The sequence below is a fragment of the Dyadobacter sp. CY326 genome (genome assembly GCF_021390515.1).
Lineage (GTDB): Bacteria > Bacteroidota > Bacteroidia > Cytophagales > Spirosomataceae > Dyadobacter.
The window spans coordinates 115,343-173,013 of sequence record NZ_JAJUXI010000014.1 but is presented as its reverse complement, the minus strand read 5'-3'; the positions used below and the strand labels follow the sequence as shown (position 1 = coordinate 173,013).

The 57,671-nt window shown below is 45.3% G+C and carries 49 protein-coding genes (1 of these 49 cut by a window edge); 20 read left to right on the top strand and 29 right to left on the bottom strand.

Annotation, left to right across the window (positions count from 1 at the left end; all coding sequences use genetic code 11):
- The 4 genes from LZG73_RS24950 to LZG73_RS24935 form a co-directional block, all read left to right on the top strand.
- Positions 1–618: the end of an ATP-binding protein gene (locus LZG73_RS24950; protein ID WP_233855487.1), read on the top strand. 3,096 nt of this gene lie to the left of the window's left edge; only the last 618 of its 3,714 coding nucleotides appear in the window; its start codon lies off the left edge, out of view; it ends in the stop codon at positions 616–618.
- A gap of 21 nt (positions 619–639) precedes the next feature.
- Positions 640–1,485: a sensor histidine kinase gene (locus LZG73_RS24945; protein ID WP_233855485.1), complete on the top strand. Its 846-nt coding sequence runs from the start codon at positions 640–642 to the stop codon at positions 1,483–1,485.
- 67 nt (positions 1,486–1,552) lie between these two features.
- Positions 1,553–2,734 (top strand): PP2C family protein-serine/threonine phosphatase, encoded by a 1,182-nt coding sequence (locus tag LZG73_RS24940; protein WP_233855482.1) that lies wholly within the window; start codon positions 1,553–1,555, stop codon positions 2,732–2,734.
- A 106-nt stretch (positions 2,735–2,840) separates the two neighbouring features.
- Positions 2,841–3,575 (top strand): DUF3800 domain-containing protein, encoded by a 735-nt coding sequence (locus LZG73_RS24935; protein ID WP_233855479.1) that lies wholly within the window; start codon positions 2,841–2,843, stop codon positions 3,573–3,575.
- A 112-nt stretch (positions 3,576–3,687) separates the two neighbouring features.
- Here the strand turns inward: LZG73_RS24935 and LZG73_RS24930 are convergent, their stop codons facing one another.
- Entirely contained in the window at positions 3,688–5,502 is a 1,815-nt protein-coding gene (locus LZG73_RS24930) for a glycosyltransferase (RefSeq protein WP_233855477.1), read from the bottom strand.
- A 201-nt stretch (positions 5,503–5,703) separates the two neighbouring features.
- On the opposite strand from LZG73_RS24930, the gene LZG73_RS24925 reads away from it, so the two are divergent.
- Positions 5,704–6,909: a DUF5009 domain-containing protein gene (locus LZG73_RS24925; protein WP_233855475.1), complete on the top strand. Its 1,206-nt coding sequence runs from the start codon at positions 5,704–5,706 to the stop codon at positions 6,907–6,909.
- Positions 6,910–7,016: 107 nt separating this feature from the next.
- The gene (pgi, locus tag LZG73_RS24920) at positions 7,017–8,666 is read left to right on the top strand and encodes a glucose-6-phosphate isomerase (RefSeq protein WP_233855473.1); all 1,650 of its coding nucleotides are present in this window, start codon (positions 7,017–7,019) and stop codon (positions 8,664–8,666) included.
- Here pgi and LZG73_RS24915 read toward each other — a convergent pair.
- A complete protein-coding gene (locus LZG73_RS24915; RefSeq protein ID WP_233855471.1) occupies positions 8,645–9,031 on the bottom strand; it encodes a VanZ family protein in 387 nt (128 codons plus the stop codon). The two genes, pgi and LZG73_RS24915, sit on opposite strands and share 22 nt — an antisense overlap.
- 163 nt (positions 9,032–9,194) lie before the next feature.
- On the opposite strand from LZG73_RS24915, the gene LZG73_RS24910 reads away from it, so the two are divergent.
- On the top strand, positions 9,195–11,651 hold the full coding sequence (locus LZG73_RS24910) for an alpha/beta hydrolase-fold protein (protein WP_233855469.1): 2,457 nt from the start codon (positions 9,195–9,197) through the stop codon (positions 11,649–11,651).
- An 80-nt stretch (positions 11,652–11,731) separates the two neighbouring features.
- Here LZG73_RS24910 and LZG73_RS24905 read toward each other — a convergent pair whose 3' ends face one another.
- The 14 genes from LZG73_RS24905 to menB form a co-directional block, all read right to left on the bottom strand.
- The gene (locus tag LZG73_RS24905; protein ID WP_233855467.1) at positions 11,732–12,556 is read right to left on the bottom strand and encodes an SDR family oxidoreductase; all 825 of its coding nucleotides are present in this window, start codon (positions 12,554–12,556) and stop codon (positions 11,732–11,734) included.
- Positions 12,553–12,768: a hypothetical protein gene (locus tag LZG73_RS24900; RefSeq protein ID WP_233855465.1), complete on the bottom strand. Its 216-nt coding sequence runs from the start codon at positions 12,766–12,768 to the stop codon at positions 12,553–12,555. Before LZG73_RS24900 ends, LZG73_RS24905 begins: the two co-directional genes overlap by 4 nt.
- 192 nt (positions 12,769–12,960) lie before the next feature.
- The gene (gene dnaK / locus LZG73_RS24895; protein WP_233855463.1) at positions 12,961–14,871 is read right to left on the bottom strand and encodes a molecular chaperone DnaK; all 1,911 of its coding nucleotides are present in this window, start codon (positions 14,869–14,871) and stop codon (positions 12,961–12,963) included.
- A 169-nt stretch (positions 14,872–15,040) separates the two neighbouring features.
- Positions 15,041–17,587, bottom strand: a complete 2,547-nt coding sequence (locus tag LZG73_RS24890) for a phosphocholine-specific phospholipase C (protein WP_233855460.1) — start codon at positions 17,585–17,587, stop codon at positions 15,041–15,043.
- Between the two features lie 96 nt (positions 17,588–17,683).
- A complete protein-coding gene (locus tag LZG73_RS24885; protein WP_233855458.1) occupies positions 17,684–18,184 on the bottom strand; it encodes a hypothetical protein in 501 nt (166 codons plus the stop codon).
- A 102-nt stretch (positions 18,185–18,286) separates the two neighbouring features.
- Complete coding sequence (rplT, locus tag LZG73_RS24880; protein WP_026631508.1) at positions 18,287–18,631, bottom strand: 50S ribosomal protein L20; 345 nt, start codon at positions 18,629–18,631, stop codon at positions 18,287–18,289.
- Positions 18,632–18,733: 102 nt separating this feature from the next.
- Positions 18,734–18,928 carry a 50S ribosomal protein L35 gene (gene rpmI / locus LZG73_RS24875; protein WP_026631509.1) on the bottom strand — a complete coding sequence of 65 codons (195 nt, stop codon included), beginning with the start codon at positions 18,926–18,928 and terminating at the stop codon, positions 18,734–18,736.
- 142 nt (positions 18,929–19,070) lie between these two features.
- Positions 19,071–19,622 (bottom strand): translation initiation factor IF-3, encoded by a 552-nt coding sequence (gene infC / locus LZG73_RS24870; RefSeq protein ID WP_233855457.1) that lies wholly within the window; start codon positions 19,620–19,622, stop codon positions 19,071–19,073.
- Between the two features lie 113 nt (positions 19,623–19,735).
- The gene (thrS, locus tag LZG73_RS24865; RefSeq protein WP_233855456.1) at positions 19,736–21,679 is read right to left on the bottom strand and encodes a threonine--tRNA ligase; all 1,944 of its coding nucleotides are present in this window, start codon (positions 21,677–21,679) and stop codon (positions 19,736–19,738) included.
- A 59-nt stretch (positions 21,680–21,738) separates the two neighbouring features.
- Positions 21,739–22,935, bottom strand: a complete 1,197-nt coding sequence (locus LZG73_RS24860; protein ID WP_233855455.1) for a tetratricopeptide repeat protein — start codon at positions 22,933–22,935, stop codon at positions 21,739–21,741.
- Complete coding sequence (locus LZG73_RS24855; RefSeq protein WP_233855454.1) at positions 22,928–23,815, bottom strand: class I SAM-dependent methyltransferase; 888 nt, start codon at positions 23,813–23,815, stop codon at positions 22,928–22,930. The genes LZG73_RS24860 and LZG73_RS24855 overlap by 8 nt, the downstream gene beginning before the upstream one ends.
- A gap of 68 nt (positions 23,816–23,883) precedes the next feature.
- Positions 23,884–25,452, bottom strand: a complete 1,569-nt coding sequence (locus LZG73_RS24850) for a hypothetical protein (protein WP_233855453.1) — start codon at positions 25,450–25,452, stop codon at positions 23,884–23,886.
- Positions 25,442–25,852 (bottom strand): EVE domain-containing protein, encoded by a 411-nt coding sequence (locus LZG73_RS24845; RefSeq protein WP_233855452.1) that lies wholly within the window; start codon positions 25,850–25,852, stop codon positions 25,442–25,444. The genes LZG73_RS24850 and LZG73_RS24845 overlap by 11 nt, the downstream gene beginning before the upstream one ends.
- A gap of 53 nt (positions 25,853–25,905) precedes the next feature.
- The gene (menB, locus tag LZG73_RS24840; RefSeq protein ID WP_233855451.1) at positions 25,906–26,730 is read right to left on the bottom strand and encodes a 1,4-dihydroxy-2-naphthoyl-CoA synthase; all 825 of its coding nucleotides are present in this window, start codon (positions 26,728–26,730) and stop codon (positions 25,906–25,908) included.
- A 113-nt stretch (positions 26,731–26,843) separates the two neighbouring features.
- Here menB and LZG73_RS24835 point away from each other — a divergent pair, with 113 nt between their 5' ends.
- Both LZG73_RS24835 and LZG73_RS24830 read left to right on the top strand, forming a co-directional pair.
- Complete coding sequence (locus LZG73_RS24835) at positions 26,844–27,929, top strand: AMP-binding protein (RefSeq protein ID WP_233855449.1); 1,086 nt, start codon at positions 26,844–26,846, stop codon at positions 27,927–27,929.
- Positions 27,922–28,695: a hypothetical protein gene (locus tag LZG73_RS24830; RefSeq protein WP_233855447.1), complete on the top strand. Its 774-nt coding sequence runs from the start codon at positions 27,922–27,924 to the stop codon at positions 28,693–28,695. The genes LZG73_RS24835 and LZG73_RS24830 overlap by 8 nt, the downstream gene beginning before the upstream one ends.
- On the opposite strand, the gene LZG73_RS24825 is transcribed toward LZG73_RS24830, so the two are convergent.
- Genes LZG73_RS24825 through topA form a run of 4 tightly spaced genes read right to left on the bottom strand, consistent with a single transcriptional unit; the run spans position 28,696 to position 33,831 of the window.
- Entirely contained in the window at positions 28,696–29,754 is a 1,059-nt protein-coding gene (locus tag LZG73_RS24825; RefSeq protein ID WP_233855445.1) for a helix-turn-helix transcriptional regulator, read from the bottom strand. It abuts the gene before it with no gap.
- Positions 29,755–29,762: 8 nt separating this feature from the next.
- Positions 29,763–30,644, bottom strand: coding sequence for a bifunctional 5,10-methylenetetrahydrofolate dehydrogenase/5,10-methenyltetrahydrofolate cyclohydrolase (locus LZG73_RS24820; protein WP_233855444.1), 882 nt, complete (start codon positions 30,642–30,644; stop codon positions 29,763–29,765).
- Positions 30,644–31,330, bottom strand: a complete 687-nt coding sequence (locus LZG73_RS24815) for an NAD-dependent deacylase (protein WP_233855443.1) — start codon at positions 31,328–31,330, stop codon at positions 30,644–30,646. Before LZG73_RS24815 ends, LZG73_RS24820 begins: the two co-directional genes overlap by 1 nt.
- A gap of 41 nt (positions 31,331–31,371) precedes the next feature.
- The gene (gene topA, locus LZG73_RS24810; protein WP_233855442.1) at positions 31,372–33,831 is read right to left on the bottom strand and encodes a type I DNA topoisomerase; all 2,460 of its coding nucleotides are present in this window, start codon (positions 33,829–33,831) and stop codon (positions 31,372–31,374) included.
- Positions 33,832–34,133: 302 nt separating this feature from the next.
- Here topA and LZG73_RS24805 point away from each other — a divergent pair, with 302 nt between their 5' ends.
- On the top strand, positions 34,134–36,905 hold the full coding sequence (locus LZG73_RS24805; RefSeq protein WP_233855441.1) for a bifunctional aconitate hydratase 2/2-methylisocitrate dehydratase: 2,772 nt from the start codon (positions 34,134–34,136) through the stop codon (positions 36,903–36,905).
- 58 nt (positions 36,906–36,963) lie between these two features.
- Positions 36,964–39,234, top strand: a complete 2,271-nt coding sequence (locus tag LZG73_RS24800; RefSeq protein ID WP_233855440.1) for an aconitate hydratase — start codon at positions 36,964–36,966, stop codon at positions 39,232–39,234.
- Between the two features lie 97 nt (positions 39,235–39,331).
- On the opposite strand, the gene lspA is transcribed toward LZG73_RS24800, so the two are convergent.
- Both lspA and LZG73_RS24790 read right to left on the bottom strand, forming a co-directional pair.
- Entirely contained in the window at positions 39,332–39,844 is a 513-nt protein-coding gene (gene lspA, locus LZG73_RS24795) for a signal peptidase II (protein WP_233855438.1), read from the bottom strand.
- Positions 39,845–40,534, bottom strand: coding sequence for a DUF1080 domain-containing protein (locus LZG73_RS24790; protein WP_233855436.1), 690 nt, complete (start codon positions 40,532–40,534; stop codon positions 39,845–39,847). It abuts the gene before it with no gap.
- A 139-nt stretch (positions 40,535–40,673) separates the two neighbouring features.
- On the opposite strand from LZG73_RS24790, the gene LZG73_RS24785 reads away from it, so the two are divergent.
- Complete coding sequence (locus LZG73_RS24785) at positions 40,674–42,491, top strand: M61 family metallopeptidase (RefSeq protein ID WP_233855434.1); 1,818 nt, start codon at positions 40,674–40,676, stop codon at positions 42,489–42,491.
- A 6-nt stretch (positions 42,492–42,497) separates the two neighbouring features.
- Here the strand turns inward: LZG73_RS24785 and LZG73_RS24780 are convergent, their stop codons facing one another.
- Both LZG73_RS24780 and LZG73_RS24775 read right to left on the bottom strand, forming a co-directional pair.
- Complete coding sequence (locus tag LZG73_RS24780; protein WP_233855432.1) at positions 42,498–43,268, bottom strand: TIGR03915 family putative DNA repair protein; 771 nt, start codon at positions 43,266–43,268, stop codon at positions 42,498–42,500.
- Positions 43,268–44,524 (bottom strand): putative DNA modification/repair radical SAM protein, encoded by a 1,257-nt coding sequence (locus tag LZG73_RS24775; RefSeq protein WP_233855430.1) that lies wholly within the window; start codon positions 44,522–44,524, stop codon positions 43,268–43,270. Before LZG73_RS24775 ends, LZG73_RS24780 begins: the two co-directional genes overlap by 1 nt.
- Before the next feature lie 143 nt (positions 44,525–44,667).
- On the opposite strand from LZG73_RS24775, the gene LZG73_RS24770 reads away from it, so the two are divergent.
- A complete protein-coding gene (locus tag LZG73_RS24770; RefSeq protein ID WP_233855428.1) occupies positions 44,668–45,417 on the top strand; it encodes a TlpA disulfide reductase family protein in 750 nt (249 codons plus the stop codon).
- Here the strand turns inward: LZG73_RS24770 and LZG73_RS24765 are convergent, their stop codons facing one another.
- Both LZG73_RS24765 and LZG73_RS24760 read right to left on the bottom strand, forming a co-directional pair.
- Complete coding sequence (locus LZG73_RS24765; protein WP_233855427.1) at positions 45,418–45,864, bottom strand: DUF2059 domain-containing protein; 447 nt, start codon at positions 45,862–45,864, stop codon at positions 45,418–45,420. It lies immediately after the preceding gene.
- 39 nt (positions 45,865–45,903) lie between these two features.
- Complete coding sequence (locus LZG73_RS24760) at positions 45,904–46,704, bottom strand: GNAT family N-acetyltransferase (RefSeq protein WP_233855426.1); 801 nt, start codon at positions 46,702–46,704, stop codon at positions 45,904–45,906.
- Positions 46,705–46,856: 152 nt separating this feature from the next.
- Here LZG73_RS24760 and LZG73_RS24755 point away from each other — a divergent pair, with 152 nt between their 5' ends.
- From LZG73_RS24755 to LZG73_RS24735, 5 genes are all read left to right on the top strand, one after another.
- Entirely contained in the window at positions 46,857–47,693 is an 837-nt protein-coding gene (locus tag LZG73_RS24755) for a sulfurtransferase (protein WP_233855425.1), read from the top strand.
- A gap of 147 nt (positions 47,694–47,840) precedes the next feature.
- A complete protein-coding gene (locus tag LZG73_RS24750) occupies positions 47,841–47,978 on the top strand; it encodes a hypothetical protein (protein WP_233855424.1) in 138 nt (45 codons plus the stop codon).
- A gap of 307 nt (positions 47,979–48,285) precedes the next feature.
- Positions 48,286–48,840, top strand: a complete 555-nt coding sequence (locus tag LZG73_RS24745) for a YceI family protein (protein WP_233855423.1) — start codon at positions 48,286–48,288, stop codon at positions 48,838–48,840.
- A gap of 99 nt (positions 48,841–48,939) precedes the next feature.
- The gene (locus LZG73_RS24740; RefSeq protein ID WP_233855422.1) at positions 48,940–49,227 is read left to right on the top strand and encodes a hypothetical protein; all 288 of its coding nucleotides are present in this window, start codon (positions 48,940–48,942) and stop codon (positions 49,225–49,227) included.
- Between the two features lie 148 nt (positions 49,228–49,375).
- Entirely contained in the window at positions 49,376–53,452 is a 4,077-nt protein-coding gene (locus LZG73_RS24735) for an FG-GAP-like repeat-containing protein (protein WP_233855421.1), read from the top strand.
- An 85-nt stretch (positions 53,453–53,537) separates the two neighbouring features.
- On the opposite strand, the gene LZG73_RS24730 is transcribed toward LZG73_RS24735, so the two are convergent.
- Together LZG73_RS24730 and LZG73_RS24725 are read right to left on the bottom strand one after the other, a co-directional pair.
- Positions 53,538–53,771: a hypothetical protein gene (locus LZG73_RS24730; RefSeq protein WP_233855419.1), complete on the bottom strand. Its 234-nt coding sequence runs from the start codon at positions 53,769–53,771 to the stop codon at positions 53,538–53,540.
- 74 nt (positions 53,772–53,845) lie between these two features.
- Complete coding sequence (locus tag LZG73_RS24725) at positions 53,846–54,475, bottom strand: pyridoxamine 5'-phosphate oxidase family protein (protein ID WP_233855418.1); 630 nt, start codon at positions 54,473–54,475, stop codon at positions 53,846–53,848.
- Between the two features lie 79 nt (positions 54,476–54,554).
- Between LZG73_RS24725 and LZG73_RS24720 the strand changes: the two genes are divergently transcribed.
- Both LZG73_RS24720 and LZG73_RS24715 read left to right on the top strand, forming a co-directional pair.
- Complete coding sequence (locus tag LZG73_RS24720; protein ID WP_233855417.1) at positions 54,555–56,048, top strand: PLP-dependent aminotransferase family protein; 1,494 nt, start codon at positions 54,555–54,557, stop codon at positions 56,046–56,048.
- 22 nt (positions 56,049–56,070) lie between these two features.
- The gene (locus LZG73_RS24715) at positions 56,071–57,285 is read left to right on the top strand and encodes an MFS transporter (RefSeq protein WP_233855416.1); all 1,215 of its coding nucleotides are present in this window, start codon (positions 56,071–56,073) and stop codon (positions 57,283–57,285) included.
- On the opposite strand, the gene LZG73_RS24710 is transcribed toward LZG73_RS24715, so the two are convergent.
- A complete protein-coding gene (locus LZG73_RS24710; protein WP_233855415.1) occupies positions 57,282–57,641 on the bottom strand; it encodes a helix-turn-helix domain-containing protein in 360 nt (119 codons plus the stop codon). The two genes, LZG73_RS24715 and LZG73_RS24710, sit on opposite strands and share 4 nt — an antisense overlap.
- Positions 57,642–57,671: the final 30 nt, after the last annotated feature.

The window sequence follows — 57,671 nt, the reverse complement described above, 5'->3', positions numbered from 1 at the left end:
GACGAAAAGGACGACCTGGATAGCGGTTTTGAAATGCTGCAAAAAAACCTGGAAAAAATTTACGAACACGGCAACAGCACGACGCGGATTGTGAAGGATATGCAGAAGTTGCTGAAAGGAAAATCGGCCGATTTTATCGTCACGGAGCTCAACCCGTTCCTCGATGCAAAGGCCAAATCGGCAATTCAGGAAGTGTTGAATGAGTATAAAAATGCATCTGTGAAGCTGGAAATGGCATTATATCCAAATCCCGTCAAAGTGAGTCTGCTTCCGTATGAGTTTGCGCAGGTGATCATGAATGTGATCAGCAATGCATGTTATGCGCTGCTGGAAAAGGGCAGGATTGACAAAACATTTGAGCCGCAAGTGCTGATTTCGTCAAAACCGGTGGCTGGCGGGATCTGCATTATTATCCGCGATAATGGCAAAGGCATTCCAGCCAAGGAGCAGGAGCAGCTTTTCAACCCGTTTTTTACGACAAAACCTACGTCGAAAGGGACGGGGCTGGGATTGTATATGAGCAAGGACATCATTGAATATCATAAGGGGCGCATGTCGGTAAATTCATTGGAAGGGGTGTTTACTGAGATTGAAATTTTCCTCCCGGTTGTCGCTTAATGCTGTAAATTTTAAATAACCATGACTATGGGGGCCGGAACAACGGAACACGACATTGAATTATATCAGCAGAAGATCGTTGAGCTCAACAGGCTCGCCGAGATAGGACAACTGAGCGCGGGGATTTTGCATGAAATCAAGAATCCGGTGAGTTTTGTCAATAACTTTTCACGGCTTTCGCAGGCGCTGGTGGAAGAGATTCGGGACATTTGCCGAAAACCACTTTCCGACATAAACGACGCGGACCTGGCTGACGAGAAGGACCTGCTCGAAACACTGTCCCAGAATCTGGTCAAGATCAACGAAAACGGCAAACGCATTGAGCGGATCATTCAGGGAATGCTCGCACAAACGCGCTCGGATGCGGCCGTTCTCGAACCGACTGATCTCAATCAACTGCTCGAAGAATACAGCAAGCTCGCTTACCAGGGCGTGCGGGCGGACGACAGCACATTCAATGTCACGCTGAAATATCATCTCGATCCGCATGCGGGGAATGTGCCTTTGGCGAAAGGGGAGTTTGGCCGGGTGGTCGTAAATCTGGTCAATAATGCGTGCTATGCCGTGAATGAAAAGCGGAAACAGCAGCCGGACGGTTATGAACCTGTCATTGAAATCAGCACAAGCAAACTGGATCAGCAAGTTGAAATCAGCATCTGCGACAATGGAATCGGCATTCCGGAAGACATTGTTGCGAAGCTCTTTCAACCGTTTTTCACGACAAAACCACAGGGAAAAGGAACGGGATTGGGCCTCTCGCTCACTTATACGAGCATTACGGACACGCACAAAGGAAGCATTGATGTGACTTCTGTTTTGGGTGAAAAAACGGAGTTTCGGATTGTGATTCCGGGTTTGGGAGTTTAGAGTTTATGAGTTAGGAGTTTATGAGTTTATAGTTAACTGGATATCAATTTTTAAAAAATATAAAATAATGGCTATCAGGATATTAAGTGTGGATGATGAGCAGGATATGGAGATGTTGATTCTTCAATTGTTCCGCAAGCAGATCCGGGATAAAAAGTATGAATTTGTGTTTGCCAATAACGGGATTGAGGCATTGGAGCGGCTGGAAGAATCTGACGACATTGCGCTGATCCTCTCCGACATCAACATGCCGGGCATGGACGGGCTCACGTTTCTTTCCAAAGTGAATGAGAAACAAAATCCATTGCTGAAATCGATTATGGTGTCCGCTTATGGTGACATGGACAACATTCGCACGGCTATGAACCGGGGCGCATTTGATTTTGTGACAAAGCCGGTCAATTTCGAAGATCTGGAAATTACGATTTCAAAAACGGTGGAACACATTGAAATGCTAACCAGTCTCGAAAAAGGCCGTGAACAGCTCATTGCCATTCAGAACGATTTGAGCGTGGCAAAGGAAATCCAGATGTCAATGTTGCCCAAAACGGTTCCGGCGAACATTGGCAAAGCGGGCGTGGATCTGCATGCATTCATTCATCCTGCAAAGGTCGTAGGCGGTGATTTGTATGATTATTTCATGATGGATTCCGAGCATTTGTTTTTCATGATCGGCGACGTTTCAGACAAAGGCGTGCCTGCAGCATTATTTATGGCGATCAGCAAGGCTATTTTTAAAAGCCAGTTTTCAAACCGAAACGGCGATTCAATTACGCAAAAAGTAAAGATCGTAAATGAATTTTTGAGTGAAGACAATTCGTCTTATATGTTCGTAACGGCCTTCGTTTGCATTTTAAATGTAAAAACAGGCGTCGTAGAATATGTGGATGCCGGCCACGAACCGCCCGTTATCATCCGCGCCGATGGTGAAACGGAACTGGTCAAAAAGGAAGGCGGCATGGCCCTATGCTTTGACCCAACATTCGAATTCGAATCCCGCACGCTCACATTGAACCCGGGCGACAAATTTGTACTCTACACAGACGGCGTAACCGATGCTAACAATCTCGCAGGAGCCCGTTACGGCCTGCATTACTTACAAGATTTCTTCACCACAGGCGACGGTTCCGCCAAAGAAACTGCTAAGGAAATGAACGAAGCAACATTGGAAAGTCTGATAGACTTCATCGGACCAGCAACGCAGTTTGATGATATCACCATGTTGTCGCTGAGATATTTACCCGGGTGATTTTTTTAAAAATTATCAAAGGCGTTACCATCACCATTTAATTACGTCTAAATGTAAACCATAGCAAATAAGAAGGGTTTCTCGTTGGGACCCTTTTTCAGTTTTTATGAACTTTACATTTTATTTAGACGAGTGCGGTGATCAGGGATTGATGAGGATTGATGCCGGTTTTCCTGTTTTTGTTTTGTGCGGCATTTTATTTGACGACCGTCACTACGCTGCCTTTTGTGAATCCATTGATGCTTGCAAGAACGATTTCTTCGGACATTTAAATGTTATTCTACATTCTCGTGACATTAGGAAGTGCGAAAAGGAATTTTGCATTTTGCTGAATGACGCTGTGAAACGCAGGTTTTACAAAAATATAAATGCTATCATCAGTGAAAACCCGTACAGCATTATAACAGCGGCAATTGATAAGGTAGCATATTCCTCAAAATACGCATCGGCTGGGCCAGATCCCTATGACATTGCGCTGTCTTTTGTCATTGAGCGAATGGTGTTTTTGCTCGAAAGTTTGAAGTTGAAAACAAAAAAGGTGCTGATTGTGATTGAGAAGCGCGGGAAAAAAGAGGACCGAAAACTAGCGGAGCACTTTGAGATCATCCGAAGTAAAGGAACCTATTACGTGTCCAAAGCAAGAATGGGCAATTGCAATATCGAAATTGAATTTAGAGACAAAAAAGAGAATGTTGCAGGGCTTCAACTGGCAGATTTAATTGCATATCCAATTGCCCGACGGGTAATTGATTCTAGTGCGGAGAATGCGGCCTTCGAGATTTTGCAAAATAAAATTTACCAAAAAAACGGAAAGCAATACGGATTAAAAATATTCCCTTAAAAACAAAAGAGCTTAACAGAAAACTGTTAAACTCTTTTGCCGACCGGGGAAACCCCAATCCCATGACAAATGTAATTGTTTTTACTTAAAAGCAAAATTCTTGAGATAGTTTTCAATACAACCCTGCAACAGGCTGGTGCCTTATTAGCGCCAGCTTGTAATTTTCTTGGTCGCGGCGTTGCAGCTCGGACCAGCAGAGGGAGTCGAGGACTGATTTGGGTAGGGTGGCGCGGGGGATGTATTGTTCGTTTTCGTATTCTTCGACAAATTCAGTGAAGATCTCGGTTAGCTGGATGATGGCTTCTGCTGATGATTTTTCGCGGCGCTTGACAAGCTTCACTTCACTATTTTGCAATGCGCCGTTGGCCTCGGTTGCAAAACGGCCAAATCCTGACACATCGCTGGTAATGATGGGCGTTCCTTGCAAAACGGTTTCCATGGGCGCGTAACCCCAGGGTTCGTAAAGCGACGGGAAAACGCCGAGGTGACAGCCTCTCACGAATTCGAGATAATCCATTGAAAATAACGAAGTCGCGCGCTCGATAAAATCGGGATGATAAACAACCTTTACACGATCTTCGGCGCGGTTATGCAATTCGGCTTGCTGACAAAATTCAAGAATTTCATCGCGACCAATCAGCTGATGCATCGTGATTGGAGGCAGGCCATTGCGCTTGAAATTTGCCAAAGCTTGTCGCCAGGTTACGCGTAATTCATCGTCGATGAGCTTATTGAGGTCAGGCAATCTGTGTCCGGCTGAGCCGGTTACATTGGCGTAAATTCTAGGGCCAAGCTTTGTGCTGATCCTTTTGCAAATTTTTTCCAGCTCCTGAAAACGCTGTCTGGCTTCTAAAACATCAGGTTTTACATGATGATAAGGCTCCTTCGAAATCACAAAAAGCACGATTGTAATGTCTGCGTTGCGTTGAACGAGCGCTTCGTTGAGTCTGGCAATGGCTTGCAGCGTGATATCAAAGCCTTTGTTACAAAATTCGAACCGACCAGAGGTGAAAAAATAAAGTGTTTTTTCAGTTTTGATCTGATAACTGGGTGAAAAAAGTGCTTTGACAAATGCATCAATCTTGTTCCGATTTATCAAATGTTGTTCAAAAACCTCATGACCAACGCCCGGCTTGCGATGAATGCCGCTATGAACGATGCTGTCGGGCATTCGGCCGAGGAAAACTTCACACTCCGCGGCCGTTTGCAGACTGTTCGTTGTCAGCACATTAGCATATTTTGCAGCATTCCGTTCAATCATCGCTTGCACTTCAATGCCATATTCGCGAGCCTTCTCTTGCCAAGAAAATGAATGTAATCTCGCAAAATAATTGGGCTCATTCGGTGCCAAATAGCGGCCCAGCAACGTGGCGTGTGTGGTGAAAACCGTTGCAATGCGAACACGCTGACGGACCAATTCCGGCAGCGCGGAGGCCGACATCCACTCATGATAATGCACGATAACGTCTTGATTCACACTCATTTCCTCCGTCAAGCGAGTAAGAAGCAATTGTGCGACTTCGCCGAAGCCAATCACTTGATCCAGTAAGGGTTCACTGTTGATTGTTGAAATTTGATAATGTTGCCACAATGTCGTTTTTGCATGATCTAACAACGCTTTTGATATACTCGGATTGATCAAAATAACCTTTGGCCGCGCCTCTTCAAGCAGCCAGTAACCGAAATGGATTTCAATGCCGAGACTTCGGATATAGGTGATGGATTTAGAGAGCGGTGACTCGTCGAGCTCGCAGATCGGCCTGAAGTCCAACTTTGCTTTTTCGGGAATGTAAGGTCCGATGAGAAAATAATTGTCGCCGTAAGTGTCCGTCATCGTGGGCACTTTGGACCTGATGTATGTAAATATCCCTCCAATCTGGTTACAGACTTCCCAGGCAATCTCAAATAGAAGCGTGTCCGGTTTCAAAATGATAGAGGGTAAGTAGGATATTTCAATTAAAATTAATTACATAAACAAGTTGCAAGTGATTTGAATGTGCTAACAAGAAAAATCAGATGGTAAAACCGCTAAAACGCCTGGTGAGCCGTTTCGTCGAAGAAAAAGCTTTCCGCCAAATCCAGTAATTGCACTATCTTAGGTTCCTGAAATCTCACTTCCTAAACCTAAATGCAAAATTTAAAACCCGCCTCACTGCGCCTCGACTCGATCGATATTTTTCGGGCCGTCACCATGTTAATCATGATTTTTGTCAACGATTTCTGGACGCTGAAAGGCGTTCCCGAATGGATGGAACACAGCAAAGGACCCGACGATGCAATGGGCCTTTCCGATGTCGTATTCCCCGTTTTCCTGTTCATTGTCGGCCTGTCCATTCCTTTTGCCATCGCCAACCGGCGGTCGAAAGGGGATAGCAACGCAACCATTCTCTTTCACATTGCCGAGCGGACGTTTGCCTTGCTTTTAATGGGCATTTTTATCGTTAATCTGGAAAATGCTGCGAGCTCGGCGATGGTGGTCAGCAAATACATTTGGGAGATCGGGATGGTCGTTGCTTTTTTCCTGATTTGGAATGTGTATCCTGCTAACCCGGATAAAAAGCCACTTTTCATAGGATTAAAAGCTTTGGGTTATTTGCTGCTCATTGGTCTGGCATACATTTACAGAGGCGGTGACGCTGCGAATCCTTCGGGCATGGAAACGCATTGGTATGGCATCCTCGGTCTGATCGGCTGGGCGTATCTGCTGTGCGCGCTCGTTTATTTTTTCGCCAAAGACAGCATTGCACTAAATGTAATTGGGTGGTTGTTTTTCATCCTGTTTAACGCCGCCGAATTTGCCGGAATGCTTTCATTTTTAGATCCGGTCAAAGAATATGTGTGGATTGTAGGAAGCGGATCGATGCCGGCTTTCACCATGGGCGGCGTTGTTGCATCGGTCACTTACAGACTTTACAGCAAAAAAAACGGCATCACGACCACTTATTTATTGATATTAGCGATTCTCGGCGTGGTTTGTCTGGCCTATGGTTTTGGCGTCCGGCCGTTTTGGGGAATCTCCAAGATCAGGGCAACGCCGGCCTGGGTTGGGATTTGTAGCGGAATTGCGTTCATCGCTTTTGCATTCCTGTTTTGGCTGGTTGATTTAAAAAAGATAAAAAGCTGGGCATCAGTCATTAAACCTGCCGGAACGGCGACATTAACCTGCTATCTCGTGCCTTACATCTGGTATGCCGTTCTGGCGCTTGTCAATTTCAGTTTACCCGAATTTCTACGAACCGGCATTGTCGGTTTAGCGAAGTCTTTTTGCTTCGCATTGCTTGTGATCTTCGTAACCGGATTGTTAAACCGCATTGGCATAAGACTCAAGATTTGAGAAATGGGTGTCAAGTGAGACCTCAAAAATCATATTTTTGCATTCAAACGAACCTCAAAACCACTTCATCGGTTTTGAGGTATAATCCATACAAAACGCATAAGATAATGCTCAAAACCGTGCCCTTTGATCAATTGTCGGCTTATAAAAAGCTGAAAACGCATCACAAAACCATATCTCAGAAACATCTGAAATCGTTTTTTGAAGAAGATGCTGACCGCCATAAGAAATTCTCCATCCGGTTTGGCGACATTCTGCTGGATTATTCCAAAAACCGCATAACAACCCGCACACGCGCTTATTTGGTGCAGCTTGCCGAAGAGGCAGGACTAGCGGACGCCATTGAGCAGATGTTTACGGGTGAGAAAATCAATGCGACGGAGGGACGTTCAGTGTTGCACGTTGCATTGCGTAACCGTTCAAACGAACCGATTTTGTCGGATGGAAAAGACGTGATGCCGGATGTAAATGCTGTTTTAGCCAAGATGAAGGACTTTTCTGGAAAGGTTAGGTCGGGAAGCTGGAAGGGTTTTTCTGGAAAAGAGATCACGGATATTGTGAACATCGGAATTGGAGGAAGCGATTTGGGTCCGGTGATGGTTACGGAAGCATTGAAAGCTTACGGGAAAGCAGGGCTTAATGTGCATTTTGTGTCAAATGTTGATGGCACGCACATCGCGGAAACCATTAAGTCTCTGAATCCTGAAACGACGCTTTTTATGATCGCGTCAAAAACTTTTACAACACAGGAAACCATGACCAATGCGCACAGCGCGCGTTCATGGTTTTTGGAAAAAGCGGTTGACAAAGAGCACGTTAAAAAGCATTTTGTAGCGATTTCGACCAATCAGTCGGAAGTTGAGAAGTTTGGCATTGATCCTGAAAACATGTTTGGTTTCTGGGATTGGGTTGGAGGTCGTTATTCATTGTGGTCCGCAATTGGACTTTCAATTGCATGTTTTGTAGGATTCCAAAACTTTGAACAGCTGTTGGCCGGTGCGCACGAAATGGACAAACATTTCCGCACAACGAAATTCGAAAGGAATATGCCGGTTATTCTCGCGCTTCTCGGTGTTTGGTATAACGATTTCTTCGACGCGCAAACACAGGCCATTTTGCCTTATGACCAATATATGCACCGTTTTGCAGCTTATTTCCAGCAAGGCGATATGGAAAGCAATGGTAAAAGCACAGGACGGGATGGGCAGCCGGTTAATTATCAAACGGGACCAGTGATTTGGGGCGAGCCGGGAACGAACGGTCAGCATGCATTTTACCAGTTAATTCACCAGGGAACGAAGCTTATCCCTTGCGATTTCATCGCGCCTGCGGTGAGCCACAATCCACTCGGCGAACATCACAAAATGCTGTTATCAAACTTTTTTGCACAAACCGAAGCCTTGATGAATGGCAAAACGGATGAGGAAGTTCGTGCCGAATTAGTCGCTGCAAAGAAGTCAAAAGAGGAGATAGAATTTCTAACACCGTTCAAAGTGTTCTCCGGCAATCGTCCTACGAATTCTATTTTGGTCAAAAAAATCACTCCAAAGACGCTAGGGAGCCTTATTGCCATGTATGAGCATAAGATTTTTGTGCAAGGCATTATCTGGAATATTTTCAGCTTTGACCAATGGGGCGTTGAGCTTGGCAAGCAGCTTGCCAACAAAATTTATCCTGAACTTCAAAATGACTGGCCGGTAACGAACCACGACAGTTCGACCAACGGCCTGATCAATCAATACAAGCGTTGGCGATAGCGATCGATCACGAGCAACTTGAAAGCGAAGCCGATTAACACACCAACAGCATCTGCCACCGCGTCCCACCAATCAAATGTGCGGTCAAAGGGCAGGAGCTGTTGGTAAAATTCCAATCCCAGCCCATAAGCCATCCCAAGCAGCACGAATAGTGCTGCTTTTTGCGGATAAGCGAGCATCCAGAGAATTGTCCAGACGGTGAACAGACTTGAATGGACAAATTTGTCAAAACCTACAACGGGTGCAGCGGGAATATCCTTTCCAGGCCAGGTGCAAGCAACCAAAATAAGGAATGTCCAGAACCAGGCGATCCACGGCTTGTTGGATAATGCTTGAATGATGCTTTTGAAGGTGTTTGAAATCATAATGGCCGCAGCTTGTTTTTGCAAAAATAATGCGTTTACACAGTCACGTGTTAAATAAGGTGTATTTCTTACATCAAATTGATATTTAGCTATTTCAATATATCGGCTAGTATTCATAAGTTTTTTTAATAATTTTAGAAATCATAAAACTCCTGACCTATTGATGAAGCATTTCATTTTTACTTTGTTTTCACTCCTTACTGTCTTAAGTAATGCCAGCGCCCAGAAGATTTTCCATTTTGAGGAAGGGCTTGGCGTCGGCCCATGCCACCAATATGGCCGCGAAGCATTATATACGGATCAGCTTGCCTATCAACTATATAACGGCACTTTGTTAAAGCCGCAAGACGGAAATACTTTAACTAAAACTGCCAAAGGCGAAGAGGTCAAATGGCGGACAGTCAAGGCAGATTCGACTCACAGACTGCGTGGTGATTCCTTTTCCAACGGCTATGTTTACCTAACCTATCAATCGGACAAGGAGCAAACAGCAATCCTGACGGTTGCGGGACATGATATGCTTTTCTTCAATGGCGTGCCTCGCGGCGGTGATATGTATCGCTATGGCTGGATGAATCTTCCGGTTCGGTTAAAGAAAGGGACGAATGAAATTTATGCCCGGGTTGCGCGCTTTGGACGATTTGGCGGCATAACCGCTAATTTGACATTTCCTGAAAAGCCTGTATTTATGGACACGAAGGACATCACAATGCCGGATGTCGTGCCCAGCCTTAAAAATGATTCGCTTTGGATCGGCTTGGTAATCGCGAACACAGGACCGAAATCATTGTCAGGTTTGCAAATAAAAGGAATTGTTTCAGGCAAAGAAGTGAGCACGAACATTCCGGCTGTGCAGGCAATGGCTTTGCGGAAAGTCGGGTTCGTTGTGAATGGTTCGGGACAGCAAGTGGGTAAGCATGATGTTGCAGTTACTTTAATGCAAGGTGGCAAAGCCATTGATCAAAAGACAGTTAGCATTCAGGTTGTTGAAGAAAACAAACAATACAGCCGCACTTTTATCAGTGATCTTGACGGCAGTGTTCAATATTATGGAGTTTCTCCGCAATTAAAATCGGATTCAAAAGAACAGCCTGCATTGTTTTTCTCGGTGCATGGCGCTGAGGTGCAGGCAATCAGTCAGGCACGTGCTTACAAGCCGAAAGATTGGGGTGTTGTGGTTGCGCCAACGAACAGGCGTCCTCGCGGTTTTAACTGGGAAGACTGGGGCAGGATGGATGCATTGGAAGTGTTGGAGATAGCCAAAAAAAAATTTAATCCCGATCCTGCCAAAATTTACCTAACCGGCCACTCTATGGGTGGTCACGGAACCTGGTTTTTGGGTGCAACTTATCCTGAGAAATGGGCAGCAATTGCTCCGTCTGCTGGTTATCCGACACTGTCTTCCTATGGCTCGCATGACGGCGTCATTCCGGATAGTGCAGGTTCACCCGTTGAGGCTATTTTGCTCAGAGCGAGCAACCCAAGCAATGTTTTAGCGCTGACTTCGAATTACAAAAACCTGGGCATATATATTGCTCATGGAGATGCGGATAAGACTGTCCCTGTGACGTATGCGAGACAAATGCGTGAGATCCTCAGCAAATTTCATCGTGATTTCAGTTACTATGAGCACATTGGCGGCGAACATTGGTATGGCGACATCAGCGTAGACTGGCCACCGATCTTCAATTTTTTCAGCTGGCATTCCATTCCGAAAGACACGGCTGTGAATGCGATAGATTTTACAACGGCGAACCCGGGAATCTCATCAAAAATGCGTTGGGCGACGATTCACCAGCAAATAAGCGCGCTAAAATACAGTCGGGTGCAATTGGCGTTGAATAAAAAGGATAACAAAATCAGTGGAACGACGAATAATGTCGCATTGTTAGGATTGGATCTGGGCGCATTCCCGGTTGGGGCCAATGTTAAAATTATATTAGACAGCCTAGGCTCAATCGATTATCAGGTAAAGGCTGCAAACGAGACGATTTTTTTAACCAAGGATAACGGCTGGAAAATGACCGAGACGCCTTCGAAAAAGCACAAAGGCGTTTTGAGAAATGGAACGCTTAAAGACCCATTCAGAAATAGAGTGGTGTTTGTGTATGGAACCGGTGGCAGCAAGGAAGAAGCGGGATGGGCTTTGGAGAAAGCTAAATTTGACGCCGAATCCTGGTATTATCGCGGCAATGGCGCAGTTGACATTGTTGCAGACAAGGACTTTTCACCCGCTAATTACAAAGACCGCGGCGTGATCTTGTATGGAAATAAGGACACAAATGCAGCTTGGGAAGTGCTTTTGAAGGATTGTCCGGTAGACGTGAGCAAGGGGAAGATTAATGTGGGCAACAAGCAATTCTCCGGTGATTTGGCTGCGTATTTCGTGTGGCCGAGGGCAGACAGCGACATCGCTTCGGTTGCCGTTATCACGGGAACGAGTAAAAAAGGATTTCAGGCGGCCAATGCAAACCAGTATTTCAGCGGCGGAAGCGGTTTTCCGGACCTAATGATTTTCTCGATGGATATGCTGAAAGAGGGCGTTAAGGAAGTGAAAATGGCTGGCTTCTTTGGCAATGACTGGTCTGTGGAAAAAGGCGAGTTTGTAAACAACGAATAATGTCAATTCATGTAAAATGCGAAAAGCACCGAATCAATGTTCGGCGCTTTTCGCATTTTATGATGAAGCATAATTTAACATTAACCGTTATCTGCGAATTCCGGGTAGAGGGTCATTCCGCCATCAATGTAGAGCGTTTCGCCATTTACATAATCCGAGTCGTCCGACGCCAGCCATGCAACAGCTTTTGCTACATCAAGCGGTGTTCCAATTCTTTTATAAGGGATCAATTGCAGTAAGCCTTTGTATTTATCCGGATCTGACCAAACTTCCTTGTTAATCGAAGTTTTAATCGCTCCCGGACTTACTGAATTTACACGAATTTTATGCGGTGCAAGTTCCTGAGAAATCGATTTCATGAACATCATGATGCCTCCTTTTGAAGCAGCATAATTTACGTGACCTGCCCAGGGAATCACATCGTGCACGGAACTCATTAAAATGATCTTTCCGATTGACAATTCGCTGTGGTTGACATCCGTTCTGTCTTTTTCCTGTGCAACAAATTGCCTCGCTGCTTCCCGGCAAGCCAGGAATTGACCAGTTAAATTGACATCAATGACCTTTTGCCATTGTTGCAAAGTCATTTCTAAAAATGAAGAATCTTTTTGAAGACCGGCATTGCTCACCAAAATATCAAGCCGTCCGTATTTGCTGAGTGTTTCGTTAAAAAGCGCTTTAACTTCTTCCTCATTACTGACATCAGCTTTCACCAAAATCGCATCGCCACCTTTCGACAAGATCTCGTTCAGTGTATTTTCACCTTCTTCCTGATTCGAGCTGTAATTAACCACGACCTGCGCACCAAGCTCTGCAAGGTAAATTGCGCAAGCTTTTCCTATCCCTGAACTGGAACCGGTTACAATAGCAACCTGACCGCTGAATTTAAGATCCGATCCAATCATATGCTTTCTTTATCGATTGACTTCAATTTTTTCCAAACATTGCGATTAACATTCTTAACCGCCCAATTCTTTGCAATTAAAATGGCTTTGGAAACCGCCTCGCGAGGGGAAATATTGTTTGTTCTTAAAAGCTCCTGTGCAATGGTAAGCGCCTTTTCACGGGTTGTTGGAGATAAATACATCAACTCAGGTAATGCAATTTTGTTGTCCATGCTGATTTTGAATTTTAGTGCCTTTGGTTTAGTAGTCTGATGTATTTGTAACCTAAAACGATAAAAATTAATGCCAGAAAAAGCGGATCTTTTTTCGTGTTTTATGCAGGATTGTATTACACACTTTCAGCACATTACGTGTAAAAAAAATCCCCATCTTATGAAAGACGGGGATTTTTTGAAGCTGCTTTTTTATTTGACTTCTTCGAAGTTGACATCAGTTACGTCATCGGTTGCACTGCCATTGTCAGCGGCTCCGGGATTGCCCGTTGGACCACCTGGTTGTGCGCCCTGAGGCTCGCCACCTTGTGCATACATTTCTTGCGATGCTGCCTGCCATGCGGCGTTCAGTTTTTCCATCGCAGTATCAATGCCTGTCAAATCCTGGCTTTGATGCGCAGTTCTCAACTCGGCAAGCGCGCCTTCGATCGCTGATTTATTTCCCTCAGAAAGCTTGTCGCCAAATTCTTTCAGCTGCTTATCTGTGGAGAAGATCAAGCTGTCGGCAGCATTGATTTTTTCTATTTTTTCACGTTCAGCCTTATCAGCCACTTCGTTCGCTTTTGCTTCTTCGCGCATTCTATTGATCTCAGCGTCGGTTAGACCGCTGGATGCTTCGATGCGGATTTTTTGCTCTTTGCCAGTTCCTTTATCTTTCGCAGAAACGTGCAGGATACCATTCGCATCCACATCAAATGTTACTTCAATTTGTGGCGTTCCGCGTTGTGCTGGCGGAATGTCTGACAAGTGGAAACGACCTAATGTGCGGTTCTGAGTTGCCATTGGACGCTCGCCTTGCAAAACGTGGATTTCAACAGAAGGCTGGTTATCAGCCGCAGTTGAGAATGTTTCCGTTTTTTTCGAAGGAATCGTTGTATTTGCGTCGATCAATTTCGTGAAAACGCCACCCAAGGTTTCGATACCCAATGACAAAGGAATCACGTCCAAAAGAAGGACATCTTTCACTTCACCTGTCAAAACGCCTCCTTGGATTGCAGCACCAATTGCCACAGCTTCGTCCGGGTTAACGTTTTTAGAAGGCTTTCTGCCAAAGAACTTTTCAACTTCTTCCTGCACACGAGGGATACGCGTAGATCCACCAACCAAGATCACTTCGTTGATATCGCTGTTTGAATATCCTGCATTCTTCATCGCTCTCTTGCAAGGCTCCATCATTCTTTGGAACAATGTATCCGCAAGCTGCTCGAATTTCGCACGGGTCAATGTGCGCACAAGGTGTTTTGGAATTCCGTCAACCGGGAATATATATGGAAGGTTGATTTCTGTCTGCGTTCCGCTTGACAATTCAACTTTCGCTTTTTCGGCAGCTTCTTTCAAACGCTGTAAAGCCATTGCATCTCTTCTCAAATCGACAGCTTCGTCTTTTTGGAATTCGTCTGCAAGCCAGTTGATAATTACTTGGTCAAAGTCGTCACCACCAAGGTGTGTATCTCCATCAGTAGATTTTACTTCGAAAACGCCGTCACCCAATTCAAGGATAGAGACGTCAAATGTTCCACCACCTAAGTCGAAAACAGCAATTTTCATATCCAAATGCTGTTTGTCCAAACCGTAAGCAAGCGCGGCAGCAGTAGGCTCATTGATGATACGTTTCACATCAAGACCCGCAATCTGTCCAGCTTCCTTAGTTGCCTGACGTTCCGCGTCATTGAAATAAGCAGGAACAGTAATCACCGCTTCTGTAACTTCTTGACCCAGATAGTCTTCCGCAGTTTGCCTCATTTTTTGCAAAATGAATGCAGAAACTTCTTGTGGCGTATATAACCTGTCACCAATTGGTATACGAGGCGTGTTGTTAGGGCCTTTTTCAACGGTGTAAGCAACAGTTTTCTGTTCGCTGGTTACATCATCGTATTTTTTGCCCATAAATCTTTTTATGGAGCTGATGGTATGCTTGGGATTCGTGATCGCCTGACGTTTAGCTGGTGCACCGATTTTACGTTCACCATTGTCCATGAATGCAACCACTGACGGGGTTGTGCGGGCGCCTTCGCTGTTTGCAATTACAACCGGCTCGTTACCCTCCATGACAGCCACACAGGAGTTCGTTGTTCCTAAGTCTATGCCAATAATTTTTCCCATTGTTGTATATTAAAGTTAAGTATAATTTGATTCTGACTAATATCGCTGTGTGCTCGTCGCAACTGCGTTCCCAGGCTTTACTAAAAAGCCCGTACCAGAAACAATGATTAAAATGGGGAGTGACAAAGTGTCAGGCCGTATTTCGGCCTGACTGCTTCGGAAGGATTGGTTAAGCGAATTGTCCCATGACCGGGTCGCTCGTGCTCAGTTGCCCGGTTTCAACGTGTCCGGCATAACGGATCAGGAAGTCGGGCTGCGTGTTGATTACAATGGAGAAATCGTACCAGTTAAAGCTAGATTCAAGGTTTAATGTGATATCGGCTTTTAACAAATCGCTGCCAGGTTCTGTTTGCAGCTTTACGCTTTGATTATTAGCATGATATGCGTTGTCAATGATCGAGATGGTGCTGTCAGCGAGCGCGTTATCCGCGTCAAATCTCAGCATTACATTGCCCGTCGGTTTTCTGCTTTTATTCAATTCATAATCAAAACCGACTTTCAAATTCCCGGATGCCTTGTTGCCCTGAAATTCCCTGAAAAACCCGTTTGGTCCGTAAAGACGCAAATGATATTTGCCGCCTTCGAAATCTTCCGGCTTCCAGGCCGCGGTGAGTGCATGACCCGCTTTTACGGCGTAATTCCAGACCTTGACATCCTCGTTTTTATATTTTCCAGGCGCGTAAATGATAAATGGAGCACCAGCAGCGCTGTCGCGGAATGCGCCATTTCTGGCTTCCAGTTTTATCTCGAATGCATTTTTGGCAGTATTCAATGCTCCGTCGGCGGCAAGCTCATAAGGGATCGGGCAGGAGGGACGCGTTCCCGGTTCTTGCTTCGGCATTAAGGGTGACGTCAGCGGATTTTTATTGATCTGCTCTATGTCTGTTTTTGACAAAGCCTTGTAAGCATTAGGCAGTTTTTTGAACTGTGCATTGTAAATGCTTTCCATAAATTCCTCTCGCGCAAGGAAAGTCGGCAATGCTATTTTTTCGCCGTCATATGGTGTGAATGTTGAAGTCAAATCACCGCAAATGGTGCGTCTCCATGCACTAATGTTCGTTTCTTCTATTTTTTTGCCAGACTTATGGCTTACGAATTTTTCCAAAAACTGCAAAATCGAAGTATGATCAAAAACTTCTGAGCACACATTGCCGCCGCGATTCCAGGGCGAAGCCACAACGAGCGGAACGCGGAAACCCAATCCAATCGGACTTTCTCTGCTTTCCTTCTTCTCTTTCTTGGTCATATCCTGATCCATCGTCACAAATTCCGTTTTGCAATCAATGCCTTCTGAAACTGCACCCGAATCATCTTTATAAGGGTTTGGAACGACAAATGGCGGGACGTGATCGAAATAACCGTCGTTCTCATCGTAACAAAGAATGAAAATGGTTTTTTTCCAAACCTCAGGATCAGCCGTAAGAATGTCCATCACTTCCGAAACATACCACGCGCCATACCAGGGCGACGTCGGGTGGTCGGAGAAGTTTTCGGGGGCAACGAGCCAGGAAACCGTCGGAAGCGCTCCGCTTTTCACATCGCTCCTGAACTGATGAAGAATGTCTCCCTGTGGCGCTTTTGCTTCGTGCTCAATGTCGCCGTCCAGATATTTGACGGTCGTTACTTTCCGATATTCCGGTTCGTTTTTATTTGTTGTAAATGCTTTTTGATGAATATTTTTTGCCCGCTGCGAAAGCTTTTCATAATTTTCCGGGCTCCAACGTTCGATTTCTTCTTTGGCAAAAATCAGTTCCTTACGCTTAGCAACGAGCGACTTTTCAAGATCCGCAGCCTCTTTTGTGCCTTTGGTAAGTTTGGTCAATTTCTCCTCCGCTTGCTGAATCTCACCAGGCAACGCACTTAATCGCGCCTTTTGATATTGCTGATAACCTGTGTGGAAACGGACATTATATTGGGTAAACCATTCTATCGGATTGTCAGTGAAATTCGCCAGCCAGGCATCTTCCACACCAGTAAGGCCGGAATCCAGGCTTATTTCATTCTGATAAATGCGCCAGGATACGCCATTGTCTTCCAGTCTTTCCGGGAAAGTCGTCCATGTAGCCTCGGTGTCATAGGAAACATTCTCGTTTCTGATATTGGCATAATGTTCCGGTTCAGGCTTTTCGCGGACCGTTCCTGACCACAGATAAAGTCTGTTGGGCGTCGTGCCTGTTAATGAGGAGCAAAAGTTTTGATCGCAAACTGTGAATGCATCGGCCAATGCGTAATAAAAAGGAATGTCCTCGCGATTGTAAAAGCCTTGTGTCAAAGGCATTTTAGCATATTCCTTATGTCCAGGCTGTTTTGCAACGAGCCATTGGTCGTATTTTCCGCCATTGCGCGCATCCACCTGATTAGGCCATGAATGTGGCAGCGAGCCCATCCACGTCGCATTCGATTCCTTCATATTCAGTCGGAAAGGAACGAAGGTTTCGCCGAAGGCATTGGTTTGGAGCCAGACAAGATTGTTATTGGGTAAGGTGATCGCCCTCGGATCATTGAAGCCGCGCACACCGCGCAGGGAGCCGTAACAATGGTCAAATGAACGGTTTTCCTGCATCAAGATGACCACATGCTCAGCATCCAGATACGTGCTTCCCTTTTTCGGGTCAATGGCGAGCGCCTTTTGTATAGAAGCCGGTAACACGCTGAACATGCCAGCTGCACCAGTAAGCAAGGTTGCTTTTTTGATAAATTCTCTTCTCGATTCCATAAGGGTTTAGGAATTAGCCTGTAACATAGTACATATTTTTTTACAAATGTACTATGTTACTGACTTCGAGATTTTATCGCTGTATTATGGTTTGCGTTATTTGTTGCCAAATAAGCCACCCAGCATGCCACCAATGTCTAATCCTTCTTTTGGAGCTTCGGTTGATTGCGTAGCCGAACTTGATTTGTTGCCGAGCAATCCGCCAAGCACGCTGCCCAAGTCCAGACTAGAATCATTGGGATTATTGACTTTGCCAATCAGTCCGCCCAGCACGCCCGGAAGCACAGAGCCAACGACTCCGCCAGCTGCCTGATTGCTCAGTCCGAACTTGCGCATCAGCGCGCCAATTGCATTGGTTGCCATTGACGCCACAATTGGATTATTCATGAGTGAACCGCCCGATAAGCCCTGGCTGCCGGAAAGTAGGCCTGATATGCCATTTACATTCCCGCTTTGCGCCTCATTTTGCAAATCTCCTGTAATGGATTCCCTTAAAGTATGCATCACGTCTTCATTATGCTCATTGGGGATTTCGGGATTCTCGACAACGGCTTGCTGAGAATTTTCTCTAATAAGGCTTTGAAGTTGTTCTAACATGGTTTTGTCTGTTTGTTGTGTATTAAATTGAAAAGGCTTCACCGCTATGGCAAAGCCTTTTCAATACATAAAAAAATCCCGCCAAAGGGGCGGGATGCTGTTTTATTTTACCTGATCAACGATCGCTTTGAATGCTTCCGGGTGATTCATCGCCAAGTCAGCGAGAACTTTACGGTTGAGCTCGATGCCGCTTGCACTAAGCTTGCCAATGAAAGCAGAATATGATAAACCGTGAAGACGTGCTCCTGCATTAATACGCTGGATCCACAATGCACGGAAATTACGTTTCTTTTGCTTACGGCCTTTGTATGCGTAAGCCAAACCGCGTTCTACTGCGTTTTTAGCAACTGTCCACACATTCTTACGACGGCCGAAATAACCTTTCGCAAGTTTTAATACTTTTTTACGTCTTGCACGTGACGCAACGTGATTTACTGAACGTGGCATAATTTAACTGTTTTTGATGGTCGGCGCTCTTATGAGTCTTGAAATGCCTTCTATCGGGTTGAACAAAAAACCAAAACTGGTATTTAACTTGATGGCTCCGAATTACTTCGCAAGCATTGCCATCACCTGCTTAACATTAGACACATCGATAAGACCAGTTTTAACCAATCCGCGCTTGCGCTTGTTTGATTTCTTTGTCAGGATGTGGCTGTGAAACGCGTGTTTGCGTTTGATTTTTCCAGTGCCGGTCAGCGCAAAACGCTTTTTAGCACCAGAATTGCTTTTCATTTTAGGCATGATTCAAAAATTATTAATTGATAAAATATAAAACAGCGCGCAAAATTAGTGAAAATGTTTATAAAACGAAAATCGTGTCCCTGACAAAGTCAAGGACACGATTCACTTTCTTAAATGATATATAAGCCAATTGCGGCCGAAACTATTTTTTCGCGGGTGCAGGAGCGAGAATGATGGTCATTCTTTTTCCTTCAAGTTTAGGCTCCATTTCAAGCTTGCCGTAATCTGAAAGCGCTTCTGAGAACTTATTCAACAGGTTAACACCTCTTTCTTTAAACACAATGGTCCGTCCAACGAAATGCACGTAGGCTTTCACTTTCGAACCTTCTTTAAGGAAATTTTGTGCATGCTTTAACTTGAAATCGAAATCGTGGTCGTCCGTGTTAGGGCCGAAACGAATCTCTTTAATGACTACTTTCTGAGCTTTTGCCTTGATCTCTTTTTGCTTCTTCTTCTGCTCATATTTGAACTTTGAATAATCGACAACTTTGCAAACAGGCGGAACCGCTGTTGGCGCAATTTCAACTAAATCAAGGCTTTGTGCCTTTGCAAGTGCGCGGGCCGTATTAATATCAACTATGCCTGGTTCAATGTTCTCTCCAACCAGTCGTACTTCTTTTGCTGTAATTCGTTCGTTAATTTTGTAAGGTTCTTCGGGAACTCTTAACCGTCCACTCGGGGGTCTTAATGCCATATAACTTGGTTTGGTGTTTCTTTGGGCTTGTAGGTGAAAATCAAAAAACTTAACACGCCTGTCACAAAAATAGTGCCTTCGTGCAAGAATTATAACAAAAAGTTAGAAAATCATCAAATAATGGCAGCTTCCTTCTTGAAAAAGGTGACAAATTCGTCTATTGTCATACTTCCCAAGTCGCCTTCGCCTTTACGACGGACTGACAATTTACCTTCTGCTGCTTCTTTTTCACCCACGATTAACATAAAAGGAACCTTGGTAACTTCCGCATCACGGATCTTGCGACCAATTTTTTCATCGCGGTGATCTACAAATCCGCGAATGTCGTGATCCTGCAATTGGAAGAAAACGTCTTCCGCGTAATCTGCAAACTTCTCGGAAATCGGCAAAATGGCGATCTGATCTGGTGAAAGCCATAATGGGAACTGTCCAGCAGTGTTTTCAATCAGAATTGCGATAAACCGTTCCATCGATCCAAAGGGCGCGCGGTGGATCATGACAGGCTGATGTTTCTGATTGTCAGACCCTGTATATTCCAATCCAAAACGCTTCGGCATTTGGTAATCCACCTGAATTGTGCCCAATTGCCACTTTCTGCCCAATGCGTCGCGAACCATGAAATCAAGTTTTGGACCGTAAAATGCAGCCTCGCCTAATTCGGTAACGGTGCTCAGCCCACGTTCAGAAGCCGCCTCAACGATTGCGCTTTCCGCTCTTTCCCAATCTTCGTCTTTGCCAATGTATTTTACTTTATCATTGGGATCGCGAAGCGAGATTTGTGCGCTGTAATCTTCGAAGCCAAGTGACTTGAAAACATATAGAACGAGGTCGATAACCCGGATGAATTCTTCCTTCACCTGATCGGGACGGCAGAAAATGTGGGCGTCGTCCTGTGTGAACCCGCGAACGCGTGTAAGTCCGTGTAATTCACCGCTTTGCTCATATCTGTAAACTGTTCCAAACTCAGAAAAGCGCAAAGGCAGATCTTTGTAGGAGCGGGGAGAGGTCTTGTAAATTTCGCAGTGATGCGGGCAATTCATTGGTTTCAACAAGTATTCCTCGCCTAAATTCGGTGTTTTGATTGGCTGAAAGGAATCTTTGCCATATTTTTCCCAGTGCCCGGAAGTTACGTAAAGATCTTTGCTTCCAATGTTCGGCGTGATCACTGGCAGATAACCCGCGCGCGATTGCGCCTTGCTCAAAAATGATTGAAGTCTTTCGCGAAGCATAGCGCCTTTTGGCAACCACAAAGGTAGACCTTGTCCCACCTTTTCAGAAAATGCAAACAATTCAAGCTCTTTCCCCAAACGACGGTGATCGCGTTTTTTGGCTTCCTCCATCAATGTTACATACTCTTCCAATTCTTTTTGTTTTGGAAAAGTAATCCCGTAAATGCGGGTTAACATTTTGTTTTCCTGCTTGTTACGCCAGTATGCACCGCCAATGTTGGTCAGCTTAACAGCCTTAATAAAGCCGGTGTTCGGAATGTGCGGTCCGCGGCAAAGATCCGTGAAAGCGCCTTGTTCATATAATGTTATGGAGCCATCTTCCAGGCCGTCAATCAGTTCCAGTTTGTATTCGTCGCCTTTTTCGGTAAACAGTTGTATAGCATCTGCCTTGCTGATCGGCTTTCTGATATATTCATTTTTCTGACGCGCCAGTTCAAGCATTTTCGCTTCAATCTTAGGGAAATCTTCCTGCGAAATTGATTTGTCGCCCAAGTCGACGTCATAGTAAAAACCCTTTTCAATCGACGGTCCCGTGCCGAATTTTACACCCGGATAAAGCGCTTCCAATGCTTCGGCCAGTAAGTGAGCCGATGAATGCCAGAATGTTGCCTTGCCATCTTCATCATTCCAGGTTAGCAACTTTACCAGCGAATCCTGCGTGATTTCCCGCGTAGGGTCCCAAACTTCATTGTTCACTTTGGCAGCGATTACATTCCGCGCCAATCCTTCACTGATACTGAGCGCAATGCCCATGGCAGTTATACCTTTTGGGTAAAACCGTTCACTTCCGTCGGGCAGGGTAATTTTTATTTGAGACTCGTCTTCCATTCAAAAATTTAATTCTATGACAATGATGCAGAAGCTCGTAAGAGCCGTAAAGTACAAATCTATTGAATTTTAGCTTTTCGAGATGAGTCGACGCGGATATTTGTCGTTCCCCTCGGTTTTATCACATTAATTTTCACCCGCGACGTGTCCAGAAGCTTGTAACCCGAACTTTTGTTTTCATCGGGATAGTAAGAAGGATAAAGTTCCTGGTTTTCCTGCCGCCTAATCCTGTAAAGGCCATAACGCGCATCCTGGTCGCCCGGACTCAGCGCGAGCGCGGTGGAATAATAATCGACTGCTTTGGTATAATCGCCGGTTTTTTCGTAGGCAAAACCGAGCATATTATTGATTTCCTTGGATTTAGGCTTCGTTTTCAGCAATTGATCCAATGCCCTGATCGCCTTGTAATATTGTTTAAGCTGAATGCCGACGGACGCAACACGCATGAGCGCATCCTCGTAACCCGGTTTGAGCAGCACCGCTTTTTGGTAATTAAAAAAGGCCGTATCTGGCTTGGCCATCGCGTTGTAAATTTCTCCTCTCTCAAAATAAAGGCTGGCAACATTGGGAAAGCGCCTGATTGCCTTCACATTAATGGTCAGTGCCTGGCCCGGATCGTTCAGCTTTCTTAGTATAATCGTACTCTGTTCGTAGGCGCGCAAAAGTTTGGGATTCACATTCATGGCATATTGGAAACTCGACAGACTAGCCAGCGAATCGCCCTGTCTGGCTTGGAGCATGCCTTTGACATAATAAGCGGAGCCGTCATATGGCGCCATTTTCATGGCTTGGTTCAAATAATTGACCGCTTCTCTAAAACGCCCTTTGGCTTGCAGGACGTCCGCGAGTAAGACATATAATTCGGGACTGCTTTGCTGCAATGCCTCGGCACGCTGCGCATCCTCCAATGCTGCATCGATTTCACCAAGTTCTCTCTTGATTTTTCCGCGCAGCAAAAAATATTCGCTAACGTTTTCCTGTTCGTAAATCGACTCATTAATGTCTTCCAGCGCCTCCGTGTATTGCTCTTGTTCGAAGTAAATGCGCGCTCTTTTGAAGTAATTCTGATCCGTATCGATGCCTCTGGCAATGAGCTCAGTTAGTGACAGAAGTGCGTCTTTTTGCCATTGCTCATGCGATTTTTTGACCACTGGCGGAATGCGCGTGGAGTTTCTGGCGTCGCTCTGGCAAGAAATGTTGAAACCGGCCAAAAGGATTGAAATGATAAAAGATATGTAGCCGAGAGATTTAGACATTTTGGTCTGAGAATCGGGAAAATACCCCCAGCGGAAGGTTTTTGCCAAAAGAATCCGGAATGTACAATTCCCCGAATTCATGATGGATTTGCGTTCCGAAATGTGCCTTGATCAGGTTTTCAACGATGAGCGCTGAGAAACCTAACGAATATAAGTTGATAATAAAGAAGAAATTTTCCTTCTTTAAGAGCAACGCACACAGTCGCAGGATCTCATTTAAACTTTCCTCCAAAAGCCACTTTTCTCCATCGGGACCGCGGCCATAAGCGGGCGGATCGAGGATAATTCCATTGTATTGATTGCCTCTGCGCACTTCGCGCTGCACAAATTTCAATGCATCTTCCACAACCCAACGAATGTTGTCCAGTCCGCTCAGTTCCATATTTTCACGTGACCAACTAATTACTTGCTTCACCGAATCCACGTGCGTAACGTCTGCGCCAGCGGCTTTTGCAGCCAATGATGCTATGCCTGTGTAAGCAAAAAGATTTAAGACAGAAGGCTTACTCTCAGGAATTTGCTTCAATTTTTTGGCAATGTAATCCCAATTCGTCGCCTGCTCAGGAAACACGCCCACGTGCTTGAATGACGATAATGCAAGCTTCGAACGCAAATGCAGTGCACCGGTTCTGTATTGAAAAACCCATTTGTCGGGCATGCCGTCTTTCGCAATCCACTGGCCTTTTTCTTGAGAATTTTTATCTCTTTTGAAAACAGCATTGGATCGTTTTTCCCATTCCGCCTCAGAAAGGGATTTGTCCCAAATTGCCTGAGGCTCAGGTCTTGACAAGATATATGGGCCAAACCGTTCCAGCTTTTCAAAACCGCCGGTGTCGATCAATTGGTAATCAGTATGTTGCTCAGGAGATAATAAAATCATATAGAATTTTTTGGCATTCCCATACCCCATTTCCGTTGGCTTAAGCCAACGGAAATGGGGTATGGGGCCTAATAGGCAATTTTGTTTAAATAAAACACATTGCGTCGGCCGCGTGTCTGCGGATCGCCCGCTGCGTTAATGATGCGTTGTTCACCCCAGGCCAGATAAAAGTTTCCATACCAGTAATCAATGTCGTCCGTACTAGTCTTTCTGACTTTATCGCCTTCAACATTGGTTTCATTCGGAATGACACGGTCGCTGTCCACGACCTGGTTTCCCTTGATAATCTTACTTTTTATGGCGCCATTGTGACTATAAACCAGCCTCGAACTGCCGTTATTGAATGTTTGCACTTTGATCTTCTCGCGAAGCTCCATGCTTTTTACATTGTCGAAGTTAATGCTGTTATCCCAAAGCAGCTTTCCATTCGCATCCACATCCGCGACGACAGCATGCGTGTATGTAAATCCATCAAAAATCTGCTGATTATAACCGCGCCCGCCATACATTGGATTCCATAAGTAAGGATTATAAAGCCCCATTCCAAAAGGATAACCCATCATGCTGCCGTAACCCAGGCCGCCCATCATCGTCGGATTTTGATAGCGATATTCCGGATAAAAAACCTCAGCGACCAACAAGAAATTATTGTCTTTTGGAACAATGTCATGGACTAATAGCCTGTAATTCAGTTTCAAATCGTCCCCGCTTTCCTTTTTCTTACGAATGCGCTTTTCCATCTTTTCCTGCTGGCGCTCATTCATAAAGTTAAAGAAATTTTTGAAGTCTGTAAAGCTGTGATAACGCGTGAAAACAGGCTCATTACCAACATATTTGCTGATATACAAACCCTGCGAAGCTGCATTAGTGGCGCTTTGCATGTTGCGATAACCATAAGTCCCGATAATGATTTTTACAGAGTCATTCAAAACCTGCAATCGGCCGCTTAACAACGAAAAATCATCTTCCGGATCAACTGAAACCTGTGCGTAAAGCTCGCCCGTTTCTTCATAGGAGCGCGCCACAATCCGCGTTTGCCTTCCTTTTTTAACCGCAAAACAAACATTCACCAAATGATGCGCCGTGTCCACTTCAACCGTTTGAATGGCGTTGGAACCTTTGATCGCAGATGGCAAAATCTTCGTCTGGGATGTTCTCAACTGGGTGAAAATCAGGACTGGTTCATTGCGAACCATTCCGGCCATGAAGACAGAATAACCTAGGGTTTTGAAATCGGTAATTTCGAAACGGTCAATTGTATTGATTGTAAAAGTCTCTACAAAACCCGGCCCAACATTCACTTTTACGATTTGGTAAAGCGGACTGCGAAATTTGCTGAAAAGCAAGAAAACCGCCTGGCCGTCATAGGAAGCCGTTATGTAATCGAGATTGGCTTCAATGGGACCGTCGATGGAGAAAACGCGTTCGAGATTTGTATCAAATTTTTGAACATTGAATGTTCCTCTTTCCGGCTTGGAAATCAGCAGCACGCCTTGGGCGCCCAACGGCACCGTTTGGTAAGCTGTGTTGCCGGACAGAGGCAACTCAATGCGCTTGACGCCTTGCGCGAAAGATGTAGCAGACGCAAGAATAAGAAATAGAAATATGAAACGAATTGCTGTCAAATTAAGATTCATGTGCCAATGCAACGATAATATCGAATTCCTCGCGCTTAACCGGAACAACCGACAGCCGAGACAGGCGCACAAGTTCCATATTTTTTAAGATTTCGTGCTTCTTAATGTCAGCCAATGTCACTGTTTTTGGAAATTTTTCCACCGGAACAACATTCACCACAACCCAGTCGCCCGTGTCAATAGTTGGGTCTGGATAATGTTCTTTGGAAACTTTCGCCAAACCAACAACCTCTTTCCCCTCATTGCTGTGATAAAAAAGAACGAGATCCCCTTTTTTCATCGCCATCAGATTGTTGCGTGCGGCAAAATTTCGGACACCGTCCCACATGCCTTCCTTTTCTTTGACGAGATGGTCCCAGGAATATTTGTTTGGTTCACTTTTTACAAGCCAATGGTTCATGTAATTGCAGTTTGAGGTTAACGAATTGTTCGGTTAAATGTGGCGAATGCGACTCAGGGAAATTTCGGGAATTTGCTGAAATCAGGCTTTCTCTTTTCCAGAAAAGAATTTTGACCCTCTTTCGCCTCTTCGCTCAAATAATAAAGCAATGTTGCATTTCCGGCCAATTCCTGAATGCCCGCCTGTCCGTCGAGCTCTGCATTGAATGAGCTTTTGAGCATGCGAATAGACAATGGGCTCTTTTCCTGAATCTTTTTACACCATTCAACGGTCGTTGTTTCCAGGTCTTCCAAAGGCACAACTTTGTTCACCAAACCCATTTGCAATGCTTCCTGCGCGTCGTATTGATCGCATAGGAACCAGATTTCGCGTGCTTTTTTCTGTCCAACAACCCTTGCCAGATAAGACGCGCCAAAACCGCCGTCGAAGCTTCCGACTTTCGGTCCGGTTTGTCCGAATCTTGCGTTTTCCGCAGCGATTGAAAGGTCACAAATCACATGCAGCACGTGGCCGCCGCCAATTGCCCAACCCGCAACCATCGCGATAACTGCCTTAGGGATAGAGCGAATCATGCGTTGCAGATCGAGCACATTCAGACGAGGAACGTGGTCGTCGCCAATGTAACCGCCGTGTCCGCGAACGGACTGATCACCGCCGGAACAAAATGCTTTTCCGCCTTCACCCGTCAATATAATGACGTCAATGCGTGGATCTTCGCGGCAAATGTGCATCGCGTCGATCATTTCGGTGACAGTCAGCGGCGTGAATGCGTTATGTTTATGCGGGCGATTTATGCTTATTTTTGCAATGCCTTCGTGAAGCGTAAAAAGGATTTCTTCGTATTCTTTAATGGTTTCCCACTGGATTGAACTTGACATAAAATCGGAATGTAAATGAATAATCTGGCGTTAAAAAGTTAACTAAAACCGCCGTTAACTCGTTCGCAACTGTCTGCGAAATTACAGATTGTTTGGGTTTCCTTCAAAAACAAATGAATAACTTTCCAATGCCCTGGACCACAAGCCTGAACTCGATCAAAACCCAGCAAAGACCGGCAGATCCGTATCATGCAAAGGCTTATGACTTCATGCGATCGTGGCTGGGAGGTCAGCAAATATTTACGCTGCAAACCTCGGGCTCCACGGGCGACCCGAAACCCATTGAAGTCCGGAGAAGCCAGCTGATCAGCAGTGCAGAGATGACGGGAAAAGCATTGGATTTGGGAAAAGGGACGCGCGCATTGGCCTGTCTGAATGTCGGTTACATTGCCGGCTTGATGATGCTTGTGCGCGGAATGGTGCTCGATTGGGAGTTGACGATCATTGAGCCCTCGTCAAATCCGTTGCTGGATGTTGGGAAAAATGAAGTTTTTGATTTTGCAGCGCTTGTCCCCTTACAATTGAATGTGGTTTTAGAAAATGATGAGACCATTGACCAGGTCGACAGATTTGGAAAAATCCTTTTAGGTGGAGCGCCCGTTGATATTTCCCTGCAAAAAAAAATTGCTGGCTTGGACATTCCGGTTTTCCAAAGTTACGGCATGACCGAAACGGTTTCACACATTGCATTGCGCAGGCTTAATGGTCCGGAGGCTAGTGACGCTTATCATTTTTTGCCAAATATCACTTTCGGGACGGATGAGCGTGGTTGCTTGCATGTTTCCGGCCCAGTGACAAATGACGAAATTGTGCAAACGAATGATCTTGTGGAAATTTCTGGAAACACATTTAAATGGATTGGGAGGGCTGATAATGTGATTAATTCGGGTGGTGTGAAAATTGTTTTGGATAAAATCGACGCAGAAGTTGGCGCTGTTCTCAGTGATCTGAATTATAATAATGCCTATTTCTCCTGGTTTGAGCCGGATGAAAAGCTGGGACAGAAATTGGTGCTGATTATGGAAGGCTCCGAGAATGCAACATTTGCAGATCTTGTTTTTACAGAAATTAGAAAGCGGGTTTCCGCCTATGAAACCCCGAAACATGTTTACTTTGCACGACATTTTACCAAAACAATAACTGATAAGGTTGACAAACGCCGCACAGCTCAACAACTTTTCGCAACTCAAAATGGATAAAAATATTCCGATTCCCGGTCAATACATTGTTCGATTTCAAACTGCGTCAGTCGTTCCGGCGCCTTACTCGCATTTCTACACATTGAAACTGGACATCGCCTCAAAGGACGAGCTGACGGTTGATTTTGACATTAAATATCTGGATCGCGATGATTTGGACGAGGATGATTTGCTGGACGAGGGGTTCTCAACGGACGATGATTACGCATGGAAAGGCAATGTTCCTGCGATATGGATCAAGCAGTTTCAGGACATTCTTGCCGCTTCCAAAATTATCCGAAAGAGAGAAGAAAGTGAATTTGAGGACTTTGTAGAAATTGAGCTGGAAGAAAATGGCAAAATGGTAACCATTTATCCGGTCGACAAGGAGCGCTGGTCTTACTTCTTGCAGGAGTTTATGCAAGCCGTGTTTGAAGCGGGTGGGAGAGAGAAGCCGTTTGAGCTTACTTACCTGGAAATTGATGGTGAAAAACAGTCGCAGTTGGATCTGAGGGCATCTTTTGCAGAAAAATCGTTTACGGTTACCAAGAGCAACGGACCAGTTAAAAACCTGGATTGGACGCAGTTGCAGAAGATCATGGACACGGTTTACAAAGCAGAATTTGTGCCTGATAATGCTTCCGACAAAAAGCCTTCAAAGAAGGGAAAATACATTACAGCGGGCGACGGACTTTGGTATCAGCTCGGCGTCGCCATTTTGGAGACAACAGCGAAAAGCAAGGATTTGGAAAAAATTGAAGCATTATTCAATGCTTTGTCCAAATAATTAAGATCTGTATTGGCTTAGTTCCTGCTGCAATTCATCCACCAGCAGACTGACCCTTTCAAGTGAAGGCTGCGGGGCAGGCATTTGCAAGCTCACAAAAGCCTTCACTTCCCAAACTTCCTGCACATCCTGCAACGGAACTTCAAGTGCCTCAAAACCAGCCATATCTGACGTCAGGAGCAAGATCCCTGATGTTTTTACGTGGTTAAATGCAGTTCGGTAAACAAAACCGTTGCCGCTAAGCACGAACACATATTGCATCCCGTCCTTGATGTCATACCAATTCCTAACAAATGTCCCAACCAGAATTGAACCTGGATGAATAAAATCCGCACCGCTTTCAAACGCCCGATAATAACCCATTGGCAAATTGGGAAGCTGAAAAACAGGCAGTTGATTTAAATATGCAGGATTCTGAAAGTTAGCGAGATATTCGGCTTGCAGATTCTTTGCAACCCACTGAATGGTAGGATAGTTAACTGCTTTCTCTTCAACCTGGGCATTAAAGGGAGTGGTTTGAAACTGATTGTTGAAAACCGGCAATTGCGCATCCGGGCGAACATTAACCGGCTGATTTTGAATGACAGGTTGATGCTTCTGAACCGCTGGCTGCGTAAATTGTGTTGGCTGGGCCTGCGGTTCGCCGTTTACAGGTTTGAAATTCACTTGCTTGGAAACCATCCGGATTTCAGGTTCCTGCTGCTGATATTTGTCCATGATTTTGGACAAAGGCTGCGGTTCCGAGAATGCGGGAATCCTTGTCTGCGCTGGCGTAGGCACATTTCCGGAATGTGAAACCGTCATCTGGCGATTCGCATTGATCGGAAGCGACATGTCCGGTGTTTCTCTTAATTTCCTGAGGTCGTTTTTGAGCAGGTTATCGACCGTAATCCCAAAAGCCGCCGCCATATTTTTCAAATTCGTCAGGTTCGGGTTGGCACGGGCTTCCTCGTAAGCGCCAAGCAATGAGCGTTTTATTGCAATTTTTCTTGCAAACTGCTCCTGAGTAAGGCCGTTCAGCCTTCTGAGATATTTGATGTTATTGCTGACGATGCTCATAATGCACGTTATTGATAAATCTCCTTCTTCGCAGCTTTAAATGTATTGGTAAGCAATCCGCAAATTGTCATCAAACCAACGCCTCCCGGCACCGGCGTAATGTAACTTGCTTTGGGAGCAACATCATTGAAATTCACATCTCCTTTAATCGCAAATCCACTTTTCTTAGTCTCATCGACAACTCTTGAAATGCCCACATCAATCACAACTGCTCCTTCCTTAACGTAATCCGCAGTAACAAATTCTGGCCTGCCCAATGCGACGATCAAAATATCCGCAGTTTGGCAGATTTCTTTCAAGTTCTGCGTTTTGGAATGCGTGATTGTGACCGTGCAATTCCCTGGATATTCATTGCGCTGCATTAAAATGCTCATGGGCAGCCCCACAATCTGGCTGCGGCCGATGACTACGCAATGCTTGCCACTCGTTTCGATTTTCGCACGAATGAGCATTTCCATAATGCCAAAAGGCGTTGCCGAAATGTATGCAGGCAGTCCTTTGCACATTTTACCAACATTAACCGGATGAAAACCGTCCACGTCCTTGGCCGGATTGACAGCCTCCATGATCGTGTTTTCGGAAATGTGCTTTGGCAGCGGAAGTTGCACAATGAATCCATCCACGTCCGGATCATTATTCAGTCCTTCAACCGCGTCCAACAACTCTTTTTCACTTATTTCAGGCCCAAATCGCAATAACGTGGAAGTAAAACCGATTTCCTCGCAGCTGCGGATTTTGGAAGCCACGTAGGTTTCGCTCGCGCCATCTGCTCCAACAAGAATTGCAGCCAAATGCGGTTTTTTCCCGCCGTCAGCGATCCACGCTTCCACCTCGTTCTTTATTTCAAATTTTATTTGGGATGAAATCGCTTTCCCGTCCAGTAATTGCATTATTGATTCGTAATGTTTTTGATTAGAGTTTCCATTCCCGTCGTTGCCTTTTCCTGAATAAAAGTCATGTTCTTTTTCAGGGTAATGTCGGGTTTTGCAGGATCAATGATGTAAATCGGTTTGCCTGCGCCTACATAATGCACGAGTCCGGCAGCTGGATAAACGGCTAAGGATGTGCCGATTACCACAAAAATGTCAGCTTCTTCGGTCACATCGACTGCAACTTCCATCATCGGCACTTCCTCGCCAAACCATACAATGTGCGGCCTAAGCTGGCTGCCCAGTTCACAAAGATCTCCTGTTTTCAATTCCCAGGAAGACATTTCGTAAATCAGTTCAGGATTTTTCGTGCTTCTGGATTTGAAAAGCTCGCCATGCAAGTGTATTACATTGGACGAACCCGCGATTTCATGCAGATTATCAACGTTTTGCGTGATGATCGTTACATCGAAATGCTTTTCCAGCTCAACCAATGCATAATGTGCAGCATTAGGTTTTACGTCGGCAGCTTGTTTCCGTCGCTGATTGTAAAAATCGAGAACCAATTCCTGATTTCGCTGCCAGGCTTCCGGCGTCGCGACGTCCTCAATGCGATAATTGTCCCACAGACCGCCATTGTCGCGAAAAGTGCTGATGCCACTTTCTGCACTGATGCCTGCACCCGAGAGCACTACGAGTTTTTTCATGATTAATAATGTCTAGTGTGTAACCGATATAGGTCTTAAATCTACTTTTCCGCTTTTTTAGCGACCGGTTTTTTTGCTGCCGGTTTCTTTGTGGCTGGCTTTTTTGCTGCCGCCGTTTTTGCTGCCGGTGCTTTCGCTGCCGTTGTCTTTGCCACTGGTGCCTTTGCCGCCGGTGCTTTTGCAGTTGGCTTTTTAGCGCCTCTTCCTGCCGGTCTGTCCGGTGTTTCGGCTGCCAGTTTTACCACCTCGTCATAAGTCAGCGAAGCGGGATCAGAACCTTTTGGAATCTTCACATTCTTTTTTCCAAAAGCAATGTAAGGTCCGTATTTACCATTAAGCACTTTTGCATCAGGATCTTCACTAAATTCTTTGATCGTTCTATTGCTGTCCTGCAAACGCTTTTCGGTTATAATCTCAACCAGTCGGTCTTCGGTAACGCCCATCGGATCGTCTGTTCTGGCCAGCGAATAATATTTTCCGTCGTGCTTTACATAAGGGCCAAACTTGCCAATGTTGACAATCATTTCTTTCTCCTCATACAAACCGACTTCACGCGGCAACTTGAAAAGTTCGAAAGCCTCGTCCAATGTGATGTTTTCCATCAGCTGGCCCTTCATTAAGCTTGCAAATTTGGGCTTTTCCTCATCTTCCGCGTCCCCGATCTGCACATAAGGGCCGTATTTTCCAATGCGAACAGACACTTTTTTGCCAGAAGCCGGATCTTCACCCAACTCTCTCGATGTCAGACTTCTGTCAATAGCCTCTTCGTTTGCTTCGGCGACTTTTTTCTGGAATGGTGTATAAAAATTTTTGATCATCTGGCGCCATTCAAGCTGGCCGTCCGCAATGTTGTCAAAATCCTTTTCAACATTGGCCGTGAAAGAATAATCAATGATGTCATTGAAATGGCTTACCAGGAAATCATTCACCACCATTCCGGCACTGGTCGGGAATAGTTTTGATTTTTCTGAGCCGTAAATTTCTTTGCTAACCTTGCTGTTGATCTGATTGTTAGCAAGCGTGAGCTCTTTGAACTCGCGCTCATTGCCCATCCGGTCTTCCTTTACAATATATTCACGTCTTAATATGGTAGAAATCGTTGGTGCGTAGGTGGATGGTCGTCCAATGCCCATTTCTTCCAGCTTTTTCACCAAACTTGCTTCCGTATAACGCGGTGGATTTCGTGTGAAACGCTCCGTCGCCTTCATATCCGAAAGATTCAGAATCTGGTTGATGTTCAATGGCGGCAGCATTCCTTTTTGCTCCTCGTCATTTTCATCATCACTGGATTCCAGATAAACTTTCAGGAAACCTTCGAATTTGATCACTTCACCTTGGGCAACCAGTTCTTCCGGAGTTGTTGAAATGGCAATGGTTGCAGTGGTTCTTTCTAGTTGCGCATCAGACATTTGTGATGCAATGGCGCGTTTCCATATCAGCTCATACAAGCGCTGTTCGTTGCGGTCGCTGCTGCCATTTAATGTAGAAAAATCAGTCGGCCTAATGGCTTCGTGAGCCTCTTGTGCTGACTCATTTTTGGTCTTAAATATCCTTTTATTATAATAATCCTGACCATATTCATTCGTAATCTGCACACGCGCTTTTTCCAAAGCTTCCTCCGACAAATTTGTCGAGTCCGTACGCATGTAGGAAATCTTTCCAGCTTCGTAAAGCCGTTGCGCAACGGTCATGGTTTGCGCTACGGAAAAGCTCAATTTACGCGATGCTTCCTGTTGTAAAGTAGAGGTTGTGAATGGCGGTGCCGGTGTTTTTTTAGCTGGTTTAACTTCAAGACTTTTAATCGAAAACTGCGCCCCGATGCATTTTTCGAGAAATTTCATTGCATCCTCTTCCTGTGGAAAATTCTTGGCTAGTTCTGCATTAAGCACCTTGCCATTTCCCAGGTCAAACCGGGCTGTTACTTTATAGCTGCTTTTGCTTCTGAATGCATCAATTTCTCTTTCCCTTTCTACAATGATACGAACCGCAACGGATTGCACGCGTCCGGCAGAAAGGTTTTGCTTGCCAATGCGTATTTTTTTCCAAAGCACCGGCGAAAGTTCATAACCCACGAGCCGGTCCAGAATCCGCCGCGCCTGCTGCGCATCCACAAGGTCCACATCAATGATGCGCGGCTTGGAAATCGCATTTTGTAAAGCGGTTTTCGTAATCTCCCGGAACACAATTCTTTTGGTGTCGTCGGGCAACCCCAATGCTTCTTTCAAGTGCCACGAAATTGCCTCACCTTCGCGGTCATCATCCGTTGCCAGCCACACTTCTGCACCTTTGGCCAGTTTTTTAAGCTCGGAAATCACCTTTACTTTATCAGCTGATATTTCGTAAGAAGGCTGGAAACCATGCTCTACATCAACGCCCATATCATGTTCCGGAAGGTCACGAACGTGCCCGAAACTTGACTTAACGGTGAAGTCTGCTCCTAAATAACTTTCAATGGTTTTGGCCTTCGCCGGTGACTCTACGATCACCAGATTTTTTGACATAACAATGGATTTAAGGAATCTTGTGGCACTTTGATTGTCCAAATATAGGGTACAATCGCGCAAAATATCAAAGTGTCGCCGAAAAGGTAGGTTAAAATCGCCGATAAACGGACAGGGTGAAGGCGGCGTTTTCCAAATAATTTATCAAATATATTGGTTCAAAGAACAAAATGAATCAGGGCAAGGTTATCTAAATGCGTCCTTAGAATATAATGATGCTAAATAGTAGCGAAAAACGGCAGGGGCACCTGCGTATGTTTTGTAAATTCGTATTTTCGCGTGTTTTAATGACAACTTCTATCATGAATATTTATCAGGATTACATTAAGGAGATTGCAGAAAGAGAAACCCAAGGACTTCACCCCAAGCCAATTGACGGCGCCGAACTGCTAGGCGAAATCATCGCTCAAATCAAAGATTCCGAAAACGAGCATCGCGACGACTCTCTCAAGTTTTTTATTTACAATACATTACCGGGCACCACAAGTGCGGCGGGTGTGAAAGCCAGGTTTCTGAAAGAGATTATCCTTGGTGAATCCATCGTAGCAGAAATATCACCTGCTTTTGCATTTGAGTTATTGTCGCACATGAAAGGCGGGCCTTCCATTGGCGTATTGCTTGATCTTGCGCTGGGTGAAGATTATTCGGTTGCAAAACAGGCTGCGGAGGTGCTTAAAACACAAGTTTACCTTTACGATGCGGACACAGATCGTCTGAAAGAAGCATTTAAAAACGGTAACGTAATTGCCAGAGAGATTCTTGAAAGTTACGCCCGTGCTGAGTTTTTCACCAAACTGCCGGATGTTCCCGAAGAAATCAAGATCGTAACATTTATCGCTGGCGAGGGCGACATTTCAACAGATTTACTCTCCCCAGGTAACCAGGCACATTCCCGTTCTGACCGTGAATTGCATGGGCAATGTATGATTACAACCCAAGCGCAACGGGAAATAAAGGCATTACAAGCCGAGCATCCTGATAAAAGCGTGATGTTGATTGCAGAGAAAGGAACAATGGGCGTAGGTTCGTCGAGAATGTCGGGTGTAAACAATGTGGCGCTTTGGACAGGGAAACCAGCAAGTCCGTATATACCGTACGTTAATATTGCACCGATCGTTGGCGGAACAAATGGCATTTCGCCGATTTTCCTTACAACGGTTGACGTTACAGGCGGAATAGGCATTGACCTGAAAAACTGGGTAAAAAAGGTTGACGAATTCGGAAATGTGGTTCGCAATGAAAGTGGCGATCCTGTTTTGGAAGAGGTTTACTCGGTTGCTACGGGCACTGTTTTGACCATTAATACACAAACCAGGAAGCTTTACAACGGCGACCAGGAATTGATTGACATTTCTAAGGCGCTTACTCCACAGAAAAAAGAATTTATCAGAGCAGGCGGATCATATGCTATTGTTTTTGGTAAAAAAATACAAACTGTTGCAGCGAAGATTCTAGGCATCGAGGCGCCGCTTGTTTTTGCTCCGTCGAAGGAAATTTCCAACGAAGGACAAGGTTTGACAGCAGTTGAAAAAATATTCAACAGAAACGCTGTCGGCATCACACCGGGCAAAGTTTTGCATGCAGGTTCAGATGTTCGTGTGGAGGTTAATATTGTTGGTTCGCAAGATACAACTGGGCTTATGACTGCTCAGGAGTTGGAATCGATGGCAGCTACAACAATTTCACCGATTGTGGATGGTGCATATCAGTCAGGATGTCACACGGCATCTGTTTGGGATAAAAAGGCGCAGGCTAACATTCCTAAGCTGATGAAGTTTATGAACGACTTCGGCTTGATCACAGCGCGTGACCCGAAAGGGGAATATCACTCGATGACCGACGTGATTCACAAAGTGCTGAACGACATTACAATTGACGAGTGGGCAATTATTATCGGTGGCGACTCGCATACAAGAATGTCTAAAGGTGTTGCTTTTGGTGCTGACTCAGGAACTGTTGCAATTGCATTGGCAACAGGTGAAGTTTCCATGCCAATCCCTGAATCCGTAAAAGTGACTTTTAAAGGCGACATGAAAGAGCACATGGATTTCCGTGATGTGGTTCATGCCACGCAAGCGCAAATGTTGCAAAAATTCGGAGGAGAAAACGTATTCCAAGGCAGGATCATTGAAGTGCATCTGGGAACGCTTCCTGCTGACCAGGCATTTACTTTTACAGACTGGACTGCTGAAATGAAGGCGAAAGCTTCCATCTGTATTTCAGAAGATGATACATTGATCGAATCACTGGAAATTGCGAAAAACAGAATCCAGATTATGATCAACAAAGGCATGGAGAATCACAAGCAAGTTCTTCAAGGCTTGATCAATAAAGCGAATAAGCGCATTGCTGAAATCAAATCGGGTGAAAAGCCTGCTTTGGTGCCTGATGCGAATGCAAAATATTATGCAGAGGTTGTGATTGATCTGGATGCGATTGTTGAGCCAATGATTGCAGATCCGGATGTGAATAACAAGGAAGTTTCCAAGCGTTATACGCACGATACGATTCGTCCGCTTTCCTATTACGGAGAGGACAAAAAAGTGGATCTCGGTTTTGTAGGCTCTTGCATGGTTCACAAAGGAGATTTGAAAATTGTTTCTCAAATGCTTCGGAACCTGGAAAATCAGCAAGGTAAGGTTGAGTTTTCCGCTCCGCTGGTTGTTGCAGCGCCAACTTATAACATTATAGAAGAGCTGAAAAAAGAAGGCGACTGGGATGTATTGCAAAAATATTCAGGCTTTGAATTTGATGACAATGCACCGAAAGTAGCGGCACGCACGGAATACGAAAATATGATGTATCTGGAACGCCCCGGCTGTAACCTTTGCATGGGTAACCAGGAGAAAGCTGCAAAAGGCGATACGGTGTTGGCAACATCAACCCGTTTGTTTCAGGGAAGAGTTGTTGAAGATTCAGAGCGTAAAAAAGGAGAATCGCTGCTTGCATCTACACCTGTAGTTGTTTTATCGGCCATTCTTGGACGAATTCCGAATATCAGTGAATATAAAGCAGCGGTGGTCGGCATTGACCTGACCAAGTTTGCACCTCCTGTTAAACAATTAGCCAGATAGTTAATACTGGCACAATTGTTGACGCATGGGCATTTTATTAGCATAAATAATAATTACTATGGCTTTTGACTTAGACATGATTAAGGGTGTTTACGCCCGTATGCAGGAAAGGGTGGAAGCTGCTCGTAAAATAGAGGGGCGGCCGTTAACCCTGGCAGAAAAGATTTTATACTCCCATTTGTGGGAAGGAACTCCTACGCAAGTTTACGAGCGCGGGAAGTCTTACGTTGACTTCGCCCCCGACCGTGTTGCAATGCAGGATGCAACGGCACAAATGGCTCTTTTGCAGTTTATGCAGGCGGGAAGGCCACAAGTCGCAGTGCCTTCAACAGTGCATTGCGATCACTTGATCCAGGCAGAAGTCGGTGCAGTTCAGGATTTGCAAAATGCGGTTGACAAGAATAAAGAGGTTTATGACTTCCTTTCTTCTGTTTCCAATAAATATGGATTGGGTTTCTGGAAAGCAGGAGCTGGAATTATTCACCAGGTTGTGCTTGAAAACTACGCATTTCCAGGTGGAATGATGATCGGAACCGACTCACACACGCCGAATGCGGGTGGTTTGGGAATGATCGCCATTGGTGTGGGTGGCGCTGATGCAAGTGATGTAATGTCGGGACTTGCGTGGGAGCTTAAAATGCCTCGTTTGATCGGTGTTAAATTGACCGGAAAGCTGAGCGGATGGACTGCTGCGAAAGATGTAATTCTATGGGTTGCAGGTCAATTGACCGTAAAAGGCGGAACAGGATATGTTGTTGAATATTTCGGTGAAGGCGCTGAAAGCATTTCAGCAACCGGCAAGGCGACAATCTGTAACATGGGTGCTGAAATTGGAGCAACAACTTCGATTTTTGCTTATGATGAAAGAAGCGCGGCCTACCTGAGAGCAACAGAAAGAGCTGAAATTGCTGATGCAGCTGATGCTGTGAAATCATATTTGCGTTCCGATGATGAAGTTTATGCTGATCCGGCAACTTATTTTGATCAGTTGATCGAGCTGGATCTTTCAACATTGGAGCCACACGTTAACGGACCGTTCACGCCGGATTTGGCCTGGCCACTTTCTAAATTCGCGACTGCGGTTAGAGAAAACGGCTGGCCGGAAGTGCTTTCGGTTGGTTTGATCGGTTCTTGCACCAATTCAAGTTATGAAGATGTGAGCCGTGCCGCTTCTCTGGCGCAGCAGGCGGTGGATAAAAAACTGACTGTAAGCTCGGAATATACAATTACGCCAGGTTCTGAACTCGTTCGCTATACAGTGGAACGAGATGGTTATCTGGACACATTTGCAAAAATCGGCGGTGTGGTTTTGGCCAATGCTTGCGGTCCTTGTATCGGTCAGTGGGCGCGTCATGGCGCTGAAAAAGGCGAGAAAAACTCAATTATCACTTCTTTCAATCGTAACTTCTCGAAACGTGCGGATGGTAACCCAAATACGCATTCATTCGTAGCTTCTCCTGAAATCGTAACGGCATTGGCAATTGCCGGTCGCCTTACTTTCGATCCGCGTAAGGATACATTGACGAATTCAGAAGGCGTTGAAGTAATGCTCGACGAACCAAGCGGATTGGAACAACCAATCAGAGGTTATGCAGTAGAAGATGCTGGTTACCAAGCTCCTGCGGAAGATCCAAGTCAGGTTCAGGTTTTGGTAAGCCCGACTTCGGATCGTCTGCAATTGCTTGAACCATTTGCCGAATGGGAAGGAACAGATCTGAAAGGATTGAAACTTCTGATCAAGGCGAAAGGAAAATGTACAACGGACCATATTTCGATGGCTGGACCTTGGTTGAAATACCGCGGTCACCTTGACAATATTTCCAATAACATGCTGATTGGTGCGGTTAACTATTATAATGAGAAAACCAACACCATTAAAAACCAGCTGACAAGTGAATATGCGGAAGTTCCGGCAGTGCAGCGTGATTACAAAGCGCACGGCATTGGATCGATTGTGGTTGGTGATGAAAACTATGGAGAAGGTTCATCGCGCGAGCATGCTGCGATGGAGCCGCGTTTCCTTGGTGTGCGGGCAATTTTGACAAAATCATTTGCGCGGATTCACGAAACAAACTTGAAAAAGCAAGGAATGCTTGCACTAACATTCGCAAATACAGCCGACTACGACAAAATTCAGGAAGACGATTCAATTGATATTGTTGGACTACAAACGTTCGCAGAAGGCCAGCCGCTAACAATCGTTCTACACCATGCTAATGGCACAAGCGAAGAGTTTCCGGTAAATCATACTTACAATGATCAGCAAATCGAATGGTTTAAAGCAGGCTCTGCATTGAACATCATTCGCAAATCAGTTGCAGCAGCGTAACTTGACGTGGATATTGTAAAGCAAAACGGCTTCCCTAGGGAAGCCGTTTTGCTTTACAATAAATAGCGGAGCGAGTCTCAGATTAAGTCGGTTCAAATCACCCCAACATCCGCGCTTTCTGCCGTGTGTAGGATTGAATGAAGAAGATGATCATTCCCATAATGATCGAAACGTCGGCCATGTTGAAAATGCCGGTTTGAAAAAAGCCTAAATTGATGTGCAGAAAATCTGTTACTGAACCGTGCACGAGACGGTCGTAAATGTTGCCGATTCCGCCGCCGATCGCAAAGCTCAGCGCAAGTGCACTCATGAGCGTCAAATTCTTCTTCATCAATATATAGGCGATGCCAAAAAAGAGCACAATCAGCGGAATGACGGATAATAGCACCACTTTCAATGTGTGCGGCAGCGAGCTTCCAATGCTCAGAAAGGCGCCTGTATTTTCAACATACGTGATGGTGACAATGTCTTCTATCACACTTATGGTCTGATAGAAGCCCACATTTTCGCGTATGACATTTTTAGAGATCTGGTCACAGCCTATGTTGGCAACGAGAATAAAAAATATTGCAACATTTCTGATCAGCCGATCCGATTTAAGTTCGAACATTTATTTTGATAGAGATTTAATAGGCGCCACTTTCACTTCCTTGAATTCCACTTCCGAGCCTTCTGACTGCAATGCGATCTGGCCTTTTTGGGCTGTTGCATTATAACCATAATTCACCATCACTCCGTTCAACCAGACCTTGATTGAATTTTTAACGCATTCGATGGTCATCGAATTCCATTGACCCAGCGGCTTTTCGGTGCCATCCGTCAGGTTTGGAATCCTTCTTAATTTGTCTCCATTGACGCCCCATTTCTCTTTCGGACCGCGCCTTTTTTCCATATCCGGAACGGTGATGTCTTCCTGAATGCACCAAAAATCGCCCGCGTTCTGGTTCATCATTTGCACTTCAATGGACTTTGGAAACATTTCATAAAGTGCACGCGGTGTGGAAACAAAAACCAATGCGCCGCAATTGCCTGGCTTTCCTGCAAACCGATATTGGAAAGTCAAGCGAAAATTTTCGTATTGGTCGTCTGTGATAATGTGCCCGCCGGGTGTTCCCAGGCTCACCAGAAGTCCGTTGCGAATGATGAATGGTGATTTCAAAGCCGGATCTTTGTCCATGTCCGGAACGTCAATGTGCCAGCCTTTCAGGTCTTTTCCATTAAAAAGCGTCTTATTTTGACTCATTGAACGCTGCGACACGAGCAGGAAAATAATGCATAAGGGCAGAAGAATTTGTCTCATCAATAAGGTTATTTCGGGTTGGAATATCATTAAGAACGGAAAAATAAGGCATTTATGCACGCACTCCAATTGATCTGATATTAAATCTAAGAGATATGCATTAAATTGAAGGCAACCATCTGAAATCCTTTCTATCGCAATGAGAAAATTACTTTGCATTTGTTCACTCCAACTTTTGGCTAGTTACGCTTTTGGTCAAAAACTCAATTACGAAGTTTCCTTTCCAAATCTCGTCCATCACGAAGCAAATATCACCGTGTCGGTTAGCGATGCTCCGAAAAAGGATCTGACATTTCGCATGAGCCGCTCATCGCCAGGCCGTTACGCGACACATGAATATGGAAAGAATGTGTATGATGTAAAGGCATTTGACAAAGCAGGCGCGGAAATCAAGGTGCAGCGTGCGAACGGCGACGTTTACAAAGTTTCGGGTTTGAACGGCTTTGTTAAATTGCACTACACGCTTTATGCCAACCACTCCGACGGAACTTATGCGGGACTGGATCAAAATAGCGTGCATTTAAATATGCCGGCAACTTTTATGTGGGTGACAGAATTGCAGAATGCGCCTATTGAAGTGAAATTCAATCTGCCGCAAAGCGCCAAGTGGACCATTGCGACGCAACTGAAACCAGCTCAGCAACCGAACACATTCTCGGCAGCCGGACTGCAATATTTCATGGACTCGCCTGTCAAAATAGGCAAGCTGACAATCAAAGAATGGACATTAAATAATCCGGACAAAAAACCTGCGAAGTTCAGGCTGGCGCTGGAAATCGCTGGAAGTGATTCACTGGCAGACAGTTTTGCGGCGAAGGTGAAACGCGTTACACAAGAATCACAGGCAATTTATGGTGAGTTTCCGGCATTTGATTTTGGTCAATATACATTTTTGGCCAGCATTAATCCTTACGTGCGCGGTGACGGGATGGAGCACCGCAACAGCACAATGATCACCATTCCAACCGCTTTTACGGGAGCGAGTAATCTGCTCGGCGTATTTTCTCATGAGTTTTTTCACGCCTGGAATGTAGAGCGCATTCGTCCGAAAACGCTTGAACCATTCAATTTCGAGAAAAGCAATATGAGCTTTGAGCTTTGGTTTGCCGAAGGTTTTACACAATATTACGGCGATCTGATCCTTGCACGGGCCAGTTTTGATTCGCCGGAAGATTATTGTCAGACATTGAGTTTTTTGGTCAATACAAAAGAAAACACAGCCGGTGCGAAGCGCATTTCTCCCGTGCAGGCCAGCTCACATGCCGTTTTTGTTGACGCCGGCGTGGCCATTGATAAGACCAACTATCCCAACATGTACACATCTTATTATCCATATGGCGCCTCCATTGCGCTTGCACTGGACCTTGAACTTCGCACACGCGGACTGACTTTGGACGGTTTTATGCAGGCAGTGTGGCAAAAACATGGCAAGCCGGAAGTTCCTTATCAGGTCAGCGATTTGCAGCAAGTGCTGGGTGCTTATTGCAAGGATAAAGCTTTTGCTGATGGATTTTTTGATAAATATGTCAATGGGCATGAGTCATTTAATTACGCTCCATTGCTTCAAATGGCAGGTTTGGTTTTGAAGAAACAGTTTCCCGGACAAGCGTGGATTGGCGATATGCGCTATAAGGAAGGATCGGAATTGACGATTCTATCCAATACAATTATCGATTCGCCGCTTTACATTGCTGGGCTTGATATCGACGATCAGATTTTGAAAGTGGATGGAAAGACCGTCGCGACCCAGGCAGAGTTGACAGCAATATTAAAAGCTCACAAACCTGGCGAGCAACTCGATATCGAATATCAGCATCGGGATGATAAAAAGATGGGAATGTTGACGCTTAAAGAAAATCCGAAATGGATCGTCGAACTGAATGAGAAGGCGAACCTGCCTGCGACGGAGGAAATGAAGAAATTCAGGAATGACTGGCTGGGGACGAAGGTGAAATGAGAATGCTTATTCCTGCTTTTCGGATAAATATTTCCAGTAACGTTTCGGCACGTGCCGGATGTGGAGCTTCATGTTTTTTCTTGCCGGAATGTTGACGCTGCGGAAATAGTCTTTCCAAAGCGTTGCATATAATTCCTCGGTAGGGTCTAAAACGGCTTGCGGCAACGCATTGAGGCTCGGAGACATTTCGGTGGTGAAATCAAACGTGATTTCTTCCACTTTATCGAGATCATAAAAAAGGCCGTATTTCCTTCGTAAGTCGTAAATGATCCATTTTTGGTCGGCATATCTATTTTTAAAATGCTTGATGAGCAGCGGCAGAACATTGAAGTCGGGGTCAATGTGGGCGTAAAAAATACCATCACCCGTTTTCTGAAAGCGAATAAATGCTTCCATGCGGTGCTTTTCGCGATGCACTTTCTGACTCATTTGTGAAACTTCCAGCACATATTTATTGCCAAAATTTGCCTCAGCGCCAGCGGGATTGTCGATAATGTAACGGATGAATTCGAAAAGATCCTGGAAAGTGGCTGGCTGCTCGGATAAGAACGATTTGAAAATGGACTGCATCCACACTGCATCCAGCTTCTTTGCCAATCCACCCCAGACACGCTTGGCCTTCAAATCGTCACTCACAACGGTGAATGCTTCCTTGAAAACATCCGGCACATAATGCAGCGTGCTAACAAGTTTTACCGCCTCGGATTTTCGCTTATAACATTCAAAAACGGCCGTAAGCAAACCTTCCAGTGTCCCGTCAAAAACGTAAATGTCCATCAAAAGAGCGATAACTGGTTTTTAGCGGTCTTCAAATATTTACTGCTGCTTTCGGCCAAAATAACGCCCTTAATGTGCCCGGCTTCATAATCGCGCAACTGCAAGGGACTGTCTGCGTAGCGAATGAAATGTTTCGCCTTGTTGAATGAAAGCCCTATTTTTTTCAGCTGATCTTTATATAACCGCCCAAATTTCCTGGCTTGGACAATTTTCAACGCGGAACCAACACCAATGCCAGGCACGCGTAGAATCATGTGGTAATCTGCCGTGTTAACATCCACAGGAAATTGTTCCAGATTCCGCAACGCCCAGCTCAGTTTTGGGTCAATGTCGACATCCAGATTTGGGTGCGCATCATTTAAAATTTCTTTTACATCAAAACCATAAAAGCGCATCAGCCAGTCAGTTTGATACAACCGATTTTCACGAATCAAAGGCGGCTGCGAGCCGATTACGGGCAGGCGGGAGTCATCGCTAATGGGAATGTAACCGGAGTAATAAACCCTTTTCAAGGAGAAATTTTTGTAGAATGCATTCGCCGTATGCATAATTTCCTTATCCGACTCGGGCGTGGCGCCAATCACCATTTGCGTGCTTTGGCCTGCGGGGACAAACTTCGGAACGCTTTTGATCAATGCTTTTTCATTGCTCAGCTGCTCAATATTTTGCCTGATGTATTCCAAAGGCTTTTTCACATCCTCATGCGATTTATCAGGCGCAAGCAATTTTAAACCCGATTCAGTGGGCATTTCCAGATTAATGCTCATCCGGTCTGCATATAGGCCCGCCTCTTTTAAAAGCTCTTCACTGGCACCAGGAATGGTTTTCAAATGAATATAACCATTGAAACGCTCCTCATTCCGCAGCTTTTTCACAATTCGAACCAGACGTTCCATCGTATAATCCGCATTCTTGAAAATGCCGGAACTTAGAAAAAGACCTTCAATGTAATTACGGCGATAGAAATTCATGGTCAGTTCAACGACTTCGTCGACGGTAAATGCCGCACGCTTAATGTCATTGCTGCGTCGAGATACGCAAAATGCGCAATCAAATATACAGTGATTAGTTAGCAAGATTTTCAGTAACGAGACGCAACGGCCATCCTCTGTATATGTGTGACAAATGCCGGTTCCTTCGGCATCGCCCAAACCTTTGTTTTCATTTTTTCTGTTACTGCCACTGGATGAACAAGATACGTCATACTTTGCCGCATCCGCCAGAATTCCCAACTTCTCCCGTATCCGCTCGAACATAGAATAATTTTCAGTTTGTTGACCTGATCTAAAATATTATTAAGGCCTGCACAGTTATATCAACGTTGTTTGCGCTAATTTAGTGCCGCCGAGTATCAATTCATTGATACTATTAAGATCCCAAATTAATAAAAACGTTCCAGATGAATTTCGGTCGCACTGAGATTTTTTTAATCACACTTTTAGTAACCGTTTTTGGTGCCGCACAAGCCCAGCCTCAGGAACCCAAGATAACCCGCTATGACGGCAAGATCAGCCAGCAGATTGTGATGAAGAAAGACTCTCCGATTTACGATCATGCATCGGGGAAAAGAATCACTTATACGGCTTACGATGAGATGCTTAGGAAAAATCCCGGCGTTTACAGGACCCAGCCGATCTTTGACAAATATGGCAAAGCGTCATCATTTGAAATTGTAAAAAAAAGTCAGTTGCTGATCCAAAGTAACGGTGGCGTGATGCAAAATTCGGATCTCATGCCAGAAGTAGGGGAGCCCCTGCCGCCGTTTGTGATGACAGGTTTGGATGGCAAAGAATACAGTTCTGAAAATTTGAAGGGAAAATATGTGCTGCTGGGTTTTTGGGTGAAGTTTGAAAAACCGCTTTATACATTCGCCAGCACCAAAGTGATCTCGGATTTCATTAACGAAAACAAGAAAAAAGGCATTGATATCGTCTCACTAGGAACGACGCTCAACACCGAAGATGAATGTCTTGAAGCGATTCCGAAACGAAATTGTGGCTTCATTCCCGTTCCGGAATCTTATGGTTTCAACCAGCGCTATAAAATCAGTGAAACGCCTTTTTTTATTTTATTAGACAAAAAAGGCAACATCCGAGCGATGGCTCCGCACACCGAATTTTCAACGATCAGCGATCAGGTGCTGCGGTAATCAGTAACCTTTCGTTTTCAGTTTTTCCTGAAATTCCTGCGCGATCTTCATTCCCCATTGCTGGCCCACCTGCATTGATTCTTGCATAAGAATCGGTGTTTTTTGTGCGTATTTTTTGCCGACAGGCGTGTTGTAGAATGCAATAAGTTGCTGCAAATCGTCCTGCGTTAAATTTTTGACATACACAGGTTCCAGCATATTGACCAGGTCGTCGATCGACGTTTTCATAAATTCACCTTCAAATTGCTGCCATATACTGTCCGGAACAGTCGTTTTCTGTTGTTTAAACATCTTAAACATTTGCCCGATAGCCGCTTCGTAGCTTTCTTCTGAGCCGGAAACAACGAACATCTCCTTCATCTTGGCTTTATAAGCCGTGTTGCTCTGCGCATTGCAGACAAACATTGCGCCGAAAGTTATTAATGTTGTGAAAACGAATTTTTTCATGATTTTGAGTCTGAATTTTTTGTGATAATATGTTATGTGTCAGCCTAATTGTCCGCTAATCCGATTGTAAATTCCCGTCCGGCTCCATTCACGTTTTTCGCCCAGATACATGCGGCGCGAAGTTCTGTAATCAAAGAAATTTAGCTCATTAAGCACTGCAATGGCAAAAAGATTATCGGACGGAAGCACCGCAGTCTTTTCATCATGTGCACGACGCCTGATCAGCGCGGCGCCTGCCTGTTCCGAGATCGCAATAATGGGCGCGTCGCCCCAGCCAGGAATGTAAAAACCCTCAACCTTGAAATCAACAACGTAAAGCTTTGCGGACCGGATGAAATCAGAAAGGACGCCGCTGCGGTCTTCACCAGAAACCTGCCGGTCCACGTCAAATATTTGCTGCAAATACTTTGGATCAAAATCAGTAATGTGTTCTGAATCAGCATGAATCACAACATTCCCATTGTTGTGCATATGCGAATAGACCGCTTCCAGCTCGAATCCAAGCTTTTTATAAACAGGAAAACCAAATTCGGTTGCGTCCAGATAGATGGTCTTGAATTTGGTCCGATCAATGTTAGCGATCAAATCGACTGTGATCTCATTTCCAAGCCCTTTTTTACGGTGATTTGGATGCACGACAATGCACGCAAGCCAGACCGTGTCCGCATGCATGATCGACGTCCCAATAGCCACAAGATCAGCTCCTTCCATAATTTTAATGGGATGGCAGAGGGGCGATTTAATAAAATATTCAAATCTTGGAATCAGGTTGCCCCAATCGGGCGGCTGGACGGCAGGTAACTGGTCCAGGTCAGTGTAGAGGAATTCAGAACTTCTCATTTTTCAGGCTAATTTGGCATTAAAAGTTGCTTTCCGAGAATGCTAATGTCTAAAATTTCTCTTGCTAACCATTTAAAATGCATAATTTTCTTTTTCAGGCAGGAAGTGCGAAATATCTTTATTTTTAGCCATCCATTCCAAATTCTAAGCTTATGCAAATCATCAGGGCCGAAGAAATCAGGCACATTCTTGAAAGCGAAAAAACGGTCATTATCGACGCACGGGGAGGCCCGGACGCACTCGAACGCTTTCGCTCCGCACATTTAGAAAACGCGTTATTTGCCGATCTTGAAACAGATCTGTCTGAAAAGACGCCCAACGCAGCGCACGGGGGAAGGCATCCGTTGCCAGCGCCTGCCACATTTGCGAAGCTGCTCGGCAAGTTGGGAATCACGCCAGAAACGACGGTTTTGGTTTATGATGATAAAAAAGGAGCGAATGCAGCCGCGCGTTTTTGGTGGATGTTGAAGGCAGCGGGTCATGCAAAAGTGTATGTCGTGAGCGGAGGCCTGGATTCAATTATAAAGGCCAATTTGCCCATTTCCAAAGGCATTTCCACTCCAACTTCGGCAGCCGATTATCCATTTACAAATTGGACTTTGCCCATTGCCGATGCTGATCAGGTTGCGGAATCCGCGGAGAATCCGGAATTTCTTGTAATCGATGTGCGCGAAAATTATCGCTTCATTGGCGAAAGTGAGCCGATTGATTTGGTAGCGGGACACATTCCCGGTGCGGAGAACATACCTTTTGCAGGAAACTTGGATAAAGATGGAAACTTTCTTTCCTCGGAAGAATTGGCAGAAAAATACAAAAGTGCATTGGGCGGCAGGGACTTAACGAAAGTAATCGTTCATTGCGGTTCCGGTGTTACAGCCTGTCACACATTGCTTGCTCTGTCGGAAGCAGGACTCGACGGCGCATCGCTTTATGTCGGTTCTTGGAGTGAATGGTCGAGAAACGACCGGCCCGTTGCAACAGGAAATTGACGGTTATCGGGATTAAAATCTATGCGAGACGGATTTTCAATCTGACATCTATTTTGTGCCGTTCACGAACTCAAATCGGGCTTGATAAGCAAACCAGTCTATTTTTGTCGGCAACAATATGTGAATAAAAAGCATAGCGATTTAAAAATGGCGGCTTACGTTTTAAAGTTAACCAAGATCCTCGAATTCAATAACTATCCCAATCCGCAAGATGTGGGGCAGGATCATTATGCTTCGGGGGACAACGATTTTGTGTGTGACGCCCACAATGAGATTGCTGATTGATAGCATTAAAAATTGTACTGCAAAAGGTCCTTTATCTGAGTCTTGCACAACTGGGTCGCGTTTGCCTGCTGAATGAATTTAAGCTGAAATAAGGATTCAAGTTCCTGTTTGGCGTAACGATATTTAATTATTTGAGAAAAAGCGAATGGAGCACGCTGAGCGATAGCTGCTAGACTGTGCGATGCCTGTGGAAGAAGTGGCCCACATTCTCGGTTTATGAGCACGCGCATCATTTCTCAGTGGCCTTTAAAAAATATTACAGCGAGTCGCCATCAAAATATAAAAACAGTAAAATAGCAACATTACAATGAGCCGCAGCTTTTACAATTCCAACAAATACAGCATCGCAGGTCTTGCTTTTCTGCTAACATTGAGCTCCTTCACTTATCTTATTCTCAAAAATTGGCAGATTGCAGACGGCTACAAAATCAAATTTGACGGCAAATATGCCCACGGCTCATTCTCCGATCTAACAGGTCTGATCAGCTTCAATCCAGACAGTTTAGGCGCAGCAAAGTTCAATGTAAGCGTCGATGTCGCCTCCATTGAAACAGGCAACGACCTTAAAAATAAACATGCGAAAAGCGAGAAATGGTTTGATGCTGAGCAGTTTCCGAAAATCAAATTCACTTCCTCCGAAGTTTCAAAACAAGACACAGGTTACGTCGTACGCGGAACATTGGAATTGCATGGAATCAAGAAGGACATTGCCATTCCATTCTCATTTCAGCAAGAATCGGGCGCTGCCAAATTTTACGGGAAATTCAAAGTCAACCGGGGCGACTTTGGCATTGGAAAGTCGACTGGAAAAGAATCGGATTCCACGACCGTAGAAGTTTTCGTTCCGGTGGTGTCTCAATAGTTGCCGCTGAATAAATGCCGAATGCCTTTCACTCATTGACTCTGTAACTGGTACGATATTTTGTAAGTCGCCCACTAAATTAATAATTTCTTAATAACCATGAAGAACAACATTGCGTGCCATTACCAAGACGGGGCACTGGTTTTTTGCACTACACACAGCTACACTTACAACGACGCAAATGAGATCCTTAATTTGTTCAACGTGTTGGGCTTATCCTCAACATTGCAAGTCAAATCAACGGAACATTTTAATGTGATCGGACATTTGAATGTTGATTACGATCCATTTCATAAAGAGTCGGGCAAATGGAGCGAGGTGATGACCCAACTCATTGCCAACAAATCGTATCTAGAAAAGCACCTCGAAAAGATCAATTTTTGTTAGCACTTCCCATCGCCACTTATTTTACCTTCTGCTCATTATCCTGACCGTTAATTCATCGGTTTCGTAAAAAGTTTTTTGATTTCGTAAGATTTGCCGCAAGTGTCAGCGCCGAGTGCCTGACATTTTTCTTACCCTAAAATCAGGAAATATGAAACCACTTTACGCAAAGCTAACTTTCACCATTTTAATAATTTCGCTGATTGCCTTCCTTGTGCAATCGCGCTTCCAAGAGCTTCCTCAAAAAGCTTCCAACCTCCCAGCACTCCCGCTTAAAACAACTGGAACACCCGCTGCAACAGACGAAAAAACCATCACCAGCATTCAACAAAGCCTTGCTAAGCGCGAATACAACATTTCGCTGGACACAGAAAAGAACTTGCTCCAAAGCCCCAACCGCAATCAAGGCCTGCGTGCTTACTACAAGCCAGGCGAGCTGACAGTTAACAACCGGGTGGATTCGGCAGGTCACAACTTTTCTTTGAAACTGATCAATGAAGGTATCTTCGCCGATGGCAAGAAGATCTTCTCTCCCCAAGCCAATGCAGTTTCAGATCACACGGAGAACAAGCTTATCATTAAACACAAAGGTTTTAGCGAAGAATTCATCAACAATCAGGAAGGCGTCCGCCAAAATTTCATCATCGATTCCGCGCCCGAAGACACAAAAGAGCTGCAAGTAAAATTGTCAGCCGCTGGCTTAAAAGTGGATGACCTGCAAAACAACGAACTGCACTTCTTTACTGAAAATAAAAACGGCGAGCAAATTGCAAGTCTGATCTACAGAGACATTAACTGCTGGGACGCAGACGGAAAGGCTTTGCTAGCAACACTGCGCTATGAAGATGGCCTCGTCAAGCTAAGCGTCAATGTGCAGGACGCCGCCTACCTAGTCACCATCGACCCGATTGTTGTCAATGGCAATCCCGGCAATGCGAATGCGACGGTTGAGGGTAATCAGGCTGGGGCCTGGATGGGTGGCGCAGTGTCCAGTGCGGGCGATGTCAATGGCGATGGTTACAGCGATATCCTGGTCAGCGCTTCAAAATATGATAATGGTCAAATCGATGAAGGTGCTGTCTTTGTTTACCATGGAACAGCGTCGGGCATTAATCCAGTAACCGCCGTTATGCTGGAAGGCGATCAGACGGAAGCCCGGTTTGGGTCTTTTGTTTCTTCTGCGGGGGATATTAATAAGGACGGTTTCAGTGATATCGTCGTTGGGGCGCTCTTTTATGACAAAGGGCAAACCAATGAAGGAGCTGCATTCATTTACTACGGTTCGGCACAAGGAATCAACAAAGCTGCATCACTTGTTCTGGAAAGCAACCAGCCGGAAGCTAACATGGGTAATGTGGTTGGCATGGCTGGCGATGTCAATGGCGATGGTTACAGCGATGTGGCAGTTTGCGCAAGGGCCTATGACAATGGGCAGGCTAATGAAGGGGTTGTTTTTATTTATAATGGATCAGCAGCAGGGCTCAACGTCAATCCGGTGCTCATTGAACAGAACCAGCCCGAATCCATGTTTGGCTTTTGTGCCACTGGTGCTGGGGATGTGAACGGCGATGGTTACAGCGATCTGGTTGTTGGCGCCCGCACATATGATAAAGGTCAAACCGACGAAGGAGCGGTTTTCGTGTATCACGGATCAGCGCTTGGCCTAAACACGGCAGCAGCAACAATATTGGAAAGTAACCAGGCCAATGCTTATCTGGGGCATACCGTGGCTTCTGCAGGTGATGTCAATGGCGATGGTTACAGCGACATCATTCTCGGAGCCAACATGTATGATAAAGGCCAAACAAATGAAGGTGCGGCATTCGTACATTATGGTTCTGGGCAGGGTGTAAGTGCTGCACCAGCGATTGTGCTGGAAAAGAACCAAGTAGAAGCCCAGTTAGGCTACTCAGTTGCCAGCGCGGGCGATGTGAATGGCGACGGTTATGCTGACGTGATAGTAGGTGCCATGTATTATGACAACGGGCAGAGCAATGAGGGCGGCGCATTTGTTTATCAAGGATCGTCAACGGGCCTTTCCGCAACGCCCGTCTCGACATTGGAAAGCAACCAAGCGGGAGCCCAGTTCGGCAACAATGTCAGCAGCGCAGGCGATGTCAATGGCGATGGTTACAGCGATGTGCTGGTGGGAGCTGTCGTTTATAGTAATGGGCAAGTTGGTGAAGGCGCGGCGTTTGTTTGGTTGGGGAGGGCTGAGGGGGCAAACAGTTATTCCCTGAAACTAGATGGATATCAAGACGATTGTTTGTTCGGGATCTCTGTTGCCACTGCGGGAGACGTAAATGGAGACGGTTTTAGTGATGTCATAATAGGTGCACCAGCATACGACGGTGGTCAAGCGAATCTGCTAGGAGCCGCTTTTTTATATTACGGATCATTACAAGGAATAAATCTTAATACCGTCACTAAAATCGAAAATGTTCCAGGAAGTCATATGTTGGGTTATTCGGTCGCTGGCGCTGGAGATGTGAATGGCGACGGTTATGACGATGTTATCATTGGGGATATAAACTATTTTATTAGCTGGGATCCGAATAAAGCTATTCTAATCAAGGGAGCAGCTTTAACTTACTATGGGTCAAGCCAGGGACTGAACAAGAACACCTTCTCAATCTTAAAAAATAGTGGCAATCAAAAAGATTGCTCCTTTGGTTGGAGCGTTGCTAGTGCTGGGGATGTAAATGGAGATGGTTATGACGACGTTTTAGTTGGTGATCCTAATTATGACAAACAATTTGACGAGGGTGCCGTATTTGTATACTATGGTTCCGCGCAAGGAGTTAACACCAATGCCTCAATGGTTTTTGAAGGGAACCAAACAGCGGCGTTATTGGGACATTCAGTTGCAAGTGCCGGAGACGTTAATGGTGACGGATTTGATGAGATCATTGTAGGATCGCCTAATTATAGCAATGGTCAAAATACGGAAGGAGCTGCATTTTTATTTAATGGTTCGGCCTTGGGGCTAAACAAGGTTCCCACCATCCTAGAAAGCAATTCTGCTGGAGCATTTTTTGGCCAAGGGGTCGCCGGTGCAGGTGACTTAAATGGTGATGGATTTGCCGACATTGCTGTGGGCAGCCCTTTATTTATGATAAATGCACTAAATCAAGGAGCTGCGTTTGTTTATTACGGTTCATTGAATGGTGTAAATAATAATTCACCAAAAACTATGCTAGAGATTGGTCAAATAGCCCATTTCGGCAGTTCGATATCAAAGGCTGGTGATTTTAATGGAGATGGCTATGGTGACTTGATTGTTGGAGCAATTTACTATCCGCCATCGGAAAGAGGAGCAGCTTTTATGTTTTTTGGTTCCTCTAACGGGGTGTCCCCACTTAATCCGATAAAATTTGATAGTAATTCGGACTACTCAGAAACTGGAGCATCCGTTGCTTGTGCAGGAGATGTGAACGGGGACGGATATTCCGACATTTTGATTGGCTCTCCATACAATAAAAATTCAGCATTTTTATACCATGGGAATAACGGCAAAGGCCTCCAAAACAACCTCCGCCTCTACAACTCCAACCTCACAACCCCAATCAACCAATCCCAAAAAGTGAAAAACGACTTTGGGGCGGGGCTTTATGCTAAGTCGTTTTTGGGGAAGAATAAAGGGAAGCTGATTTGGGAGACGAAGGCTAAGGGGCAGGGTTTTTCGCAGGGGGCGAACAATTTGATTACAAATAGCACGATGTCTTCTGGTTCGCAGAGTGCTTATGCTAGCCTGGGGTTGACCGGGACGGAATTGAAGAGCGTTATTGTCAAGCAAGGGCCTTCAACCAAGGTTCGCGTTCGGGTGAAGTATGATCCGACGTTGGCATTGACCGGCCAGCTTTACGGTCCGTGGCGTTATTTGCCTGCTTACCTTTTGGGCAATAGCATTGCGCCGGCGCCGGAGGATGTTGTGGATGATATGTCGGAAACGGTGAGACGAAAAGTTGGGGAGGCAGTGGCTGGAAAAGGTGGCGAAGATATTTACGTATATCCCAATCCGGCATCCGATAAAATTGTGGTGAAAACTGGGGACGCAAACAGCATCAGGAGCATTCAAATGTTGACGCTTGAAGGTCGTTCTGTTTATGGTTCTTCAAGCGCGGTTTCAGAAATAGATATTCGGAATGTGGCTGCTGGGAATTATATATTGTTGCTCACGCATGAGGATGGATCAATCAGCACCAGGAAGGTGATGATTCAAAAATAATTATTTGGTAAATCTTTGGTAGTGAATAGAACGCCTCCCGACTCGGGAGGTTTTCTATTTGGGTTCGTGAAAGTGCGGCTTTCACTTAGACCAAAATCGCGATGTCAGGTTCGCTGGTGGCATGAATGCTGTTGATCGAATAGCCAAGTCCGACGCGCTTTCCGGTGTTTTCTGCTTGTTCTAAAAGCCAGAACACTTTTTCCTCTCCTTCGAGTTGCAGCGCCCGATACAATATGTTCCCATAATGAAACTCCTGTGAACCAAGTCCGTGCTTCAAAGCAGCTAGTTGGCAACGATCAAAAATATCTTTTCCGGTCATGGGCGAGCAATGTTTGGATTCATCTGGCATCATTCTGCTCCAAAGATGCACAAACGCTCGCCCAAGTTGCATGCCTAAGCCAAATGTTTCGGAAGCGGAATGTTCTGGCTCGTCTCATCGGCAACGGGAGCAAGATATTTTGTCTGAATAGGGATCAGTCCCGACCAAATCGGCAATGCCAGATCTTCTTCCTCGTCATTCGGCATTCCCGAACGCGTTTTCGCACATGCTTCGTCGAATGAAAAGGCCAATGCAGTTGTCTTTCTAACTTCACTATCCTTCATCGGTCGCAAGTATTCCCAGCTTCCCGGTACAATCTTGTTCGTAAGCCATTCAAATGCAGCACTTTTGGTCTCAAAATCTTCGATCTTTTCTGCTTTTGAGAAAATAATAACCGAGCGATAGTTAACCGTATGACTGAATGCCGACTTCGCGACAACCAAGGCATCGGTCAACATAACCGTGATACAAACCGGAATCCCTTTTTCAATTTCCCGAATAAAATGACTTCCCACAGAACCGTGAATGTATATTTTGTCCTCATATCGCACAAACGAGGTCGGGATAGAAAATGGGCGGTTATCGACGGAATAGCTGATCGTGCAGAACAATGCTTCGTCCAAGATGGAGCATATCACTTCATGATCAGAAGTGGAACGTTTGGCTAGCCGACTGGGCTGAAGATGGGATGGAGGTGTGCTCATGTCTTTTGTTTTTTGACAAAAATATTTCGTAATTGGATGCTCAAAAGAGTCCAATATTGAAAAATTCAATGGTCCAATTATGATGCAGGTCCTTTCTACATTGCTCACTTTGGAGAAAAGAGGAAAACAGCCCGTATATCTGCAAATCGCCAATCAACTGATGGCATTGATCAGAAACGGCACGCTCCAAACCGGTTATAGATTATTGAGCACGAGGCAGTTGGCTGAATTGCTAAAAGTGCACAGGCGAACCGTCGTTCAGGCATATGACGAATTACTGGCGCAGGGATGGCTGGAAAGTCATACCGGCAATGGAACATTTGTGGCCAAACATTTACCTGAAATCCAGCAAGTTAAGCCTGAAAGCGCAATTGAAAAGACAATCTCGCCGATTGAAAAAGCTGGTTTTACATTTAAGGAATTGCCGCATCTGGACCGCGCGGTGCTGAAAAACAGCACGCGCTTGCATTTGGACGACGGCTTTCCCGATCCGCGCCTCGCGCCGTTGGAAGACCTTTCGCGCGCTTACCGGACTCAGTTGCTAGGCGGAAATCCGTATATGCGGCTGGGTTATGGCGACACGAAAGGTTCGCATTGGCTGCGGCAGGAATTGTCTGCTTACCTGAATGAAACGCGCGGATTGAAAACTTTACCCGAAAATATCCTGATTGTCAGAGGCGTAATCATGGGTTTGTATTTGGTCAGCACTGGCTTGCTGGAAGTTGGCGATAATGTGGTTGTGGATGCTCCGGGGTGGTTTGGCGCCACGATGAATTTTGTGCAGGCGGGCGCAAATATTCTGCGAATTCCCGTGGACGAGCATGGCATCGACGTGGGTGCCTTGGAAGCATTGTGCCAAAAACAGAAAATCAGATTGGTTTACGTGACTTCACATCACCATTATCCGACGACGGTTGCCTTACGCGCAGACCGACGCATTAACCTATTAAAACTGGCCGAAAAATATGAATTCATACTTTTCGAAGACGATTATGACTGTGATTTCCACTATCTCAGCAAGCCGTATATGCCCCTGGCTGGCGCTGATCCTGCCGGAATGGTGATGTATTGTGGTTCGTTTACGAAGACCATTTCGCCTGCATTTCGCGTTGGATATTTGGTGGGTCCGGCAGACGTGATCACTTATTTAGCCAAATTGAGAAGAATTATTGATCGCCAGGGTGATCAGATATTGGAGAATGCCATTGCCGAACTTTTGCACACGGGCGTCATTCAAAGGCATTTGCGCAAGTCGGTTCGGATTTACAAGCAGCGACGCGATTTGTTTTGTGATCTACTGAAAGAACAATTGGGAAAATACATTCAATTTGAAATTCCGGATGGTGGAATGGCTGTCTGGACGCATTTCGACCCGAACATTAATCTGAGCAAGCTTGCTGAGAGGGCGCTGCAAAAGGATCTTTACATGGCGAGCGGTTCAATAGTAAAACCAGTTTTCCCGAACGAAATGACCGGGTTGGACAACTCGATAAGGCTCGGATTCGCGTCTTCCAATGCGCAGGAATTGGAAGAAAGTGTTGAGATAATCAAAGATTTATTAGAAAATTTGTAGTCTTCGCTCTTCATTTCGATTTATGTTCAAGAAAATTGCAAATAGTTACCGCCTCTCATTCAGCGGATTAAGTCGGGAAACCTGGCTGCTGAGCGTGGTAATTCTTGTCAACCGTTGTGGTTATATGGCCGTGCCTTTCATGAGCATGTATATCACGCAAAGTTTACACAGAAGCATTGCAGATGCAGGTCTGATCATCACATTATTCGGCGTTGGCTCCGTGCTCGGCGGCATTGCGGGCGGTTATTTGACGGATGTTTGGGGTTTTCGGCCCGTGCAGATTATCTCGCTCTCGATCAGCGGATTGTTGTTTGTTTTATTTGGAATGATCAACGATTTCACCGCTTTATGCTTCCTGATTGTGGTTCTGAGCTTTTTTGTCGAGGCTTTCAAACCTGCAAACAATACGGCCGTAGCGGCATATTCTTCACCGCAAAACCTCACGCGTTCCTATGCGTTGAACCGGCTCGCGACCAACATTGGTTTTGGTTTTGGAACATCGGTGGGCGGAATCCTGGCTGCGATCAATTACAGTTTGCTGTTCTGGGTTGACGGTGTGGTGTACATGTTGGCAGGAATGCTCATCATGATTTTGCTGCCCGCCGCGAAAATTGTGAACCGGAAAGTCAGTGATGAAAGCCCGGAAATCATTGGACAGTCTCCCTGGCAGGACGGATTGTTCGTCAAATTCATGGTGATCGTCATGATGTACATGATTTGTTTTGTGCTGCTTTTCAGGCTGGTTCCGGTTTATTGGAAAGAAGAAATGCACATTGGGGAGTCAACAATCGGCATTCTGCTTGGAATGAACGGGCTCGTGATCGCACTTTTCGAAATGATATTGATCCAAAACCTTGCGAATCGGAGACCGGATTCACATTATATCATTCTCGGGACGGTTTTTAGCGGATTTGCATTCAGCATGCTGGTGATGCCGCTGATTATGCCCGTGATTTTGGCCGCAGCAGCAGTGCTTTTCTTTACGGCGGGTGAAATGTTGGCATTGCCCTACATCAGCACATTTGTTATGAGCCGTGCGACTGAAACAAATCGGGGTAAATATTCTGCTGCCTACTCTGTCTCTCAGTCTGTTGCGCAAATCATTGGACCCGCCGCCGGCGGATTTATCGCAGCGCATTGGGGATATGACGTGTTGTGGATGGCGTTGGTTATGCTCAGTTTTTGCTGCGCCGCGGGCTTCGGCATGTTATTTCAAGCGAAAATGCGGCTTGGTTAAGCGTCCTTTTCTCCATCCGGCTTTTTGGACTGTTCGAGCAGGTCGAGCAGCTCCTTGTTTTTCTCCGCCTCGCGCTCCAAGGCTTTCTTTTGCAACTCAATCAAATCATCTTTTTTGACCATTACATAATTCTCGCGCGGCTCTTCAAATTGTGGCGATTCACCTATTAAATAAGCGGCAGTGGTGCTGAAAAGCTCAGCCAATTTTTTAAATTCTGCGATCGAAGGCTCGTTTTTATCCGTCTCCCAATTCGAAATGGTGCCTTTTCCCTTCTTCTCCATTATTACGGCCAGCTGATCCTGACTCAAACCTAATTTCTCACGACCCTGCTTAATTCTTTTACCAATACTTAGCATTAATCTAGATTTTAGTACAATTTATTTGAT

Coding starts and splice junctions, on each gene's coding strand:
- LZG73_RS24905 (WP_233855467.1), bottom strand. CDS start 12,556: ATGATTGGATCGGATCTTAAATTCAGCGGTCAGGTTGCTATTGTAACC.
- LZG73_RS24775 (WP_233855430.1), bottom strand. CDS start 44,524: ATGTTCGAGCGGATACGGGAGAAGTTGGGAATTCTGGCGGATGCGGCA.
- LZG73_RS24780 (WP_233855432.1), bottom strand. CDS start 43,268: ATGGACATTTACGTTTTTGACGGGACACTGGAAGGTTTGCTTACGGCC.
- LZG73_RS24945 (WP_233855485.1), top strand. CDS start 640: ATGACTATGGGGGCCGGAACAACGGAACACGACATTGAATTATATCAG.
- LZG73_RS24755 (WP_233855425.1), top strand. CDS start 46,857: ATGCAAATCATCAGGGCCGAAGAAATCAGGCACATTCTTGAAAGCGAA.
- LZG73_RS24760 (WP_233855426.1), bottom strand. CDS start 46,704: ATGAGAAGTTCTGAATTCCTCTACACTGACCTGGACCAGTTACCTGCC.
- LZG73_RS24915 (WP_233855471.1), bottom strand. CDS start 9,031: ATGATTTCAAACACCTTCAAAAGCATCATTCAAGCATTATCCAACAAG.
- LZG73_RS24910 (WP_233855469.1), top strand. CDS start 9,195: ATGAAGCATTTCATTTTTACTTTGTTTTCACTCCTTACTGTCTTAAGT.
- LZG73_RS24900 (WP_233855465.1), bottom strand. CDS start 12,768: ATGGACAACAAAATTGCATTACCTGAGTTGATGTATTTATCTCCAACA.
- LZG73_RS24765 (WP_233855427.1), bottom strand. CDS start 45,864: ATGAAAAAATTCGTTTTCACAACATTAATAACTTTCGGCGCAATGTTT.
- LZG73_RS24815 (WP_233855443.1), bottom strand. CDS start 31,330: ATGAAAAAACTCGTAGTGCTCTCGGGTGCAGGCATCAGTGCAGAAAGT.
- thrS (WP_233855456.1), bottom strand. CDS start 21,679: ATGGAAGACGAGTCTCAAATAAAAATTACCCTGCCCGACGGAAGTGAA.
- rplT (WP_026631508.1), bottom strand. CDS start 18,631: ATGCCACGTTCAGTAAATCACGTTGCGTCACGTGCAAGACGTAAAAAA.
- LZG73_RS24940 (WP_233855482.1), top strand. CDS start 1,553: ATGGCTATCAGGATATTAAGTGTGGATGATGAGCAGGATATGGAGATG.
- lspA (WP_233855438.1), bottom strand. CDS start 39,844: ATGTTCGAACTTAAATCGGATCGGCTGATCAGAAATGTTGCAATATTT.
- dnaK (WP_233855463.1), bottom strand. CDS start 14,871: ATGGGAAAAATTATTGGCATAGACTTAGGAACAACGAACTCCTGTGTG.
- LZG73_RS24805 (WP_233855441.1), top strand. CDS start 34,134: ATGAATATTTATCAGGATTACATTAAGGAGATTGCAGAAAGAGAAACC.
- LZG73_RS24715 (WP_233855416.1), top strand. CDS start 56,071: ATGTTCAAGAAAATTGCAAATAGTTACCGCCTCTCATTCAGCGGATTA.
- infC (WP_233855457.1), bottom strand. CDS start 19,622: ATGGCATTAAGACCCCCGAGTGGACGGTTAAGAGTTCCCGAAGAACCT.
- LZG73_RS24835 (WP_233855449.1), top strand. CDS start 26,844: ATGAATAACTTTCCAATGCCCTGGACCACAAGCCTGAACTCGATCAAA.
- LZG73_RS24800 (WP_233855440.1), top strand. CDS start 36,964: ATGGCTTTTGACTTAGACATGATTAAGGGTGTTTACGCCCGTATGCAG.
- LZG73_RS24890 (WP_233855460.1), bottom strand. CDS start 17,587: ATGGAATCGAGAAGAGAATTTATCAAAAAAGCAACCTTGCTTACTGGT.
- topA (WP_233855442.1), bottom strand. CDS start 33,831: ATGTCAAAAAATCTGGTGATCGTAGAGTCACCGGCGAAGGCCAAAACC.
- LZG73_RS24925 (WP_233855475.1), top strand. CDS start 5,704: ATGCAAAATTTAAAACCCGCCTCACTGCGCCTCGACTCGATCGATATT.
- LZG73_RS24740 (WP_233855422.1), top strand. CDS start 48,940: ATGAAGAACAACATTGCGTGCCATTACCAAGACGGGGCACTGGTTTTT.
- LZG73_RS24935 (WP_233855479.1), top strand. CDS start 2,841: ATGAACTTTACATTTTATTTAGACGAGTGCGGTGATCAGGGATTGATG.
- LZG73_RS24885 (WP_233855458.1), bottom strand. CDS start 18,184: ATGTTAGAACAACTTCAAAGCCTTATTAGAGAAAATTCTCAGCAAGCC.
- menB (WP_233855451.1), bottom strand. CDS start 26,730: ATGTCAAGTTCAATCCAGTGGGAAACCATTAAAGAATACGAAGAAATC.
- LZG73_RS24770 (WP_233855428.1), top strand. CDS start 44,668: ATGAATTTCGGTCGCACTGAGATTTTTTTAATCACACTTTTAGTAACC.
- LZG73_RS24710 (WP_233855415.1), bottom strand. CDS start 57,641: ATGCTAAGTATTGGTAAAAGAATTAAGCAGGGTCGTGAGAAATTAGGT.
- LZG73_RS24750 (WP_233855424.1), top strand. CDS start 47,841: ATGGCGGCTTACGTTTTAAAGTTAACCAAGATCCTCGAATTCAATAAC.
- LZG73_RS24820 (WP_233855444.1), bottom strand. CDS start 30,644: ATGCAATTACTGGACGGGAAAGCGATTTCATCCCAAATAAAATTTGAA.
- LZG73_RS24825 (WP_233855445.1), bottom strand. CDS start 29,754: ATGAGCATCGTCAGCAATAACATCAAATATCTCAGAAGGCTGAACGGC.
- LZG73_RS24730 (WP_233855419.1), bottom strand. CDS start 53,771: ATGACCGGAAAAGATATTTTTGATCGTTGCCAACTAGCTGCTTTGAAG.
- LZG73_RS24745 (WP_233855423.1), top strand. CDS start 48,286: ATGAGCCGCAGCTTTTACAATTCCAACAAATACAGCATCGCAGGTCTT.
- LZG73_RS24830 (WP_233855447.1), top strand. CDS start 27,922: ATGGATAAAAATATTCCGATTCCCGGTCAATACATTGTTCGATTTCAA.
- LZG73_RS24855 (WP_233855454.1), bottom strand. CDS start 23,815: ATGATTTTATTATCTCCTGAGCAACATACTGATTACCAATTGATCGAC.
- LZG73_RS24785 (WP_233855434.1), top strand. CDS start 40,674: ATGAGAAAATTACTTTGCATTTGTTCACTCCAACTTTTGGCTAGTTAC.
- rpmI (WP_026631509.1), bottom strand. CDS start 18,928: ATGCCTAAAATGAAAAGCAATTCTGGTGCTAAAAAGCGTTTTGCGCTG.
- LZG73_RS24845 (WP_233855452.1), bottom strand. CDS start 25,852: ATGAACCATTGGCTTGTAAAAAGTGAACCAAACAAATATTCCTGGGAC.
- pgi (WP_233855473.1), top strand. CDS start 7,017: ATGCTCAAAACCGTGCCCTTTGATCAATTGTCGGCTTATAAAAAGCTG.
- LZG73_RS24860 (WP_233855455.1), bottom strand. CDS start 22,935: ATGTCTAAATCTCTCGGCTACATATCTTTTATCATTTCAATCCTTTTG.
- LZG73_RS24735 (WP_233855421.1), top strand. CDS start 49,376: ATGAAACCACTTTACGCAAAGCTAACTTTCACCATTTTAATAATTTCG.
- LZG73_RS24790 (WP_233855436.1), bottom strand. CDS start 40,534: ATGAGACAAATTCTTCTGCCCTTATGCATTATTTTCCTGCTCGTGTCG.
- LZG73_RS24725 (WP_233855418.1), bottom strand. CDS start 54,475: ATGAGCACACCTCCATCCCATCTTCAGCCCAGTCGGCTAGCCAAACGT.
- LZG73_RS24720 (WP_233855417.1), top strand. CDS start 54,555: ATGATGCAGGTCCTTTCTACATTGCTCACTTTGGAGAAAAGAGGAAAA.
- LZG73_RS24850 (WP_233855453.1), bottom strand. CDS start 25,452: ATGAATCTTAATTTGACAGCAATTCGTTTCATATTTCTATTTCTTATT.